The sequence below is a fragment of the Affinirhizobium straminoryzae genome, assembly GCF_007004135.1.
GTDB lineage: Bacteria > Pseudomonadota > Alphaproteobacteria > Rhizobiales > Rhizobiaceae > Neorhizobium > Neorhizobium straminoryzae.
Window position 1 is genome coordinate 57,672 of sequence record NZ_VJMG01000015.1, and the last position, 55,421, is coordinate 113,092.

At 63.5% G+C, this 55,421-nt stretch carries 49 protein-coding genes (1 of these 49 only partly in view); 8 read left to right on the top strand and 41 right to left on the bottom strand.

The window, feature by feature from the left end; all coding sequences use genetic code 11:
- Positions 1-1,333, top strand: the 3' portion of a protein-coding gene (locus tag FNA46_RS06805) for an autotransporter outer membrane beta-barrel domain-containing protein (RefSeq protein WP_185969753.1). The gene continues 443 nt to the left of window position 1, outside the view; 1,333 of the gene's 1,776 nt are visible here — the last part of the coding sequence; its start codon lies beyond the left edge, outside the window; the stop codon is at positions 1,331-1,333.
- Positions 1,334-1,473: 140 nt separating this feature from the next.
- Here FNA46_RS06805 and FNA46_RS06810 read toward each other — a convergent pair whose 3' ends face one another.
- The 3 genes from FNA46_RS06810 to FNA46_RS06820 form a co-directional block, all read right to left on the bottom strand.
- Complete coding sequence (locus tag FNA46_RS06810) at positions 1,474-3,276, bottom strand: NAD(P)/FAD-dependent oxidoreductase (RefSeq protein WP_143124365.1); 1,803 nt, start codon at positions 3,274-3,276, stop codon at positions 1,474-1,476.
- A gap of 121 nt (positions 3,277-3,397) precedes the next feature.
- Positions 3,398-4,471: a 2,3-butanediol dehydrogenase gene (locus FNA46_RS06815; protein ID WP_143124366.1), complete on the bottom strand. Its 1,074-nt coding sequence runs from the start codon at positions 4,469-4,471 to the stop codon at positions 3,398-3,400.
- Positions 4,472-4,635: 164 nt separating this feature from the next.
- Positions 4,636-6,519, bottom strand: a complete 1,884-nt coding sequence (locus tag FNA46_RS06820) for a sigma-54-dependent Fis family transcriptional regulator (protein ID WP_143124367.1) — start codon at positions 6,517-6,519, stop codon at positions 4,636-4,638.
- Positions 6,520-6,725: 206 nt separating this feature from the next.
- Here FNA46_RS06820 and FNA46_RS06825 point away from each other — a divergent pair, with 206 nt between their 5' ends.
- A complete protein-coding gene (locus FNA46_RS06825) occupies positions 6,726-7,565 on the top strand; it encodes a MipA/OmpV family protein (RefSeq protein WP_246102914.1) in 840 nt (279 codons plus the stop codon).
- On the opposite strand, the gene FNA46_RS06830 is transcribed toward FNA46_RS06825, so the two are convergent.
- From FNA46_RS06830 to FNA46_RS06915, 18 genes are all read right to left on the bottom strand, one after another.
- Entirely contained in the window at positions 7,549-7,944 is a 396-nt protein-coding gene (locus FNA46_RS06830; RefSeq protein ID WP_143124368.1) for an EamA family transporter, read from the bottom strand. The two genes, FNA46_RS06825 and FNA46_RS06830, sit on opposite strands and share 17 nt — an antisense overlap.
- Positions 7,941-9,134 (bottom strand): peptidogalycan biosysnthesis protein, encoded by a 1,194-nt coding sequence (locus tag FNA46_RS06835; protein ID WP_143124369.1) that lies wholly within the window; start codon positions 9,132-9,134, stop codon positions 7,941-7,943. The genes FNA46_RS06830 and FNA46_RS06835 overlap by 4 nt, the downstream gene beginning before the upstream one ends.
- Positions 9,100-9,930: an alpha/beta hydrolase gene (locus tag FNA46_RS06840; RefSeq protein ID WP_143124370.1), complete on the bottom strand. Its 831-nt coding sequence runs from the start codon at positions 9,928-9,930 to the stop codon at positions 9,100-9,102. The genes FNA46_RS06835 and FNA46_RS06840 overlap by 35 nt, the downstream gene beginning before the upstream one ends.
- A complete protein-coding gene (locus FNA46_RS06845) occupies positions 9,920-10,792 on the bottom strand; it encodes a fatty acid desaturase family protein (protein ID WP_143124371.1) in 873 nt (290 codons plus the stop codon). Before FNA46_RS06845 ends, FNA46_RS06840 begins: the two co-directional genes overlap by 11 nt.
- On the bottom strand, positions 10,789-11,142 hold the full coding sequence (locus tag FNA46_RS06850; RefSeq protein ID WP_143124372.1) for a DMT family transporter: 354 nt from the start codon (positions 11,140-11,142) through the stop codon (positions 10,789-10,791). Before FNA46_RS06850 ends, FNA46_RS06845 begins: the two co-directional genes overlap by 4 nt.
- Positions 11,139-12,086 carry an arginase family protein gene (locus FNA46_RS06855; RefSeq protein ID WP_143124373.1) on the bottom strand — a complete coding sequence of 316 codons (948 nt, stop codon included), beginning with the start codon at positions 12,084-12,086 and terminating at the stop codon, positions 11,139-11,141. Before FNA46_RS06855 ends, FNA46_RS06850 begins: the two co-directional genes overlap by 4 nt.
- Positions 12,087-12,090: 4 nt before the next feature.
- Complete coding sequence (locus FNA46_RS06860; RefSeq protein ID WP_143124374.1) at positions 12,091-13,500, bottom strand: aspartate aminotransferase family protein; 1,410 nt, start codon at positions 13,498-13,500, stop codon at positions 12,091-12,093.
- A 14-nt stretch (positions 13,501-13,514) separates the two neighbouring features.
- Positions 13,515-14,201 (bottom strand): MtnX-like HAD-IB family phosphatase, encoded by a 687-nt coding sequence (locus tag FNA46_RS06865; RefSeq protein WP_143124375.1) that lies wholly within the window; start codon positions 14,199-14,201, stop codon positions 13,515-13,517.
- A gap of 90 nt (positions 14,202-14,291) precedes the next feature.
- The gene (locus FNA46_RS06870; protein WP_143124376.1) at positions 14,292-15,710 is read right to left on the bottom strand and encodes a sensor histidine kinase; all 1,419 of its coding nucleotides are present in this window, start codon (positions 15,708-15,710) and stop codon (positions 14,292-14,294) included.
- Positions 15,707-16,369 carry a response regulator transcription factor gene (locus FNA46_RS06875; protein WP_143124377.1) on the bottom strand — a complete coding sequence of 221 codons (663 nt, stop codon included), beginning with the start codon at positions 16,367-16,369 and terminating at the stop codon, positions 15,707-15,709. Before FNA46_RS06875 ends, FNA46_RS06870 begins: the two co-directional genes overlap by 4 nt.
- A 185-nt stretch (positions 16,370-16,554) precedes the next feature.
- Positions 16,555-17,256, bottom strand: a complete 702-nt coding sequence (locus FNA46_RS06880) for an SDR family oxidoreductase (RefSeq protein ID WP_143124378.1) — start codon at positions 17,254-17,256, stop codon at positions 16,555-16,557.
- Between the two features lie 145 nt (positions 17,257-17,401).
- Positions 17,402-18,295: a sugar phosphate isomerase/epimerase family protein gene (locus FNA46_RS06885; protein ID WP_143124379.1), complete on the bottom strand. Its 894-nt coding sequence runs from the start codon at positions 18,293-18,295 to the stop codon at positions 17,402-17,404.
- Positions 18,296-18,390: 95 nt separating this feature from the next.
- Entirely contained in the window at positions 18,391-19,038 is a 648-nt protein-coding gene (locus FNA46_RS06890; RefSeq protein WP_143124380.1) for a nucleoside/nucleotide kinase family protein, read from the bottom strand.
- Entirely contained in the window at positions 19,022-19,924 is a 903-nt protein-coding gene (locus tag FNA46_RS06895) for a sugar phosphate isomerase/epimerase family protein (RefSeq protein ID WP_143124413.1), read from the bottom strand. The genes FNA46_RS06890 and FNA46_RS06895 overlap by 17 nt, the downstream gene beginning before the upstream one ends.
- A gap of 2 nt (positions 19,925-19,926) precedes the next feature.
- Complete coding sequence (locus FNA46_RS06900; protein ID WP_143124381.1) at positions 19,927-20,919, bottom strand: ABC transporter permease; 993 nt, start codon at positions 20,917-20,919, stop codon at positions 19,927-19,929.
- Positions 20,919-21,932, bottom strand: coding sequence for an ABC transporter permease (locus FNA46_RS06905; RefSeq protein ID WP_143124382.1), 1,014 nt, complete (start codon positions 21,930-21,932; stop codon positions 20,919-20,921). Before FNA46_RS06905 ends, FNA46_RS06900 begins: the two co-directional genes overlap by 1 nt.
- Positions 21,925-23,418 (bottom strand): sugar ABC transporter ATP-binding protein, encoded by a 1,494-nt coding sequence (locus FNA46_RS06910; RefSeq protein ID WP_143124383.1) that lies wholly within the window; start codon positions 23,416-23,418, stop codon positions 21,925-21,927. Before FNA46_RS06910 ends, FNA46_RS06905 begins: the two co-directional genes overlap by 8 nt.
- Positions 23,419-23,534: 116 nt before the next feature.
- The gene (locus FNA46_RS06915; RefSeq protein WP_143124384.1) at positions 23,535-24,512 is read right to left on the bottom strand and encodes a substrate-binding domain-containing protein; all 978 of its coding nucleotides are present in this window, start codon (positions 24,510-24,512) and stop codon (positions 23,535-23,537) included.
- A gap of 249 nt (positions 24,513-24,761) precedes the next feature.
- Between FNA46_RS06915 and FNA46_RS06920 the strand changes: the two genes are divergently transcribed.
- A complete protein-coding gene (locus FNA46_RS06920; protein ID WP_143124385.1) occupies positions 24,762-25,838 on the top strand; it encodes a LacI family DNA-binding transcriptional regulator in 1,077 nt (358 codons plus the stop codon).
- 72 nt (positions 25,839-25,910) lie between these two features.
- Here FNA46_RS06920 and FNA46_RS06925 read toward each other — a convergent pair whose 3' ends face one another.
- The 3 genes from FNA46_RS06925 to FNA46_RS06935 are packed head-to-tail and all read right to left on the bottom strand — an operon-like array spanning position 25,911 to position 29,976.
- A complete protein-coding gene (locus FNA46_RS06925) occupies positions 25,911-27,152 on the bottom strand; it encodes an amidohydrolase family protein (protein ID WP_143124386.1) in 1,242 nt (413 codons plus the stop codon).
- A 14-nt stretch (positions 27,153-27,166) separates the two neighbouring features.
- Positions 27,167-28,777, bottom strand: a complete 1,611-nt coding sequence (locus tag FNA46_RS06930) for a gamma-glutamyltransferase family protein (RefSeq protein ID WP_425468683.1) — start codon at positions 28,775-28,777, stop codon at positions 27,167-27,169.
- 2 nt (positions 28,778-28,779) lie between these two features.
- Positions 28,780-29,976, bottom strand: a complete 1,197-nt coding sequence (locus tag FNA46_RS06935; RefSeq protein ID WP_143124387.1) for an amidohydrolase family protein — start codon at positions 29,974-29,976, stop codon at positions 28,780-28,782.
- 158 nt (positions 29,977-30,134) lie between these two features.
- Between FNA46_RS06935 and FNA46_RS06940 the strand changes: the two genes are divergently transcribed.
- On the top strand, positions 30,135-30,941 hold the full coding sequence (locus FNA46_RS06940) for a GntR family transcriptional regulator (protein ID WP_246102916.1): 807 nt from the start codon (positions 30,135-30,137) through the stop codon (positions 30,939-30,941).
- Between the two features lie 158 nt (positions 30,942-31,099).
- Here FNA46_RS06940 and FNA46_RS06945 read toward each other — a convergent pair whose 3' ends face one another.
- Positions 31,100-32,425 carry an NAD(P)/FAD-dependent oxidoreductase gene (locus tag FNA46_RS06945; protein ID WP_143124388.1) on the bottom strand — a complete coding sequence of 442 codons (1,326 nt, stop codon included), beginning with the start codon at positions 32,423-32,425 and terminating at the stop codon, positions 31,100-31,102.
- A 232-nt stretch (positions 32,426-32,657) separates the two neighbouring features.
- Here FNA46_RS06945 and FNA46_RS06950 point away from each other — a divergent pair, with 232 nt between their 5' ends.
- The gene (locus tag FNA46_RS06950) at positions 32,658-33,140 is read left to right on the top strand and encodes an Lrp/AsnC family transcriptional regulator (protein WP_143124389.1); all 483 of its coding nucleotides are present in this window, start codon (positions 32,658-32,660) and stop codon (positions 33,138-33,140) included.
- Positions 33,141-33,145: 5 nt separating this feature from the next.
- Here the strand turns inward: FNA46_RS06950 and FNA46_RS06955 are convergent, their stop codons facing one another.
- The 7 genes from FNA46_RS06955 to FNA46_RS06985 all read right to left on the bottom strand — a co-directional run bounded on the left by FNA46_RS06955 (position 33,146) and on the right by FNA46_RS06985 (position 41,575).
- Positions 33,146-34,807, bottom strand: a complete 1,662-nt coding sequence (locus FNA46_RS06955) for an ABC transporter ATP-binding protein (protein WP_143124390.1) — start codon at positions 34,805-34,807, stop codon at positions 33,146-33,148.
- Positions 34,807-35,649 (bottom strand): ABC transporter permease, encoded by an 843-nt coding sequence (locus FNA46_RS06960; protein ID WP_143124391.1) that lies wholly within the window; start codon positions 35,647-35,649, stop codon positions 34,807-34,809. The genes FNA46_RS06955 and FNA46_RS06960 overlap by 1 nt, the downstream gene beginning before the upstream one ends.
- A gap of 1 nt (position 35,650) precedes the next feature.
- Positions 35,651-36,601, bottom strand: coding sequence for an ABC transporter permease (locus tag FNA46_RS06965; RefSeq protein ID WP_143124392.1), 951 nt, complete (start codon positions 36,599-36,601; stop codon positions 35,651-35,653).
- 93 nt (positions 36,602-36,694) lie between these two features.
- Positions 36,695-38,305, bottom strand: a complete 1,611-nt coding sequence (locus tag FNA46_RS06970) for an ABC transporter substrate-binding protein (RefSeq protein ID WP_143124393.1) — start codon at positions 38,303-38,305, stop codon at positions 36,695-36,697.
- A 72-nt stretch (positions 38,306-38,377) separates the two neighbouring features.
- Entirely contained in the window at positions 38,378-39,091 is a 714-nt protein-coding gene (locus FNA46_RS06975; RefSeq protein WP_143124394.1) for an HAD-IA family hydrolase, read from the bottom strand.
- A 250-nt stretch (positions 39,092-39,341) separates the two neighbouring features.
- The gene (locus FNA46_RS06980) at positions 39,342-40,715 is read right to left on the bottom strand and encodes an aspartate aminotransferase family protein (protein ID WP_143124395.1); all 1,374 of its coding nucleotides are present in this window, start codon (positions 40,713-40,715) and stop codon (positions 39,342-39,344) included.
- Positions 40,716-40,726: 11 nt separating this feature from the next.
- Entirely contained in the window at positions 40,727-41,575 is an 849-nt protein-coding gene (locus tag FNA46_RS06985) for a GNAT family N-acetyltransferase (protein ID WP_425468681.1), read from the bottom strand.
- Between the two features lie 314 nt (positions 41,576-41,889).
- Between FNA46_RS06985 and FNA46_RS06990 the strand changes: the two genes are divergently transcribed.
- Together FNA46_RS06990 and FNA46_RS06995 are read left to right on the top strand one after the other, a co-directional pair.
- On the top strand, positions 41,890-42,558 hold the full coding sequence (locus FNA46_RS06990; RefSeq protein ID WP_143124397.1) for a haloacid dehalogenase type II: 669 nt from the start codon (positions 41,890-41,892) through the stop codon (positions 42,556-42,558).
- 16 nt (positions 42,559-42,574) lie between these two features.
- Positions 42,575-43,849 carry an NAD(P)/FAD-dependent oxidoreductase gene (locus FNA46_RS06995; protein ID WP_143124398.1) on the top strand — a complete coding sequence of 425 codons (1,275 nt, stop codon included), beginning with the start codon at positions 42,575-42,577 and terminating at the stop codon, positions 43,847-43,849.
- A gap of 73 nt (positions 43,850-43,922) precedes the next feature.
- On the opposite strand, the gene FNA46_RS07000 is transcribed toward FNA46_RS06995, so the two are convergent.
- From FNA46_RS07000 to FNA46_RS07020, 5 genes are read right to left on the bottom strand one after another with little or no spacing between them, the layout of a single operon-like run.
- Positions 43,923-45,380 carry an NAD-dependent succinate-semialdehyde dehydrogenase gene (locus FNA46_RS07000; RefSeq protein WP_281288922.1) on the bottom strand — a complete coding sequence of 486 codons (1,458 nt, stop codon included), beginning with the start codon at positions 45,378-45,380 and terminating at the stop codon, positions 43,923-43,925.
- A 13-nt stretch (positions 45,381-45,393) separates the two neighbouring features.
- Positions 45,394-46,440, bottom strand: a complete 1,047-nt coding sequence (locus tag FNA46_RS07005; RefSeq protein WP_143124400.1) for a tartrate dehydrogenase — start codon at positions 46,438-46,440, stop codon at positions 45,394-45,396.
- 11 nt (positions 46,441-46,451) lie between these two features.
- Positions 46,452-47,915, bottom strand: coding sequence for an aldehyde dehydrogenase family protein (locus tag FNA46_RS07010; protein WP_143124401.1), 1,464 nt, complete (start codon positions 47,913-47,915; stop codon positions 46,452-46,454).
- Positions 47,916-47,926: 11 nt separating this feature from the next.
- Positions 47,927-48,280 carry a cupin domain-containing protein gene (locus FNA46_RS07015; protein ID WP_143124402.1) on the bottom strand — a complete coding sequence of 118 codons (354 nt, stop codon included), beginning with the start codon at positions 48,278-48,280 and terminating at the stop codon, positions 47,927-47,929.
- A 30-nt stretch (positions 48,281-48,310) separates the two neighbouring features.
- Positions 48,311-49,234, bottom strand: coding sequence for a 2-hydroxyacid dehydrogenase (locus FNA46_RS07020; protein WP_143124403.1), 924 nt, complete (start codon positions 49,232-49,234; stop codon positions 48,311-48,313).
- Positions 49,235-49,448: 214 nt separating this feature from the next.
- On the opposite strand from FNA46_RS07020, the gene FNA46_RS07025 reads away from it, so the two are divergent.
- Positions 49,449-50,339, top strand: coding sequence for a GNAT family N-acetyltransferase (locus FNA46_RS07025; RefSeq protein WP_143124404.1), 891 nt, complete (start codon positions 49,449-49,451; stop codon positions 50,337-50,339).
- Positions 50,340-50,390: 51 nt separating this feature from the next.
- On the opposite strand, the gene FNA46_RS07030 is transcribed toward FNA46_RS07025, so the two are convergent.
- From FNA46_RS07030 to FNA46_RS07045, 4 genes are read right to left on the bottom strand one after another with little or no spacing between them, the layout of a single operon-like run.
- Positions 50,391-51,686, bottom strand: a complete 1,296-nt coding sequence (locus FNA46_RS07030) for an amidohydrolase family protein (RefSeq protein ID WP_143124405.1) — start codon at positions 51,684-51,686, stop codon at positions 50,391-50,393.
- 14 nt (positions 51,687-51,700) lie between these two features.
- Positions 51,701-52,645 (bottom strand): ABC transporter permease, encoded by a 945-nt coding sequence (locus FNA46_RS07035; protein ID WP_143124406.1) that lies wholly within the window; start codon positions 52,643-52,645, stop codon positions 51,701-51,703.
- Positions 52,642-53,691, bottom strand: a complete 1,050-nt coding sequence (locus FNA46_RS07040) for an ABC transporter permease (protein WP_143124407.1) — start codon at positions 53,689-53,691, stop codon at positions 52,642-52,644. The genes FNA46_RS07035 and FNA46_RS07040 overlap by 4 nt, the downstream gene beginning before the upstream one ends.
- Positions 53,681-55,219: an ABC transporter ATP-binding protein gene (locus FNA46_RS07045; protein ID WP_143124408.1), complete on the bottom strand. Its 1,539-nt coding sequence runs from the start codon at positions 55,217-55,219 to the stop codon at positions 53,681-53,683. Before FNA46_RS07045 ends, FNA46_RS07040 begins: the two co-directional genes overlap by 11 nt.
- Between the last annotated feature and the right edge of the window lie 202 nt (positions 55,220-55,421).

Here is a 55,421-nt window from a genome sequence, read left to right on the forward strand (position 1 = left end):
TGCCAGCGAGATGGCCGTCTACCGGCTCTCCGATTTCAGCTTCGTGAAGTATATCACGCTGTCTGAAACCGTCGACCAGGCCCAGGGCGGCAAGCTTCTGGATGGCTGGATGTATTTTGCCACCGATGGCGACGCCAAGACACTCTACCGGGCCAATCTGGAGACCGGAAAGGTCGAGGTCATCGGCAACCTCAACATCAATGCCGAGCAGGAGGTCGAGGGCCTGTCCATGCGCTGGACCGATGCGGGCTGGTCGATGAACGTACTGAACCGCGAGGAGAGTTTTCCCGGCAGCGGTGCAGAAGGCGTCGGCTTCTACAAGTATCTCCGCCCCTGGGGTAACGCGCTCTCCGGCGAAATCCATGCCGACATCACTGCAGGCCTGATGGATGACACCCGCTTCCTGCGGGACGCCGCCAACAACCGCCTGCTGGCGGCACTGGCGAAGGACAATGGCACGGCACCGGCCGCAACAGGCCCGGCTGCCGCACCCGCCTCGGCAGATCCCGACGCCGCAACCTTCTGGACGGACGGCATCCGCGGCAGAAGCGATGTGACCGGCAGCGGCTACCTGGCCGATGCCGAGCGCACGTCCAGCGGCCTGATTGCGGGCGTCGACATTCCCGTCAGCTCCTGGCGTCTCGGCCTCATCGGCAGCTACAGTCGCACCAATTTCGATGTTGCAAACCGCTTCTCCACGGCCAGTTCGGACAATTACCAGTTCGGCGTGTTTGCGGGCACGCAGTGGGATGCGATTGGCCTGCGCTTCGGTGCCTCCTATGGCCGCCACGACATTTCCACCCGGCGGGACGTGATCTTCCCGGCCTTTGGCGAAAGGCTGACGGCGGACTATGACGCAGCCACCAGCCAGGCCTATGGCGAGATCGACTACCGCTTCACCGCGGACCAGTTCGAGTTCCGGCCCTTTGCCGGATTACGCTATGTGCAGGTCAAGACGGACGGGTTTTCCGAAAGCGGCGGCACCATTGCGGCACTCGGCAGCAATGGCGGCACCGACAGCAACCTGTTCTCCACGGTCGGCCTGCGCGTGAACACGAAGATCGAAGGCGCCGACAATCCGACCTTCGTCCACGGCATGATCGGCTGGCAGCATGCCATGCGCGATGTGACGCCGGAAACGACGTTCACCATGACCAGCGGCGCCTCGTTCGAAAGCCCAGGCGTGCCGGTTGCGAAGGACGCGCTGGCGCTGGATTTCGGGGTCGATGTCGCGCTCACCGAGCAGTCCGCCCTGCGGGCCAGCTATTCCGGCCAGTTCGCCGACAACAGCCGCAACCATGCGGTCAAGCTCGGCCTGGACGTCCGGTTCTGATCAAGAGGGTGCACCGGCACGCATGAAAGCCGGTGCACCATGGTTTGAGGGCGCGTCCGCCGCATCGCTAGCAGACTGCCGTCAAAAGACAACCAGCCCATTCGACGCGGGCGCCGGCGGAACCGGCGCCCGGACAGGGATCAGGACAGATGATGCGGCTTCGTCATCCCGTAGACGGGTGTCTCGAGGCCGACCTGACGGGCTTTCAGCTGCAGCGACAGATATTGCGAGTAATGGCGCGACTGGTGCAGGTTGCCACCGTGGAACCACAGCGCCTGCTGCTGCGTCGGCTTCCACATGTTGCGCTGTTCGCCTTCCCAGGGACCGGGATCCTTGGTCGTGCCGGAGCCGAGGCCCCAGCATTTGCCCACCTTGTCTGCCACCTCGCGCGAGATGAGATCGGCGGCCCAGCCGTTCATCGAGCCGTAGCCGGTGGCATAGACGATAAGATCGGCCGGCAGCTCCGTGCCGTCCTTCAGCACCACGGCGTTTTCGGTCAGATGCGACACGTCGGAGCCGGATTTCAGCCTGATCGAACCGTCGATGACAAGGTCGCAGGCGCCCACATCGATGTAGTAGCCGGAGCCGCGCCGCAGGTATTTCATGAAGAGGCCGGACCCGTCATCGCCGAAATCCAGCATGAAACCGGCCTGTTCGAGCGCCTTGTAGAAGTCCGCATCCTGCTCGCGGATCCTGTCGTAGATCGGGATCTGGAACTCGTGCATAATGCGGTAGGGCAGCGAGGCGAAAATGAGATCGGCCTTGCGCGTCGTCATGCCGCCAGCAACTGCCCGCTCGGAATAGAGATCGCCAAGACCGATCTCCATCAGCGAATCCGACTTGACGATATGAGTGGACGAGCGCTGCACCATCGTCACATCCGCTCCCGCTTCCCAGAGCGCCGCGCAGATATCATGCGCCGAATTGTTCGAGCCGATCACGACGACCTTTCTGCCGGCATAGGCATCCGGGCCCGGATGCTGCGAGGAATGCTGCTGCTCGCCCCGGAAAATGTCCTGGCCCGGGAATTTCGGCACATTGGCCTTGCCGGACATGCCGGTGGCCAGCACCAGCTGTTTCGGCTTCAGCACCACCTCCTGGCCGGCACGTTCGACGATCACGGTCCATTCGCCGGTTCCCTCGTCATACTGCGCCGATTTGGCCGTGGTGGAACCCCAATAGTTGAGTTCCATGACCTTCGTGTACATTTCCAGCCAGTCACCCACCTTGTCCTTGGGCGTGAAGACCGGCCAGTTTTCCGGGAAGGGAATATAGGGCAGATGATCGTACCAGACGGGGTCGTGAAGGCAGAGTGACTTGTAGCGCTTGCGCCAGCTGTCGCCGGGCCGTTCGTTCTTCTCGATGATGATGGCGGGCACGCCGAGCTGGCGAAGCCGGGCACCGAGCGCAATGCCGCCCTGCCCACCGCCGATGATCACCACATAGGGCTGGACGGAATAGCCGAGCTCGGCAGCCTCCGCCTCGCGCTTTTCCTTCCAGGTCCGGCGGTTGCGGTCATGCCCATGCTCGGCGCCCATCGGACGGCGAACGCCCTTCGGCTCTTCATGGCCCTTCAGTTCCGTCATGGTGGTCAGCAGGGTCCAGATCAGGCCGTCCTTCAGACGGATATGGCCATAGCCGCGGGCAACGTTCGTCTCGAACTCGAACCAGCCTTCGGTCACGCCACCGGCCTCGGATGCCGCCTCCTTCGTATCCTGCACGAAACGGGAAGGTTTCGTTGCGGCAAGCTGGTTCTGCAGCATGTCGCGCACCTGTTCATGGCCCTCCATGGTCTTCAGGTTCCAGGTGAAGGTTACCAGATCGCGCCAGTAGCATTCGGCCTGAAACAGGTTGACAGCGGCATCGATATCGCCGCCTTCCAGCGCCTTGCCAAGCTTGGCAAGAACAGTGTCGATCCGGGTTGCGGGGCTTGTGTCAAGCATAGTCATCTCCTCCATGCGTGCTTGAGAATTGAGGCGGGAGCGCCGCGCAGACAGACGCCCCCAAAAGCATCACGGCGCCCGCCTGCCGGGCTCCTCTCCCGGACAGGCGGTGGCCGAGTGGCTATTTCGAAAGATCGATCAGGATCTTCAGCTGGGTGCCGGCCGGATCGAGCAGGACGTCGAAACCCTCCTTGACGGCGGTCTCAAGCGTGATGCGCTTGGTGACGATCTTCGTAGCCGGCAAAAGACCCGAGGCGATCAGGCGAATGACGCGGGGCCAGTAATGCGTGGGATAGGCCCAGGATCCTTTCACCTCGAGATCACGGAACGTCACCTGGAACCAGTCGATCGGGTTCTCGTGCGGATGCAGGCCCGTCTGCACGACCACGCCCTGCTTGCGCACGGCATCGACACAGGCCTTCAGCGCATGCTCGTTGCCGACGCATTCAATGGCGACATCGCAGCCGACGCCACCTTCGGTCCGCGCGCGCACGACATCGCCCACCGCATCCCGTTTCGGGTTGATGGTGATCACATCGGGAATGACACTCCTGGCAAGCTCCAGCCGTGCATCGTTGAGATCGGAGACGAAGAGCTGTGCGGCACCCGCCGCCCGCGCAGCCAGCAGCGTCAGCATGCCGATCGGACCGGCGCCCGTGACCAGTACGCTGTTGCCGGCGGTCACGCCGCCACGGTCGCAGGCATAGACGGCGACCGCCGTCGGCTCGACGAGGGCCGCCTCTTCATCCGTCATTTCGTCGGGAATCTTCTGGACGTTGTATTCGTTGACGAGAGCCGCCTCGGCCATGCCCCCGCCCCTCCAGCTGAGGCCAACCAGCGCCAGTTGCGGGCTGAGGTGAAACAGGCCGCGATCGGCGAAATAGTCACCGGAGCGCGGCATCACCAGCGGCTGGATCGAGACGCGGTCGCCGACAGCAACGGAGGTCACCCCTTCGCCGATCGCCTCGACCACACCGCCGAATTCATGGCCGAGCACCTGCGGGCCATGCGCGCCGGTAAATGGGTGCGGTTCGGTCGGAATGAAGATCGGGCCGTAGCTGTATTCGTGAAGATCGGTGCCGCAGATACCGACGAAACGGTTGCGCACCACAACCTGCCCCGGGCCCGGCTTTTCCGGTTCAGCAATGGTGTCGAGCCGCAAGTCCCTGGCTGCATGAAATCTGAGCGCGCGCATATATCCTCCCTTGGCTGCTTTTGATGCCAGAGAAGGTGCAACGTCCGTGCCAACGGACGGCCTCGACAAGAACCCCTGAATTCATTGGGCTTTTTCTGTCACTGACCGGGAGAAGAGCCACAGGTGTGGCGCAACAGCTGTGGCGCCTGCCACGTTTGTCGAGCTCAATGCGGCCGGTCGATGCCGAGACGACGCATGCGGCGATGCAGGGTGGTCCGATCGATGCCAAGTCGCCGCGCCGCTTCGGACACATTGCCCTTGCAGGCGGCCAAGACGCCCCGGACCTCGGCGTCCGGCGCATCCTCGCCGGGCTTGGACGGAGAAAGAGAAATGTGGTCCGGAAGGTCGCTGACCTCGATCCAGCCGTCCTCGCACAGGGCCGCGGCAAAGGCGATGGCATTGTCGAGCTCGCGGATATTGCCCGGCCAGCGATGGTTGAGGATCAGCGCGCGTGCCGCGGCAGACAGCCGCAGCGGCCTGCCACCCCCGTGCTTTTCGAGTAGCCGGTCGAGAAGCCAGGAAAAATCGTCACGTTCGGCAAGTGGCGGAAGCGTCAGCACCGCAGCGTTCAGGCGATAGTAAAGGTCAGCGCGGAAGGTTCCCGCCGCGACCATGTCGGCAAGAGCACGATGCGAGGCGGAGACGACGCGGAAATCCACCTTGCGCGGCGCCGAACCGCCGACAGGCAGGACTTCGCCCTCGGCCAGGACCCGCAGCAGCCGGCTCTGGGTGGCAAAGGGCATGTCGCCGATTTCATCCAGAAACAGGGTGCCCCCCTCGGCTTCCTCGACAAGGCCCTTGCGCCCCCTGGCCAGCGCACCGGTAAAGGCGCCGGGCACGTGCCCGAACAGCTCGCTTTCGATGAGCTGTTCCGGGATCGCCGCGCAATTGACCGCCACGAAACGGCCGGGGAGGCCGCTCACCTCATGGACGATGCGCGCCAGATGCTCCTTGCCGGTTCCGGTCTCGCCTTGCAGGAGGATTGGCAGGCGACCGGGCGCGAGCTTTGCGATCTTGCGCCGCAGGCCATCGATGGCGGGGACGCTGCCGCCGAGGCGATCAATCGCCGGCGACGTACGAACCACCCGCGCCGGCGCTCCCCCCGCCAGACGCTGCTGCGGTTCAATGGCATGCGCATAGAGAAAGCTGCCGTCACGCACAGCGATCCGGCGGTCCTGCGGCAGGCTGGCGCGCGTCAGCGATGCGAGTTCGTCGAGACCGGCTTCGAAGAAATCGGCAACCGGCTGACCGATCAGCAATTCAGGCCGTCGCCAGTCCAGACCACGCGACGTCGCCAGAAGACGCGCGCCGCCATGCGTCATGCCGGTGATGCGTCCGACGCCATCAACCGCAATCGCCGCTTCCGGATCGACGTCGAGGAACTCCGGTGCGCCGGCAAAGCGCAGCACCAGATCATGGCGGCTGTTGGCCATCAGATTGGCAAGCTCGATCCGCCGCACGGTCGAGGAGACCAGATGGCGCGCCATGTTCTGGCTGGCCTTGAGAATCGGCGAACTGAGGAGCGAGATATCGAGAACCGCGGTCAGGGCGCCGTGCGTGTCGTAGATCGGTGCGGCCGTGCAGGAGAGCGGCGTGTGCGTGATGTCGAAATGATCGGTCTGGTGGATCGTCAGCGCCTCGCCGGTGGTGATGCAGGCGCCGACGGCACAGGTGCCGGCGCGTGGCTCCGACCATTCGGACCCGAGATAGAGCCCCGCCTTGCGCAGATTGTTGTTGAAGGAGGGATCGCCGAGGAATTCGACGGTTACCCCTTCTCGGTCGGAAAGAAGAAGGACGTAGTTCTGCTCGGCCACCTGACGGTAGAGGCGTTCAAGCCCGGAGCGCGCGATATGCACGAGGTCTTCCGCCTGCTGGCGATGCTCGCGCAGTCGTGTCTCCGAAACGATGACCGCCTCGCGCGCCTTGCTGGGATCAAGCTGGTAGGTCTCCAGGCAACGACGCCAGGATTCGACCACCACGGCATCGCGTCCCGTGTTGGAGCCCTGTCCGACGCGCTCGATTTCCCTGATGTGATCGGAAAAACCCATAAAGACATCGGCTTTCGAGGGCCGCCTCCCGTGATCCTCCGGCCCATCATAATCCCGAAAGCGCCCCAAACGCCACATCGACAAATCCCGAAAACGGTGATGCCACCGCACCTATGGCGGGCAACCGTCACCATCACGCGCCTTGCCCCATTGCGCGAGCCCTCCCAAGCTGCCATCATGATCGCCAACGGACACGAGACGGGCGCATGCGACACGTAAACAGGAGTAACCGCGCTCGCATCATCCGGCTTGGCGCTTTGGCACTTGCCTGCCTGCCGGCGCTCGCAGATATGGCCCTTGCCGACGACACCACGCCACCGGGCAAGGACACCTACATCATCACGCTCGGATCAACGGTTTCGGTGGGGCCAACCTATCCGGGCTCGCGGCGGACCTCGCTTTCGGCCGCCCCGGATTTCGACTGGCGACGCCTGGGTGAACCGGAGGAGAATTCCACCCCCGACGACAACTTCGATCTGAGCCTTGTCGACCTCGGCAATTTTTCGGCAGGTCCTGTGATCGGCATACGGGATCGTCGCGACGAGCGGGACGAAAAGGCCCTGCGCGGGCTGAAGCGCATCAAGATCGACATGGATGCGGGGCTGTTTGCGCAGTACTGGTTCATTCCCGACGCCTGGCGGGTGCGCGCGGAAGTACGGCAGGCCGTGTTCGACAACAGCGGCCTCGTGGTCGATGTCGGCTCCGACTATTTCCTGCGCGCCGGAGAGCACTGGTTGTTCTCGGCTGGCCCGCGCGCCTCCTTCTCGAACGGCGCCTATGCGCAGCGCTATTTCGGCGTCTCTGCCGCCGATGCCGCATCGAACGGACGCGTGCAGCCCTATGATGCCGATGGCGGGCTGCAATCGCTGGGGCTGACGGTGTCGGCCGCCTACCATTTCAACGAGGATTGGACGGTCACGGCCTATGGCCGCTATGACCGTCTGCTGGGCGATGCCGCCAACAGCCCGATCACCAGCCAATTCGGCAGCGCAAACCAGTTCACGGTCGGCATCGGCCTGACCCGGGCCTTCAGGATCGCGTTCTGACGGCTTCTGCCGATGTTTGAGAGGATGGCGCAGACGCGATGCAGGCGATGCCGCCGAGGATCAGCGCGCTTCCCGCAAGCTGCAGCGGCGTGACCGGCTCATCGAAAAAGGCCCAGGCAAAGAGCATTACCAGAACATAGCTCGCGGCCGACAGCGGAAAGGCGCGGCTGAGATCCAGCTCCGAGAGAACCGTCATCCAGATCAGAAAACAGACGGCCTCCGCGACGATCGCCGCGAGGAACCAGGGGGACGTCAGCACATGAAGCAGAAATTCCGGCAGGCCCGCAACCGTCACCTTTTCGGCACTCTCCTTCAGCAGCACCTGCTGCAGAAGGTTCAACGCGGGAATGACAGCCCAGGCAAGATGCAGGGGCCTCACGACATGGCTCCGTCCGCATCGTCGGCAGCAAGATAAGGCGCGATGCGTTTCAGCACCGCCTGGACGATCGGACTGGCATGCTGGAAAAACATCGCATTGCGCGTCAGGCTGCTCCCGAGCCGCACCTTGTTGCGATAATAGGCCTGGCCGCTCTGGTAGCGGGCAAAGCCATGCGCCAGGCAATGCTCGATATTGGTGAACCAGCTCAGATAATAGAGATTGTAGGGCCGCCCCTTCTCCGCATCCATGCAGAAGAACTTGTCGATCAGCACGCCACCATCATGCACCATCAGATTGGCGGCCAGCAGTTCGTCCCCGACGAAATAGAGCGTGCAGAAGGACCGGCCCGGCATGTTGCGCAGCAGGCCCTCGAAATAGGCGGGTGTCAGTTCCTCGAACTGCCACTCGCTGCGCTGGCGCGTGTCGCGATAGAGCGCCATGACGCGCGGCAGGAGATCGCCAAGCTCCGTACACTGCTCGATGCGCACTGCCTCGCGGACTTTCAGCTTGCGGCGCATATCCTTGCGGGTGCCGGCGGACAGGCGGGAGAAATACTCCTCCATCGAGCCGAAATCGATGTCCATCCAGGCCGTCGGCATGCCGCCGAGCTCGGCATAGCCATGCGCGGCGACGACGTCGGCCAGTTCCGGCCTCAGCGGCAACGGCATATCCTTGATTCCGAGCAGCGTACACTGACGCGCTCTTGCATGGGCGCGGAAGGCGGCAAGCAGCACATCCAGCACCCGCGGCTGCAAGTCGTCCGGCACATCCGGATGAAAGGCGGGCGTCCCGGTTTCCGTGCAGGGCGAGCCAAGGCAGGCCAGGGGAAAGGTCAGCATCTTCGGCCAGATCGTCCGCAACCGGCCGATGATGGTGCGAAGTGTGCCGGGGTCGAGCGTCGTCTCCAGCGCGTATTGCGACAGGAATGCCGGCATCACGCAGAGGATCCGGCCTTGCGCCTGGACTGCCACATAACACCATTCAAAGCCGTCGATGCCCGCCTGCTCGACCGACAGCAGGTAATCATAGGCCTCCGCTTCGCCGGGCGCGCAGGCGTCCCAGGCTGTACGCCCGATCTCGGTGATCGAAGAGACCACCTCGGCCTTCAGCACCTCGCCGGCAGCGAGCGGCGACGGTGCGACCGGGTGGACAGGTTCAAGCCTGACGGCGGACAGGGTGTTGGCTGGCATTGTATCTCTCGAAGAAATCCGCGGTGACATCGGCGACCTGTCGATGCTGACGATCGACATGGATCATGTGATAGCTGTCCTTCAGCCACAGAAGCTGCTTGTCGCCCGGCAGGTGATCGGCAATGTAGCGGGCATGACGGGGATGGCTGACATCGTCCTCCTCGGAATGGATGATCAGCGTCGGCGTCTTCACGGTCGGCAAGCACTGCTTCAGTGCCTCACCCAGCCGCTCCATCTCCACCAGCCCACGACCGGGAAAGCTGTCGAGCATGCCCTCGTTGCTCATGCCAGCCACCATCTTGCGGATGCGGTCGTCCTTGATGCCCATCGAGGCCGTCTCGCGGAAATTCATCCGGTCGAGAAAGGGGACCATGGCAAGCCAGCGGATCTGCCGTCCCATCAGAGCGTAAAGGCGCGGGATGTTCCAGCCATCGTAATGGAAGCAGGGTGAGTAGAGGGCGGCGGCGTTGATCAGTCCGGGGTTGCGGTGGGCCGCCATCAGGCCGAGCTTGCCGCCGGCGCAGATGCCGGCGACCGACACGTCGTCGACACGCCGGCGCAGGTCGGCCGCCGCCTCCACGACGCTCTCCAGCCAGTCTTCCCAACGGGTGCGCCGCAGGGCGGCCGCATCCTTGCCGTGGCCGGCCAGAAGCGGCGCATAGACGCTGTAGCCGCGCTTCACCAGGGGGCGGGCCACCAGCCGCATCTCGGCGGGTGCGCCGGTGAGGCCATGGATCAGCAACACGCCCTGCCCGTTCCTGCCTTCCTCGAAGAAGGCGAGCGGATCATGCTTCATGGGGCTTGCCGTCCTTGTGGTTTTCAGGTGCGAGGAAGCCCAGCGCATGGCAGGTGCTGATCACATGCGTGCCCGCTGCCGCCTGCTCTTCGGCGATGCGCTGGTGCAAAGCCGGCAGATCCGTCCAATGGGTCTTCGGCCGATAGTGATGTTCTGCATGATAGCCATTCTGGAACCACAGCCAGTTGTAGAAACGGCGATAGCTGCTGACGCCCCAGGCGATCGGCTCGTCCGGATCGCCGTTCAGGTGCTCGTAATAGCCGTTCAGCGACGACAGGCAGTTGCCGAGATAGTAGAAGGGCACAAAGAACAGCACGGCCTTCCAGTCATAGAGCAGTGCAAGGCCGACGACCGCCACGAATGTCGCCAGTTCAAAGCGGCCCCAGTTGGCATCGAACGGCCGGCGCTTGGCGATCGCCCGGTGGATATCGCCGATATCGTCGCGGAAGAAGCTGAGGAAGGTATAGGAGAACACGTTTTCCGGCTCGCCATTCTTGCCGTGCTTGTAGATCGACAGGGGATCGATGGTGTGCCCCTTGTCGTCAGGCCGGTCGCTGTTGCCGGAGTGATGGCGCATGTGTACCCAGTGGTAATAGGTCTGGGAAAAGCCGATCGCGACGGATTCCAGCAGGCTGAAGGCGTAGTTCATCCAGCGCGGCCTGAAGTAGGGCGTATGGATGAAGTTGTGCGATATGCTGTTGATGTTCCACGAAATCGAGATGGCATAGATTGCGCCAAGCGCCGCCGACAGCCAGAGCGGGCGGCTTTCGAATCCGACGATCAGGTAGATGTTGAAGGCCAGATGCGCGAGGGCGGCGAGAACGGACACGGCGTCCCATCTGGAATAGGCGAAGAGTTTCATAGGCCTGTCACTCCCACGCAGACCACGCCCGCGGTCACCAGGACGATGCCGAGCGCGTGGCGAAGGTTGATGGTTTCGTTGAAGACGATGGCCCCCGAGAGCGCGATGGTGACGTAGCTGAGCGCCATCAGGGGAAAGGCTAGGGAAAGCGGCGCGATCTGCAGCACCCGCGTCCAGGCGACGAGTTCCACCGCCCAGAAGACAATGCCGAGACCAGCCATCGGGCTGAGGATCGCGCGCATGCCGTCATGCGTCGCCGCGGCCTGCTTGAAGCAGATCTCGCGACCGGTTTCTGTCACCACACAGAACATAACGAGGCCGAGCATGGACATCAGCGGCGAGAGCGTCACGACATGGCCTCCCCGAGAACATTGAGGAGCGCATGATTTGCGGCGCTGTTGATGTTGCGGATATTGTCCTGTGGCGGCGTCGACAGGGGCTGATCGATCAGGATCTCTCCCCGCTTCAGGAGCCGTGTGAACAGGGAGCCGCCATAGCTCGGGCGCGAATAATCGCCGGTGACGTCAGCGCCGATGATGCGGTGCCGCTGGCCGATAGCGGAAACAAGATCGAGCACATAGGGCAGCTGCATCATGCCCTGATCCCAGTTGGTCAGCGCGTCGGAAGACACCAGCACATCCTTGTCGACGGTGATGTAGACCGCCTCCGTTGCGATGGTGGACAGCAGCCGATCGATGAAATTCTGCTCGCCCATCTCGGAGATGCAGCGCCAGTGCAGCGCGCCGGATTTCTGTTCGTAACTGGTGCCGGCGCCATAATGCGCACGCACCCGGCTCGGCGCATGGCGGTAGGGGTAGAGCTGCAGTCGCTCGTCCTTCAGCAGGGAAAGATTGGCGCCCTTGCGCTCCGGCGAGGTCAGGTCGTCGCTGCACACGCCGAGCGTGACGACGCGCGCGACCTGCGGATGGGCGAGCGCCCGGTTGACCCACGAGCCACAATGCATGCCGCCGGAGAAATGCACCCAGTCCGGATGGTTGTCGATGTGAATGACGGTCGCCGGCCCGGAATGGTTTTCCAGCGCCAGCGACAGGAGAAGGGCGGAGACGTGGTGAAAATCACCGGACCCCATGAAAACAAGATTTGGCTGACGGCGACGGAGGCTACGAGCGAGGCGGCGATGAAGCTCGTCCAGATCAGCCTGCCGCGCCCAGAGGCGGATATCGCGCCCGATCTCCTTCTCGCGGATCTCATGCGCTCCCGCCATCATGCAGGAGCGCACGAATTCGGATTGCAACTCCAACGCATCATCGAGATGGAGCAGAAGGAGTTGCATGGGCTCACCTCCGCTCTGCGCGCGTGAGGAGCTGATCGAGCAGGTTGAGCGCCAGGTCGATTTCGGCATGCGAGATCATCAGGTTCGGGGCGAGCGTGATGACGTTCTTGTGGTAGCCGCCGACATCCAGCACGAGGCCGTGCCGGCGTCCGTCCACCAGCATGTCGCCCTTCATGCCCTCGTCCGACATCCAGTCGAGGGTTGCCTTGTCCGGCGTGAAGCCGTCCGGCTTGCAGATTTCCATGCGCAGCGCGAGGCCGAGGCCATCCACGTCGCCGACGATCGGGTGACGCTTCTGCAGCGCCTTCAGGCCGTCGAGGAAGCGGGCGCCCTTCTCCATCACGCTCGCGCCGAAATCGCCCTCGCTCACCATCTTCATGGTTTCCAGCGCAACGGCGGTGCCCATCGGGTTGGAGGCGAAGGTCGAGTGGGTGGAGCCGGGCGGGAAGATCGTCGGGTTGATCATCTCCTCGCGCGCCCAGATGCCGGAGAGCGGGTTGAGGCCGTTGGTGATGGCCTTGCCGAAGACCAGCACATCCGGCGAGACGCCGAAATGCTCGACCGACCACAGCTTGCCCGTGCGGTAGACGCCCATCTGGATCTCGTCGACGACGAGCAGGATGCCATGATCGTCGAGAACCTTCTTCAGCCCCGTGAAGAAGTTCATCGGCGGGATCACATAGCCGCCGGTGCCCTGGATCGGCTCGATGTAGAAGGCCGCATATTCCGACTTGCCGGCCTTCGGATCCCAGACGCCGTTATACTCGCTCTCGAACAGGCGGGCGAACTTCTGGACGCAATATTCGCCGTATTCTTCCTTCGACATGCCCTTCGGGCCGCGGAAATGATAGGGGAATTCGATGAACTGGGCGCGTTCGCCGAAATGGCCGTAACGGCGGCGATAGCGATAACTGGAGGTGATGGCCGTGGCGCCCAGCGTGCGGCCGTGATAGCCGCCCTCGAAGGCGAACATCAGGCTTTTGCCGCCGCTATAGTTTCGCACCAGCTTCAGCGAGTCCTCGATGGCCTGCGAGCCGCCGACATTGAAGTGCACGCGCCCCTTGTAGCCGAACTTCGCTTCGGCATCACGGGCGATCAGCGCGGCCAGTTCGACCTTTTCCCGGTGCAGATACTGCGAGGCGACCTGCGGCAGGCGGTCCAGCTGGCGATGCGCCGCATCGTTGAGGCGCTGGTTGCGGTAGCCGAAATTGACCGCCGAATACCACATCTGCAGATCGAGGAAGGGCGTGCCGGTCGCATCGTAGACGTAGGAGCCTTCGCAGGTCTCGAAGAACTTGGGATGGTCGGTGTAATGGACGGTATCGCCGTGCGAGCAGTAGGTGTTTTCCAGCGCGCGGAGTTCATCCTCGCTGGTCTTTTCCGGGGCTTCGGCAAGTTTGACGATGGCAGACATGGGAATCCTTTTCATCAGGCAGTCGTTGACCGCGAGCGCGGCAGGAATTGCAGCGGCTCGGCCGAGGTGAGGCTGCGAAGCACATGGGTCACATCGTGGAAGCTGGTGAAGCCCACGTAGGGAATGCGGTGTTCCTCGCAGTAGGTGGCAAGCTTCGCCTTGGCGAAGACGAAGCGGGCGTCGTGCGAGACGCAGAAATCGCTGCGTCCGTCGCCGACATAGATGTGGGTGCTCCTGGCCGCAGACAGGACGCTGCATTTGCAGACACCCGATTGCGGCCGGCAGGTATCGCGCGCATGCGGAAAGGCCAGATCGAAGCGCTCCTCGCCGGCCTGATGATAGTGCATGAGGCGGTTGGCGATGATGTCGATGCCCGTGATGCCGTGATTGGCGAGAATGCGGCGGATGAAATGATCGACACCGTCGCTGACGATGGTGATGGCGATCGCGTGTTCGACACAGAAGCGCTGGAAGGCGAGAAATCCCTCGTCGATCGCCAGCGTATCGAGAAAGACATCGATCTCGGCCTGCGATGCCCGAATGAGATCGACCTGGGCGCGCATGCACTGGCGTGCGCTGATCAGGCCCCGCTCCCACCGCTCCTCGATGTCATGCCATTCCGGCAGCGCGAACCGCGCAAAGACGGCATCGCTGACATCCAGCATCGAGATGGTGCCGTCAAAATCGCAAAAGGCCTGCATCGCCTGTCCCTTCATCAATGTCCGGAAGGGATAGGCGATCAAGCTGAGCGGCAGATTAGGTGAAAATGATGCGAAACTGAATTTGCAAATTTATTCGGGCAGCATGTCCCTCTGGACCGCCGGGCCGCCGGCAATGCCGGTCGAACTGACAGGCAGGCAGAGCCGGATCTCCAGACCATGGCCCCAGGGCGGCTCGTCGAGAGTGACCGCGATACCGAGCCGCTGGGCGATGCCGGCGACGATTGCAAGCCCCAGGCCGCTGCCCTGCTTGTCGAGCGAAAGACGATGGAAGGGACGGAACACATCGGCCCTGTGCTCGCGGGCGATCCCGGGACCGCTGTCGCGGATCATCAGGTCCAGAACATCCCTGCCCTCTTCGCCCAGCACGACTTCGAGGCGCCCGCCCTCGGGTGAATACTTGATGGCATTGTTCAGCAGATTGTCCAGCATCATCCGCAGCAGCATCGGATCGGAATGCAGACAGCCATCGTCCGGGCCGGAAAGGTCCAGCTGGAGGTTCTTGTGCGTCAGTTGATGGCCGAGATCGGCAATTGCCGAGACGACCAGATCATGCAGGTTGACGTCCGCGAGGCGCAGCGGCTGGTGGCTGACGCGCGCGAGGCTCAGCATCTGCTCGATCAGATGCATCGACCGTTCGTTGCTGGCCGACAGATCGCGCAGCAGGGCCTGCCGTTCCTCCTCGCTGTCGGCCTTCTCCAGCAATTGCAGCAGAAGCTTTGTGCCGGCCTGCGGCGTGCGGAGTTCATGCGCCGCAAGATCGGAAAACCGCCGTTCGAGGGTGAGCGACACCGCAAGCTTTTCGGCAAAACGGTTGAAGGAGGCTGCCAGAGGAAGAAAGTCACGCGGGAGATCGCGGACCTCGACCGGCGACAGGTCATCCGGGTTCCGCGACCGGATCTGGCGGATGAGATCCCGGATGTGGCTGAGACCGTTGTTGATCACCAGCCAGATGAGCGCGGCAATGGCCGGCACCAGAACGGCAAGCGGCACCACGAGATTCAGGAGGATGTTGCCGACCAGATTTTGTCGCAGCGCCAGCTTTTCGGCGACCTCAATCACCACCGTGGTGTTCGGGACCGGCAGATTGTAGACCCGCCAGCGATCCGTGCCATCGCTGTAGTCCGAAAAGCCGACGGAAAAGGGTTTCACACTCGCGGGAAAGGCGTTGCTGCTGACGAAGGCCAGCGTGCCCTCCTTCCAGACCCGGAACAGATGGGCATCGGCATAATCGTCGGCATCCTCGTTGAGCGCGAGCTGGTTCTCCATGTTGAAATCGAGATCCGGCACCTGCACCGTTCCATGGCGCGGACCGCGCTCCAGCGGATGGCGCAACAGAACCCAGAGGGTATTGGCGTCGTTGATCAGCTCGGCATCGTAAATGTTGTTGATTTCCCGCGTCGCGCTGTGATGGGCGAGAACGCCGATAATGACGATCGCCGCCATCAGGGTCGGCAGGATGCGGAAAAAGAGCCTCTGGCTGAGCGTCATGCTGAAGCTTCGACCATGTAGCCGACGCCGCGGATCGACTTGATGAAATCCGTGCCGAGCTTCTTGCGCAAATTGTAGACGGTCACCTCGATCGTGTTGCTCTCGATAGTGCTCGAAATGTCGTAGAGGGCGTACTCGATATCATTCTTGGTGACATAGCGCCCGGCGCGCTCCATCAGCACCCGCAACAGATGGAATTCCTTGGCCGGAATATGAAGCTGTACGCCGTTGTGACGCACAACCATGGCCGCCGGATCGACTTCCACGCCGCCGGAGCGCAGCACGGTGCGGGTGCGCCCTTCGCGGCGCCTCAAAAGCGCGCGGACACGGGCCAGCAGTTCATCGAGATCGAAGGGTTTGACAAGGTAGTCGTCGGCGCCTTCATCAAGGCCCTCGACGCGGCTTCGCACATTGTCGAGCGCGGTCAGCATCAGGACCGGCAGCCCGTTGCCACTCGCCCGCAGGGTCCGCACCACCTCGAACCCGTTGATGCCCGGCAGGTTCACGTCGAGGATCAGCCCGCCATAATCACCGGTGCGTGCCGCAGCGAGGCCGTTTTCGCCATCGCGAAACCAGTCGATGCCATAGGCATGCTTCTCGAAGGCCCTTTTCAGGGAGGATCCGAGGATCTGATCGTCCTCAATCAGCAGCAGTCTCAAGGGGCGCCCTCCGGACAAGCCATCCGCTTTGACCATCACAGCAATTGTGGCGGATCGAAGAAGAAGGCGGCGGTGGCGTGAAAGAAATGGAACCCGGATTGCCGCAGGCTCCTGTTTGCCATGGTCCTTCCACTCTCCCGACGGGATGCGGCGATGCGCCCGCCGCCCGCCATGCCGTCCGCGCCTCAGACGGACCGCATCAGGCCACCATCGACCTTGATGTTCTGGCCAGTGATATAGGCTGCCCCCTCGGACGCCAGGAAGGCGATGGTGGCCGCGATTTCGGCGCTGGTGCCGTAGCGCTTCATCGGCACGGCGTCGCGCCGTTCCTGGGTGGCGGGAAGGCTGTCGATCCAGCCGGGCAGCACGTTGTTCATGCGGATATTGTCGCCGGCATAGGTATCGGCGAAAATCTTGGTAAAGGCCGCAAGCCCCGCCCGGAAAACGGCGGATGTCGGGAACATCGCGCTCGGCTCGAATACCCAGGCCGTCGAGATGTTGATAATCGCGCCGGCTTTCTGCGCCTGCATGATCGGGGTCACCAGCCGCGTGGGCCGCACGACGTTGAGGAAATAGACATCCATGCCGGCATGCCAGTCGGCGTCGGGAATGTCGAGGAGCGCCTTGCGCGGCCCGTGGCCGGCGCTGTTGACGAGCACGTCGATCCGGCCCCAGCGCGCCATGGCGCCCTCGACCAGGCTCTTCAGAGCCTCTTCCGACTGGTTGGAACCGGTAACGCCGAAGCCGCCGAGTTCCGTGGCAAGCGCCTCGCCCTTGCCGGAGGAGGAAAGGATCGCAACCCGGAAGCCATCCGCCGCCAGCCGGCGCGCTGCCGCCGCACCCATGCCGCTGCCACCCGCCGTTACCAGTGCCACCTTGTCGCCCATTCTGCACATCCTCTTCCGGGGTCAAACATCACCGCCAGGAAACTGTCACAACAGATGGGGAATGGCGACCCCGTTTCACGGAAGCATTCGGTTGATAATCCCGGCGGAAGACCACCGGGATCGCTTCTGGCCGTGGCGTCAACGCTCACGGCAGACGGCTGCGTTCTGCCTGGCGCATGGTTTCCTGCGCGGCCTTCAGCTGCGCCTTCGTGTACATCAAAGCATGCGAGGCAAGATCATGGCTGTCTTCCCACAGGTTGCGCCAGATGCCGAGAATGCCTTCCAGCGGCTGGCCGACGACACGCGAGGAGAAGCTTTCGAACGTGATCGGACCAGTATAGCCCGACGCCACCAGCGCCCGGAACACACCGGCCAGATCGATGCTGCCCGAGCCCATGTAGCCACGGTGGGAATCGCCGGTATGGAAATAGCCAAGATAGCTGCCGGTCTCGCGGATGGCCGATGCGATGTCGGATTCCTCGATGTTCATGTGATAGACATCGAGATGCACCTTCACATTGTCGGCACCGATCCGCTTGCAGAGTTCGACGCCCTGCGAGGCGGTGTTCAGCACATTCGATTCGTAGCGGTTGACGACCTCGAGCCCAAGCGTGATGCCGCTTTTCGCGGCGACGGCCGCCACCTGACCGAGAATATCGACCGACATCGCGACACCCGCCGCCGTCGTCGGCACGCTGTTCTTCTGGAAGGCGGAATGCAGGATGCCGCAGACATGGGTGGCGCCAAGATCGCGCGCGACGGCAAGGGCTTCCTCGAGCCGGGCCTTGCCGCGGCCTGCCTTCTCGGCATCACCGCTGGAAATATCCGTGTCGGCATCGAGACCGAGCGAGAAATTGATGCCGATACCGTATTTCTCCAGCATGCGGCGGGTGAAATCGACGTCGATGGAACTCGGATCAAGCGCCGGCGCCTCGATGAAATCGTAGCCGACCTCGGCAGTCTTGGCGATGGCGCGCTCGCATTCGCCATGGCTCCAGCCTGCCTCCCAGACGAGGGCGTGGACACCTAACTTGTTCATGGCAATCTCCCTGTGTTGCTCATTGGATCTCTCCCCGATCAACGGGGGCGGTGGGGTGGAGAGACTGCCGGGCGGCGGTGAAGCCACCCGGCGGCTCAATCGTTGAGGATGGCGAGATCGGCCTCGGCACTATCGGCCTTCACGAAGCGCCCGTTCGGCAGGTCGTTTTCGTCCACCTTGCGCGCAGTCTCCGCCTCGGGCAGGCCGAGATCGCGCCAGCGGCGGCTGAGGCGCTCCCGCAGCACAGCCTCGCTGACATCGACGAAGATGGTGAGATCAAACAACGGCTTCAGGCGATCCCACGGCGCCGTGCGCATCAGGAGATAATTGCCTTCACAGACGATGATGCCGGTCTCTTGCCCGATCAGGCGGCCGCCGGCCCGCGAAATCTCGATCGTGCGATCGAAGACGGGCACGGCCACCGTCGCATCCGTGTTCGCCCGCAGCCGTTCGATCATGTGCCGGAAGCCATCGGCATCGAAGGTATCGATCGCCCCCTTGTGGGCACGGCGTCCCATCGCCTCAAGCACGGCATCGTCATAATGGAAGCCATCCATGGGAAAAAGCGCCGCCAGACCGGGGCGGCGGGCATTGAGGCCGGCGACCGCTCCTTCCGCGAGCGTCGATTTGCCGGATCCGGGCGCGCCGGCAACGGCAATCAGGATGCGTCGTCCGCCCGCGCTTTCGAACCGCGCCTCGGCGGCACGAACAATCCTGTCGATGTTTTCAGGCACGGCGGACATGCAGGTCCTCCTCTCCGACAGGCGTTGCGGAGGCGGCGAAGGACAGGCCATATTGCGCCGCCTTGTCGCGCAGGAAGGCCAGCCCCCTGCCCAGCACAGCTTCCGGACCTTCGGACACCGGGCGCCAGAGCGAGATATCGCCCGCCATCCGGGCCGGCATCCCCGCAAAGCTTTCCACCGCCAGCCCGCCGGCAAAGCCGATCGCGGCTAGCGCGGAAAAAATGGCGTCCCAGTCCACATTGCCGTCACCGGGCGTGCCCCGATGGCTTTCAGACATGTGCATGTATTTCAGATGGTCGCGCGCATCGAGGATGCCATTGGCAAACCCTCTCTCCTCGATCGCCATGTGGAAGGTATCCAGATGGACGAAGAGCGTGTCGAGACCGATGCGTTCGATGAGGTCCACGGCCTGCCGCGCCGTGTTGAGAAGATGGTTTTCATAGCGGTTGACCGGCTCGATGCCGAGCAGCAGGCCTTTCGCCCTGGCGTGACGGCCTGCCACGTCGAGTGCCCGCGCGAGATTATCGTATTCCGCAGCGGTTGGCGGAAAGCCTGTGCGTTCGTTCGTGCCGCCGAAGGTAACCCCGCTCAGTGCTTCGCAGCCCATCGCTGCTGCCAGATCAAGGGCATGGCAGAGGTGTTCCGCCGCCGCCTCGGGGTTGACAGAAGCCCAGGCTGCCTGAGGCAGCACCAGCGAGCAGACACCGCGCAGGCCATGCATCTCCAGCAGGGTGCGGCTGTGGGCAGCGTTGATGGCGGTCATGTCGACAAGCGGGATTTCGATGAAGGCGAGGCCGTGCGCCGCTGCCGCCGTGATGGCGTGCTCGGCATTCTGCCGGTTCCAGTCCATGGTCCAGATGCTTGCGTGTATGCCGAAACCCTGCACGGTCATGTCTTCTTTCTGCTCTTGGCGAAGGAGGTGGAGATTGTCCGCGCGGCCATCACGACCACCATCAGCACGCCCCAGAGCGCGGTGGCGAGGTGCTGGTTGGCCCCCATGAGGTTCAGGCCGGACGAGAGAAGCTGAAGGACGATCAGGGCCACGAAGACCGGCAGCACGCGGCCGAAACCACCGAACGGGTTGATGCCGCCGAGAAAGGCCGCCAGTACCGTGATCAGCAGATAGGATTCGCCATGCCCGACGCGCACCGAGTTGAAGCGCGCCAGCATGATCAGCCCGGCAACAGCGCACATCAGGCCGGAAAGCGTGTAGACCAGCACGAGAATGCGGCGCGTATCGAGACCCGAATAGCGTGCCGCCTCGATATTGGAGCCGATCATCAGCAGCCCGAAGCCGAGCTTGAAGCGCGTCAGCAGCAGGTGCCAGAGGCCGACGCAGGCGAGAAAGATCAGAAGCGGAACCGGCAGGCCGAGAAGGGAACCGTGGCCGATCGTGGCGATGAAGGCCGGAAAGCCGGAAACATCGCCGCCCCGCGTCAGGAACTCGCCAAGACCACGCAGGAAGATCATCATCGACAGCGTGACAAGAATGGGATGTGCGCGGGTATAGGCAATCAGGACACCGGTCATCATGCCGGCGAGACCACCGGTCGCAAGTGCGGCGACTGCGGCCAGAGCGAAGGCCCCGCCAGAGGCATCTGCGCCGCCATGCGCCTGCAGCACCCAGGCTGCGGCGAGGCCGGCGAGATTGGCCGTGAAGGTAACCGCCAGATTGATGCCGCCGGTCAGCAGCGGCAGCAGCATGGCAAGCGTCAGCAGCCCGAGTTCGGGTAGCTGGAAGGCGACGGAGCCGAAGGTGGCAGCGGAAAAGAAATTGTCCGCACCGATGCCGAAGATCACCAGGACCGCGACGAGGGCAAACAGCGGTCCCGCCATGTCGGCGCCGAGCGTGGCGTTGAGACGCTGGATCAGGCTGTTCATCAGCGGGGACCTCCTGTGCGGGGACGCGCCCTGGCAAAGGCCGGCAGAAGCTTGTCGAGACGCGCCGACGACAGCGTGATGGCGACGAGGATGATGGCGCCGACAATCATCTTGAAGGCAAACGGCGAGACGCCCATCAGGTTGAGGCCGTTCTGGGTGATGGAGACCATCAGCACACCGAGCACGCAGCCGATGACGGAGCCCTTGCCCCCGCCGAGCCGCGCGCCGCCGAGCACGGTTGCGGCCAGCACATCGAGTTCGCGGCCATAGAGGGCATTCGGTACCACTTCCTCGGCATAATGTGCCTGCATCAGTCCCGCGATGCCCGCCATCAGGCCGAGCCAGCCGAACGAGATGTAGTGCATGGCGCCGATATTGATGCCGAAGCGACGCGCGCCTTCCGGATTGTCGCCGAAGGCATAGAGCTTGCGGCCCGTGGTCGTGCGCGAGATCAGGAACCAGGTGGCCCCGCAGCAGATCAGCATCACCACCACCGGCAGGGTCAGTTCCACCCAGGAGCCATCGGCCATCTCGCGTTCGTAGAAGACCACGCGCGTCGTCAGCCAGTCCGGCAGATTGTAGATCGACACACCCTTGGTGAAGAACATCAACAGACCGAAGAAGATGTTGAAGGTGGAGATCGTCGCGACGATGGAGATGATGCTGAGGCGGTAGACCAGGAAGGCATTCACGAAGCCGAGGCCGAGGCCGATCGCCCCGGCGATGAGGAAGCCGAGCGCCCAGTTTCCGCCGCCGACCACCCCGAGGGCCAGCACCGCAAGATACTGGACGACGGAGGCGGCGACGGCGAAGGAAATGTCGATGCCGCCCGAGATCAGCACGACGAGCAGACCGACCGCGAAGATGATGTTGACCGCCGACACATTGAGAACGTCAAACGCATTCGACAGCGTGAGGAAGCGGTCGGTCGCAAGCGACAGGCCGGCTGAGAGCACCAGCATGACGACGATCAGCGCCACCTCGGTGGTGTGGGCGAGAACGAACCTACGCATAGACGGCGGCCTCCAGGTCTGTCAGCGACATCCGTCGCGGGTCGTAGATCGCGCGGATGCGGCCCTCGACCATGTGGATGATGCGGTCTGCGTTGAAATAGACTTCCGGCGGTTCATCCGAGATCAGGATGATCGACAGGCCCTCCGCGGAGAGCTTGCGGACGATATCGAAAATACCGGCCCGCGCGCCGACATCGACACCGACGGTCGGCGCGTCGAGAATGAGGATGCGGGGATCGGTCGCAAGCCACTTGGCGATGGCGACACGTTGCTGGTTGCCGCCGGAGAGCGTGCGGATCGGATCATCGGGCGTGCCGATCTTGACGCCGAGCGCGGCGATCCATCGCCGCACGACATCAGCCTTGCGCGTCAGCGAGATCAGGCCGCCGGAGAGGATGCGGTCAAGGGAGGCCATGACGAGATTGTCTGCAATCGATTGCGGCTGGTTGAGACCGAGCGACAGGCGATCCTCGGAAAGATAGGCAACGCCTTCGCGGATCGCATCCCGGTTCGAGGCGAAGCGGACAGGCCGGCCCTCGATCTCGATGCCACCGGAATGGGCAGGCTTCATGCCGAACAGCGTCAATGCCAGTTCGGTGCGGCCGGCGCCCAGCAGGCCGGTAATGCCGAGCGTTTCCCCGCGCCTCAGATCGAAGGAAATGTTCTCGAATTCGCGATGGCGCGACAGGTTGCGGACGGAGAGAACGACCGGCTGGTCATCATGATCGCTGGCGATCACTGCGTTGTCGAAATTGCGGCCTGTCATCAGTTCGGTGACGCGGGACTGGGTCAGTCCCTCGACCGGAAAGACGCCCACCAGCTCGCCATCACGCAGCACCGTCATGCGGTCGGAAATCTCCAGCACTTCGGCCAGGCGATGGGAGACGAAGACGACAGCAACGCCGGACGCCGACAGCGTTCGGACGATCTCGATGAGATAATCGGTTTCCGACTGGGTCAAGGACGCGGTCGGCTCGTCCATGAACACCAGACGCGCCTCGCCGACCAGGGCGCGGGCGATCGCGACGATCTGGCGCTGCGCGATCGGCAGTTCCTTCAGCGGCATGTGCAGATCAAGCGTCACGCCAAGCTTCGCCAGCGCCCGTTCGGCCGCCGCTTGCACGGCGTGGCGGTTCACGAGGCCGAACCGGCCGTTCACCGCATGCTGGAAGCCGATATTCTCCGCCACTGTCATTTCGCCGAACAGGGCAAGATCCTGCCAGATCACCTGGATGCCGAGGGATTGCGCCAGCGTCGGCGTCATGGCCGCAACGGGCTTGCCGTCGAACCACAGTTCGGCGCCCGCTTCCGGCCTGTAGACACCGGTGATGACCTTGATCAGCGTGCTCTTGCCGCAACCGTTTTCGCCGGCCAGGCAATGCACCTCGCCCGGGCGCACCTCGAAGGATACGCCCTTCAAGGCCCTGACGCCACCAAAGGTGACGTTGATGTTCCTGAGTGACAGAAGTGGCGGCTCGCTCGCCATGGCATGTCTCCGTCCTGCGCGGCCCGTGCGGATGACGGACGACGCGAACTGTCGCTGCGATGTGGGAATGAGGCCGCGGGAGGGCTGCCGCCCGCGGCCGGATCACGCAAGAAGGCTCAGAGACCCATGCCGACGAGCTTGTCGATACTGTCCTTGTTGATTGCCAGCAACTGGTCGACGATGATGGTGTTGCCGTCCGGATTGACCTTGCCGAGACCCGGAATGTCGTCACCGGCCTTGATGCCCTGCCCCTTGGCCAGACGGTCGGCCAGCGTGACGAAGACTTCACCGGCCTGCTTCGGGTTCCACATGAAGCCGCCCGTCAGCGCGCCGGACTTGATGAGCTTGGCGCCCTGCCCCGGCGAGAAAGGCCCGATGACGAAGACCTTGCCGTCCTTGCGACGCTCCTCGACGGCGCGGCCGGCACCGATCGGCCCCTGCGAGCCGAAGGCGAGAAAGCCCTTGAGATCCGCATTGGCGGCCATCAGGTCGAGCGCGGTCGAGCGGCTCTTGTCAACATCCTCGGCCACGCCGTAGCGGTCGCCAACCAGCTTCATATCGGGATAGTTCGCCTTGATATAGGCAATGGCGGCATCGGCCCAGGCATTGTGCAGCGGCACGGTGAGCGAGCCGACGAAGACGGCATAGGACCCCTTGCCGCCCATCTTCTCGGCCAGAAGCTTGCCGTGCGCTTCACCAAAACCCTTGGCAGATGCCAGTTCGAAATCCCAGTCGGCGCCGACCTGCTTCGGGGATTCATGGGTGATGACCTTGATACCGGCGGCCTGCGCCTTCTTCAGCACGGGCTCAAGCACCTTGGCATCATTCGGAACAACGCCGATGTAATCCACCTTCTGCGCGATGAGATCTTCGATGGCGCGAACCTGAAGCGCCGGGTCGGCGCTGGTCGGACCGACCATGAAGCCCTCCACGCCAAGCTTGGCGCTCTGCTCCTTGATGCCGGCTTCCATGGCATTGAACCACGGGATGCCACCGATCTTGACGACGACGCCGATCTTGGGACCTGCTGCAAGGGCACTCGACGCCAGAAGCGCCAGCGACAGACCCAGTGCGGCTGCGAACATTTTCTTCATGAATCTCTCCTCCTCCTCGAGATCCGAAGGCAAGGAAGAACCGCCCGCGGAAGCGACACGACTTCCGCGCCCGACGTTTTCCGTTCCGGTTGCGGAACGTCCTCCCTTGCCGCCTCCCTGTTGCGACCCATCATGCACAATCGTTGTTGCAACATTGCACAATCGATGGTGCAATCAACTTACCAGCAAAGAGCCTTTCGTCAAGTAGGCTCTTGTCCTACACAGGGACGTGACGGAGAGTGAGAAGGCATGACGACGAGAGAGCAAAAGAAAGCAACCATTTACGATCTGTCGGTCGTCTCGGGCGCCTCGGCATCCACGGTCAGCGCCGTGCTGAACGGCACCTGGCGCAAGCGGCGTATTTCGGAGGAGACGGCGGACAAGATCCTCTCGCTCGCCAAGGAGCATGACTACAAGGCCAACCTTCAGGCACGGGCGTTGCGCAGTTCCCGCTCCGGGCTTACAGGCCTGCTGCTGCCGGTCTATGACAACCGGTTTTTCTCCTCGATGGCACAGACCTTCGAGGCACTGGCTTCGAAGCGGGGCCTGGTTCCCATGGTGGTTTCCGGACGCAGAGATCCGCAGGAAGAATGCCGCACGGTGGAATCGCTGATCGCCTATTCGATCGATTCACTGTTCATTGCCGGCGCCACCGATCCGGACGGCGTTCATGACCTCTGTGCAAGGGCCGGCCTTGCGCATGTCAACATCGATCTGCCCGGCAGCAAGGCCTCATCCGTCATTGCCGACAACCGGCAGGGCGCGGTGGCATTGACGCAGGCCATCATCCGCCACGCACAGGAAATCGGGCCCCTTGGGCCGGATGATGTCTTCCTGTTCGGCGGGCGCGACGATCATGCAAGCCGCGAGCGCATTGCCGGCTTCCACGCCGCCAAGGCGGCCATTTTCGGCGAAAACACCTTCGGTGACATCGAGATCACCGGCTATTCGCCGGGCATGACGGCCGCCGCCTTCGAGCGTTTCTTTGCCCGGCACCGACGCCTGCCCCGCTGCTTCTTCATCAATTCCTCGATCAACTTCGAGGGCCTGCTGCGCTTCATGGCGCACCATCCGGGCGAGGCGTTCGGTGACATCGTGGTGGGCTGCTTCGACTACGACCCGTTTGCGTCCTTCCTGCCCTTCCCCGTCTACATGATCCGGCCCGACATGCCGGCCATGCTCGACAAGGGCTTTGCCCTCCTGGACGCGCCGCCCGCCACGCCTCAGCTCATCATGGTGGAACCGCAACTGGTGCCGCCGCGCACCGCTCTGGAGGGACCGCTCGATGCACTGGATGATCCCTCGACACTGTCCCCCGGAAGCTGACGCACCTGTACCACACCCGCCACCGGCGCCGGCGCCTCCTGCCCGGCCCCTGCAAGCGGGAGGAAGATCGGGTCATACGTCCCGTGCTGAAGGATAAAACAGTGCGGGCCAGCCGTTCCAGAAGCTTTTGCGTCCACTCTTCCAGCCGCCGATCACACGGGCAACCTCACGGACGGCGCTGCCGGGATCGGCCGCGTCGACAAGCACGATGGTCGCCTCGCCGCCGGCCTCGAGACGGCGGGACCGGTTGATGATACGCCCCGGCAGGGAGGTCACCATGTCGAAGGCAAGCGCCAGATCCTCCCCGCGCGACACCTGCGCCACATTGGCCTGCAGATTTGCCATGCGGATCAGCGAGCCATCGCCATAGGGTGTAAACGGATTGAGCACGTTGTTGGTGGCAACCGCCGTCACCACGCCCTCGCCGGCCAGACGATGCAGGGGCGCAACGCCACGCGGGGTCAGGACCGGCATCTCACGACCGTTGAGGAACAGATCGGTGGCCGGCAGCGCGACCAGTGCGATGCCTGCCTCTGCCAGCGCACGACCGATCGCCTCGACGCGTTCGGGCAACATGGCGGCAAGATTGGTGACATGACCGATGGTGACGCGGCCACCCCAGCCCCGACGGGCGGTTTCCGCGATCACCGCCGGCAGGTTGGTGCGCTCCGGGTTCAGATCGAAATCGAGATGGAAATCGACATCGACATCATGCTTTTCCGCAAGATCGAAGATCAGTCGGATATGCTCGGCCGGATCGGGGTCGGTATAGGGACAGCCGCCGACGAGATCCGCCCCGTCGGCCAGCGCCCGGTCGAGCATGGCAAGCGTCTCCGGTTCCTGCGTCAGCCCTTCCTGGGCAAAGGCACAGAGCTGGATATCGACGGCGAAGGCGAAATCGGTGCGGATGCGGGTGAGCGCCGCAAAGGACCGGAAGCCGGCGCGCGGATCGATCTCCACGAAGCTGCGCATCGCCGTCGTGCCATGGGCAATGGCCTTTTCCACCACGCGGGCGGCGCGGCGATAGACGTCGTCCTCGGTAAAGCCCGCCTTGGCTTTCGCCGTTTCGCGCACGGCCTCGGCCAGCGTTCCCTCACAGATGCGGCAGCGATCGAGAATGCAGGCCTTGTCGAGATGCACATGGGCATCGGTGAAACCGGGAAAGGCAAGCGCACCCCGCGCATCCACCTCCTCCACTGCCTCGCAGCGAAGACCTGCCGCCAGCGCCGCTATACGTCCCTCGGCAACGGCAATGTCGAGGAGATCGGGTCCGGCCGCGAGACGGGCGTTGCGAATGAGGAGATCGAAGGTCATGGGCTCTCCGCTCGTTACAGGGCGATGGCACCGCCATCGCTGCGGGGATCGTGTGCGCCGGAGATCACGCCATCATCGTCGATACGGATGATGCCGGCCTGACCACCCAGCGGGCTCAGCGGATCAAGCGTCGAGACGATGTGCCCCCTGGAGGCGAGGCCGGTGACGACATCCTCCCCGGCATTGCGCTCCAGCTTCAGGGTGTCGCGGCTATCCGAGAAGGTTCTGCCCAGCAGAAAGCGCGGACGCGACAGTGCCTCGACCGGATCGAGGCCGTGATCGATCAGCAGGCTGAGCAGCAGCGCCAGCGTCTGCGGCTGGCCGTCGGCGCCTTGCGTGCCATAAAGCAGATGCGGCCGGCCGTTCCTCAGCGCAAGCCCGGGATTGAGCGTGTAGAATGGCCGCTTGCCGGGCTGAAGCCGGTTGGGGCTTGCCGGGTCAAGGCTGAAGCCCGCGCCACGGTTCTGCCAGAGCAGGCCGGTGTCGCCGACCATCACGCCGCTTCCCCAGTCATAATAGAGGCTCTGAAGCACGCAGGCCGATCGACCCTCGGCATCGACGGCCGCGAGAAAGGCCGTATCGCCGTGGCGGTAGACATGCGGCCATGGGCGTGCGGATTGGGGATTAATCGCCTCGGCCTTCGCGGCGAGCCGCGCGGGATCGAGCAGAGGATCGAAAGCGCCTGCCGCGACGAAATCCGGATCGGCGATTTCGCCGCGATCGAGAAAGGCCTGTTTCACCGCCTCGACCAGATGATGATAGAAATCGGCGCCCTCGCTTGCCATTTCGCCCGGCGCAAAATGGGCGAGCAGGCCCATGATGCCGAGCGTCGTCACGCCCTGCGTCGGCGGTGGCGGGGCGCAGAGCGTCAGATCGCGGTAGGCGAGACGGAGCGGCGTCTCGAACCGGGCCTCGGTGGATGCCAGATCGCGCGCAGTGAGAGGCGAGCCGACAGCCGCAAGCCCCGCGGCGATCTCCGCGGCAAGCGCCCCCTCGTAAAACTCGCGTGGCCCATGCGCGGCAATGCGCTTCAGCGTGCGCGCAAGCGCCGGCTGCCGCTGTAGCCCCTGTCCGACGAACCGGGCTTCGAAACCCGGCCAGGACGCGCGCTCGGCGGCGCGAAAATCCCACCAGAAGCGCTGCGACGGGCTGACGACAAATCCCTCATCCGCCAGAAGAATTGCCGGTTCCAGCAGTTGCGACAGCGTTTGCGCGCCGCCCCAGCGATCCCGCGACAGATCGAGCAGCCTGCCCCAGCCGTCGACGAGGCAGGCGGAGGTCAGCGTGGAGGCAGGCCCACGCGGCGGAAGCGCCGTGATGCCCGACACATTCTCGCCCGCCTGGCCGATTCCGAGCAGGCTCGTCACATCGCCACGGGCATCCGACAGCATCCAGACCGCATCGCCGCCCAGACCGCAGAAGTGAGGATAGACGACGGCAAGCGCAGAGCCTGCGGCAATCAGAGCCTCAATGGCATTGCCGCCCGCTTTCAGAACCGCGTGCCCTGCCTCGGCGGCAAGGCCGTGCGGGGCGACGATCATGCCGCGCCTGCCGCGTGCGTTTCGGCCGGCCGGCTGCCGATCCGCACCTCCCTCGACGCGCGTGCCCGTGACCGTCATCGTCATCGTCATCGACCAATCATCTTGCCGTTCTCGGCAATCAGCCGGCCGCGCCGGAAGACCCGCCGGTTCTTCGGCACGCCGACGACCGCCTGCGGCAGATGCGGCGCATCAAGTGTGACGAAATCGGCCTTCGCGCCCACCTTAAGGCCATAGCCTGTTAGGCGCAGGGCGCGCGCGCCGGCGTCCGTCACGATGTCGAAGGCGTCGCGAAGCTCCGCATCGGTGTAGAAACCGGAGCGATAACCGATGATCTCCGCACGGCGCAGCATGTCGCCATCACCGTAGGGCCACCAGGAATCGCGGATATTGTCGCTTCCGGAAAAGACGGTAACACCTTCGGCGCGCAGCAGGGCGACCGGCGGGAAATTGTGGTTTCCGGGCGCATTGGTCATGATCGCCACGCCGCTTGCGGCAATTTTTGCCGCGATCTTGCGGGCGGCATCGGCCGAAAGATCGCCGAGTCCATAGGCATGGCTGACGGCGACATGGCCCTGCATGCCGAGCGCCACCGTGCGGTCGCAGATCTCCTCGATGGTAAAGGCGCCAAGCGTGCCGGCATCGTGGAGGTGGATGTCCACATCCACGCCACGCCGTTCGGCGATATCGAACACCACGTCGAGATGCCGGTCGATGCTGCGGTCGAAACTGGCGGGATCGAGACCGCCGACCAGATCCGCGCCCATACCGATCGCTGCATCCAGCAGGTCCGCCGTGCCGGCGCTTTTCAGGATGCCGCTCTGCGGAAAGGCGACAAGCTGGATATCGATGAGATCGCGGTATTCCTCGCGAACCGCAAGGATGGTCTCGAGCGACGCCAGACCGACGGAGCCATCGACCATGACATGGCTGCGCATCTGCAGGCTGCCGTTGGCGATGCAGAGGTCGAGTTGATTGCGCGCCCTGACATCCATCGGCGCTGCCTTCGACATGTTCTCTGCCTGAAAGGTCACCCGCTCGTGCACATCAAAGCCATTGGTGCAGGGGCGATGCGGCACCCAGACGTCCCCATGGAAGCTGGTGTCGAGATGGATATGCCCTTCGACAAAGGCCGGAACCAGCAGATGCCCGGCAATATCGACGGCGACGTGTGCATCGCTTGCCTGCCCGGCCGGATCGATGGCGGAAATTTCTCCATCAACAACCGTGATGTCGCAAAGACGGCCGTCCATCATCCGGGCATTGGTGAAAAGAGTTTTCGTCACGTGACACCTCTCTCGACGCAGGAACACCACCAGCCAGCATTGTCAGGGCGCGGGCGCAAATCTGAAGGCGGGCCGAAGAATGCCATCGGAAGTCCCGGAAAAGCTCCCATGCGACGGCTTCCGCGTGGCTTTTGTCTCTGACCTACGGATAAGATAAATTGCATGCAATCTCAAGATCGATTTGCGTACAAAATCTACGATTCAAAAGGATGCAAAAGTTTCGCTATAAGGTGGGCAATCATGAGAAGCAGCCGAACTCAGAGGGCCGCATGTCCACACAGCAAAGCCGCAGCGATGCGATCTATGCCTCCCTCAGGCGGGCCATTCTCGAGCAGGCGCTGAAGCCCGGGGTGAAACTGCCCGAGGATTCGATTGGCGACACCTTCGGCGTCAGTCGCACCAGTGCGCGCAACGCTCTCCTGCGGCTCGCCGCCGACGGTCTGGTGGATATAAGGCCGAACCGCGGGGCTTCTGTTGCCATGCCTGCTCTTGAGGAAGCCGAGGAAGTTTTTGCGTTGCGCCGCTGCCTCGAACGCGAGGTGATCGAAAGGCTCTGCCGGCGCATGCCGAAGGATGGCATCGACGCGCTGATCTCTCATGTTCGCGAGGAGGAGCGCGCCCTGAAAGCTTCCTCGCCACGCTCGATCCGCCTTGCCGGCGAGTTTCACATCCTGCTTGCGGAACTGACCGGTTCAAAGCTGCTCATCGACTTCGTCAGCCAGGTCGTCTCCCGCTCATCACTGATTCTTGCCCGCTACGGCCGTCCGCATTCCGCCGAATGCGGCATAGACGAACATATCCAGTTGATCGAAGCCCTGAAAAACCTTGAGGCGAACACGGCAACGGATATCATGGAGCACCATCTGCACGCCGTCGAAGACCGTGCCAAGGCGCACGACAAGGAGGCCAGCCCGGACATTGCGGAAGTGCTCGAGCGCTATCGGTCCATGGCCGACAATCTTTAGACGCGGATGAGCGGGCAGCCGGCAGCCGGGCGAAGGGCGAGGTTGCCTCTCGCCTCTCCCGGAAAGCCGACGATCGTTTGGGGGTGATCAAGGTGCAAGGCCTGCCGCCGTGATCCAACCTGCCCGGAGGTACACGGCAGAAGCCTGTGACAGCCTGCTCAAAACTCGGCCACCTGGCCCCATGCGCTCCCGTTCAGGCGCTCCAGACGATAGGGACGCGGATCGACAATCGGTGAACTGCCCGTGACGATGTCTGCGACCAGATGTCCGGCGCCGGGCCCGATGCCAAAACCGTGGCCGCTGAAGCCTGCGGCAAGCACGAAGCCCGGCAGGCTCGGCACGTCGGCGATGACTGGCACGCCATCCGGCGTGCTGTCGATGTAGCCCGCCCAGCTTGCGGCAAGGGCCGCATCCTTCAGGTCCGGCAGCAGGGACCTGGCCCGCGCAAGCGTCAGTGCCACCTGGGCTTGATCTGGCACCGGATCGAGAATGCGGTTGCGCTCCATGGGCGTCTGCGTGTCAAGCGACCAGCGCGAGAGGGTTTCGTGCCCAGCCATCACCCCCTGCAGCCCGCCAGGCGCCAGGGAACGCCAGCGCTTGGCAAACATCGGCAGAAAATACTGGGCAAAGCGCATCTGCTGCGGCGTGATATCGACCCGTGCCTTGCCGCTGATTGCCAGGCGGAAGTGCTCGCTGCCGCGGCGGGTGATCGAGACGTCCCGGGTGTGAAGGGCGTCGGGAAGATGTGCGCCGTCAAAACGGACATCGAGAATCGAGGAACGGATAGAGGCCTGCGGAAAGCGTATGCCAAGCTGGCGGCAAAAGGACGAGGCCCAGGCCCCGCCGGAGAGGATGGCAAGCGGGGTGCGGATCGTGCCCCACTCGGTGACGACGGCACTCACCTTGCCGCCTGCAGTCTCGATCCCGCGGGCCGCACACATCTGGTGAACGGTTCCACCGAGCGCCGCAACGGCCCGCGCCACCACGGGCGCCGCCCGTACCGGATTGGCGATGCCATCGGTCGGGGAGAAGACGCCACCCTTCCAGCGGCGCCCGGTGGCGGCCCCGCGCGCACTGGCTTCATCCGCCGTCAGCATGTGGGTGGTCACGCCGACGGTGCGGGCAAAGGCGCCCCACCGCGCCCAGCCGGCAAGTTCCGCCTCGTCATTGCTCAGATAAAACAGGCCGCAGCGGCGAAAGCCGGTATCCTCGCCCGTTTCGGCGGCGAAGGCATCCCACAGTGCAAGACTGCGGGTGGAAATCGGCAGTTCCCGCTGATCGCGGTTCTGCTGGCGGCACCAACCCCAGTTCCGGCTGGACTGCTCGGCACCGATACGGCCCTTTTCGACAAGCGCCACCTTCAGCCCGCGCCGCGCGAGATAATAGGCCGAAAACACGCCGACAATGCCGCCGCCGATGACGACGGCATCCGCCTGCCTGGGCAGCGCAGCGGTGGTCTCGATATGCAGCAGCGGTGAGGGCATGGTCTTTCTCCGGATGATGACGGCATCTTATCCGCAGGAAACTGCGGGCGATGCCGCAGCACGGCAATCCACAGCATTTCATGCTGCATATCGGGCGACAGCCGGCGTATTATTGCAGCATGAAATATCATAGGCTTGCGGAAATTCAGGCATCTGCCCGGCAACTGCGCCACAGCCGTGCACGCAGATTATGCCGATTATCGGCAGTCTGTCACAACCCATGGAGAGGCCCGTGAAACTGGACCGCATCGACATCAAGATCCTCTCCGAACTGCAAAAAAACGGCAGGATCACCAATGTGGAGCTGGCGGACCTCGTCAACCTCTCGCCCAGCCCCTGCCTGATGCGCGTCAAGAAGCTGCAGAGCGAGGGCTACATCACCGGCTATTCGGCACAGATCAACGTCGCCAAGCTTGGGCAGACGCTGACGGTGTTTACAGAGGTGACGCTGAAGAACCACCGGCAGATCGATTTTGCCCGCTTCCTGGCGGCAGTGGAAAAGCTGGATTCCGTCATCGAATGCCATCTGGTGTCCGGCGGCTACGACTATCTCCTGAAATTCGTCACCGCCAGCGTCGTCGAATACCAGACGATCATGGAGCGACTGATCGACATGGAAATCGGCATCGACAAGTATTTCAGCTTCGTCGTGCTGAAGTCGCCGATCATCAAGGCGCACATGCCGCTCACGAGCCTGTTTGGGGAACCGCAATAATCGTTTCAGCGCCGTGCGAAGGCACTGACCAGTTCCGGATCCAGTTCCAGACTGTCGAGCCAACGTGGGTCGAGCTTGGGAACAGAAGAGAACAGCAGGCGCGAATACGGATGTGTCGGCGCCTGCCGAAGCCCCGTCGCCATTTCCTCCACCTTCTCGCCGTTGTACATCACGATCACTTCGTCGCAGATTGCCTGTACGGTGGACAGGTCATGGCTGATGAACATGTAGGAGAGGCCGAGCTCCCGCTGCAGTTCCTTCAGAAGATCAAGGATCGCCGCCGCCACCACGGTGTCGAGGGCCGAGGTGATCTCGTCGCAGAGAATGAGCCGCGGCTCCGCTGCAAGCGCCCGCGCCAGGTTGACACGCTGTTTCTGGCCGCCGGAAAGTTCTGCGGCGCGCCGATGGCGGACAGTACGGGGCAGGCGCACCATGTCCAGAAGGTCGCAGACGCGGGCCTCCCGCTGCCTTCGGTTCATGCCATGATAGAAGGCGAGCGGCCGTGCGAGAATGTCTTCGATCGATTTTGCCGGGTTGAGAGCCGTATCGGCGAACTGGAAGACCATCTGCAGCTTGCGCAGTTCCTCCTTCTGGCGGCCGGCGGCGGAGCGCGCCATCTGGCGACCATCGAAGATGATGTCGCCCTTTGCCTGCGGCAGGATGCCGGCGATGACGCGCGCAAGCGTGGACTTCCCGCAACCGGATTCACCGATGACGCCGAGATTGCGCCCTTCCTCCAGCCGGAAGCTGACCGATTTCAGCGCCCGCATCAACGGCAGGCCATCCGCCTGAACCGGACCATAACCGGCGGTGATCCCGAGCACGTCGAGAAGCGGCGGCTTCCGGGCCGTCATCTCTGGTCTTGCCGGGCTGGCATAGTGTTTGGGCTCGAAGGCCGACAGCAGTTCGCGGGTGTAGGGATGCCGGGGCGCATCGAGAACCTGCTGCGTTGTACCGACCTCCAGGATCTCGCCGCCCTTCAGCACCACGATACGATCGGCAATCTGCGCCACGACGGCAAGATCGTGCGAGACATAGATCCCCGCCATGCCGCCCTTCTTCATCACCGACTTGAAGGCGCGCAGAACCTCGATCTGGGTCGTCACGTCGAGTGCTGTGGTCGGCTCATCGAAGATCACCAGCTTCGGATCTGCAATCAGCGCCATGGCCGCAGACAGACGCTGCAGCTGACCGCCGGACACCTGATGTGGATAGCGACGGCCGATCGTACCAGGATTCGGCAGGTTGAGCGCCCGGAACAGTTCCAGCGCGCGCCGCTCCGCCTCCGGCCTTGGCATGAGGTCATGAATGCGGGTGATTTCGATTACCTGATCCATGATCGTCTGTGCAGGGTTGAAAGCAGCAGCCGCACTTTGTGGAACGTAAGACACGTCGGTGCCCCGGATGGCAGCCTTTTCGCGCTCGGACAGTTGTGTCATGTCGCGCCCGGCAAACATCACCCGTCCACCGCTGATCCGACAGCCTGTGCGGGCATACCCCATCAGGCTGAGCGCAATCGTCGTCTTGCCGGATCCGCTTTCGCCGATCAGGGCGACGATCTCACCCTCTGCGACGTCGAGGCTTACACCATGGATGATCTCGATGACACGACCGGCATCGCTGGTGGCTTCCACCTTCAGGTCACGGATTTCGACAAGGTTGGCCATCAATTGCTCCGGTCCCGGATTTTCTGCGGAAGATTGTCGATGAGAAGGTTCACGCCGATCGTCAGGCTGGCGATCGCGACACTCGGAAAGATCACCGCCGGCGCACCGAAGGGCAGACCGCCGATGTTCTCCCGCACCAGGGCACCCCAGTCGGCATCGGGTGGCTGAACGCCGAGTCCGAGAAAGGACAGGCCCGAGAGCAGCAGAACGGTAAAGACAAAGCGCAGTCCGAGATCGGCCAGCACCGGCCCGATGATGTTGGGCAACACTTCCGAACGGATCAGGAAGAAGGTGCCCTCCCCCCTGGCCCGCGCCACAGTGACGAAATCCATCGTATTGATGTTGACCGCCAGCGCGCGGGCAAACCGGAAGGCGCCCGGCGTGTAGATCACCCCAAGCGTCAGGATCAGCACCGGAATGGAGGAACCGACACCGGCGACGACGACAAGGCCGAACAATTTGCTGGGAATGGAGTTCAGCGCATCGAGCAGGCGGCTGAGAATCGTATCCAGCCAGCCGCCGACCACCGCCGCCGTCATGCCGAGCGTCACGCCGAGCGAGCAGGACAGCGTCACGGCGACCAGCGAAATGCCGACCGTATAGCGCGCCCCCATCAGGATGCGCGAAAGGATGTCGCGGCCGAGATAATCCGTCCCCAGCCAGAACTTGTCGCTGATCGGGCCGAAATAATCGAAATCCACGATCTCGCCAATGGGATACGGCGTGATCCACGGCGCTGTGATGGCGACCATGGCCCAGACGACGACGATGAGAAAACCGAGAAGACCAACGAGGTTGAGGCTGTAGCCTGCGGCGTGAATGTGGGTGGCGGAGCGCGTCATGTCACTTCAGCCTCGGATTGGAAACAATGGCGATGATATCGGCCGTCGTGATGAGCAGCAGATAGACCATGCAGAACAGCATCGCGCAGGTCTGGATCAGCGGCAGATCGCGCGTGGAAACGGCATCGACCATGAGCTTTGCAACGCCCGGATAGTTGAAGATCGTCTCGACGATGATGACACCGCCCAGCAGATAGGAAAGAGACAGCGCGACGGCGTTGACGATGGGACCGAGCGCATTGGGCAGCGCGTGCCGCAGCACGAGCCGAGCGCGCGAGGCACCCTTCAGGAGCGCCATCTCCACATAGGGGGTGTTGAGCGTCTCGATCACGGCTGCCCGCGTCATGCGGATCATCTGCGCCGAAATCACGAAGGAGAGCGTGATGACCGGCATGGCATAGACGCGCAACATCTGGCCGAAGGAATGAATCTCGTTGGCAAACGAGAGTGCCGGCAGCCATTTCAGGTAGACGGCAAAGACCAGCACCGCCGATGTCGCCACCATGAATTCCGGCACTGAAACGACGCCGATCGACAGAACCGTTACCGCCCGGTCGAACCAGGAGCCGCGCCACATCGCGGCGCTGATGCCCAGCGACAGAGCGATCGGCACCGAGAAGACGGTGGTGATGCCGGCAAGCTTCAGCGAGTTGAGAAGGCGCGGGCCGATCAGATCCGCGACGGGCATGTTGTTGGCATAGGATATGCCGAAATTGCCGGTGAGAATGCCGGCAAGCCACCGGAAGAAGCGCCAGATCGCCGGATCGTCCAGATGCATGGCGGCCCGCAGGCCGGCAACCGCTTCCGGCGTCGCAGCCTGGCCCAGCAGGATTTCCACCACGTCACCCGGCAGCAGAACCGTTGCGGCAAAAACCGTGAAGGACACGATGACCAGCGTGATCACCGCGATCACCAGACGCGCCAGCACGAGATGAAGGACATGTTTGTTCATCGACGATCCCGATCCATGGCGTCGTTGTCGAAGGGTATGCGCCGGACATCCGGGAGAGACCAGGCTCTCCCGGACCGGCCCGCCAAGGGTACGTCAGGCTTCCAGCCAGACATATTCGGCAAAGGCATAGCCCATCATGCCGCCAAGCGGATTGGCTTCAAGCCCCTTGAGCTTGGCGGAAACGGCGTCGACATTGGTCAGGTAGGCGGGGATCACGGTGCCGGCCTGATCGGCGATCATCACCTGCATCTCGTCATAGATCTCCTTGCGCTTGGCAAGATCCAGAAGACCGCGCGCCTCCAGCAGCATCTTGTCGAATTTTTCCGACTTGAACTGGCTTTCGTTCCACGGCGCATCGGACGCGTAGAGCAGCGAGAACAGGATGTCCGGCGTCGGACGCGGATTGATGTTACCGAAGTGCATCGGCGCCTTCAGCCAGTAGTTTGACCAGTAGCCGTCGGAGGGCACGCGCTGAACATCGAACTTCATGCCGATCGCGGCACCGGCCTGCTGCAGGATCGTCGCCATGTCGACGGAGGAATTTGCGGCATCGGAGGCCACGACTGGAATGCTCTGGCCGATGAGGCCGGCCTTCGCGAACAGCGCCTTGGCCTTTTCGGGATCGAAGGCCTTCGGCTTGAGGTTCTTGTTGTGGTAGATGCTGGCCGGAGACACCGGCTGGTCATTGGCGATTTCAGCAAGGCCCCTGAGCGCGGACTTCTGGATCACCTCACGATTGATGAGATGCTTGACCCCCTCGATGAAGCCGGCCTTGTCGCCCGGCGACATGTCGAGGCGCATGTTGAGATTGGTATAGTTGCCGGCCGTCGTCTTGAACTGAACGACACCCGGCTGGCTGTCGATGAGACGCATCGAGCGCGGGTTGATCGCCGCGGCAAGCTGGATATCGCCGGAGAGGAGTGCGTTGACGCGGGCGGAGTCGTCGGGAATGCCGAAGAACTCGAAGCTGTCGAGATGAGCGCCGCCGGCCTTGAAATAGTTCGGATTGCGCTTGCCGATCGACCGCACGCCGGGCTCGAAGTTTTCGCAGATGAAGGCGCCGGTGCCGTTGGCCTTGGAGAAATCGGTCGTTCCGTCGGCGATGATCATGAAGTGATGCATGGCCAGAATCGTCGGCAGGTCGGCATTGGGGCTTGCCAGCGTGATCTGCACCGTCAGATCATCGATCGCCTTGATCTCCGTCATCTGCTTTGCAATCGAATTGACCTTGGAGCCCGTTGCCTTGTCCAGGTGCCGGTTCATCGAATAGACGACGTCGGCGGCGCTGAGCGTCTTGCCGCTGTGGAAGGTCACGCCCTTGCGCAGCTTCACGGTCCATACCTTGGCATCCCGGGTATCGATGCTTTCAGCAAGTTCCATCTGAGGAACGCCGGTCTTGTCCAGGAAGGTCAGGCGATTGTAGAAGGCGCAGCAACGGACGTAGTCCGTCGATAGCGAGGCCTTGGCCGGATCGAGCGTATCGGCAGTGGACGACGACCAGCCCGCAGCCTTGAGCGACCCGCCCTTCACGGGCGTTGCCGCGACCGCAGAGGTCGCACGGCCAAGGATCATGCCGCCTGCGGAGGCGGCAATGCCACCGGCCAGCAGCAATTGCAGGAGTTCGCGGCGTGTCGCGCCGCGGCGAATGGCATTTTCGACCATGGCATCGTCTGCAACGGTCCAGTTCGTTACCTTGTCAGTCATATCGCATTTCCCCTTTTTTGTTTGATGTGCGATGCCTTGCCTGCGGTGCCGCCGGCTCTTCCCGTCATGGTGTCAGTGGCTGCCTTTCTCCACCGCATCGGCGAGAGCCGCGAGCGAGGTGAAATGATAATCGGGCACCGTAACGCGCTCCGGCGCGATGGTGCCGCCATAGCCGTTCTGAGCGTGCCGACGTTCGATCCAGCAATTGGTCATGCCGAGTGTCCGGGAGATCCCGATATCGTGGTACTGGCTCTGCGCCACGTGCAGGATATCTTCCTTGGCGGCACCCTCGGTCGCCACGAAGGCAAAGACCTGTTCGAAAAAGGCGGGATCCGGTTTCTCGGTGCCCGTGTCGTCGGTCGTGAAGCTGCGATAGAAGGGGTTACCGAGCTCCTCGGAAAAATGCTCGAAGGCCCATCGCCGCGCATTGGTCATGGCAACCAGACGGTAGCGTTTCGCCAACCGCGCCAATGCATCCGCGCTGTCCGGAAAACCTTTCCAGGTCCTGGCGGACTCGCGCAACCGCTCGCCGCAGGCCGTCACCACCGGCAGGCCGAGCTTTGGCGCAATCGCCAGATAGACGCGCACGAGATCGTCGGGAAACCGACCGGCGACGGCAGCGTAGCGCTCCGCACGGTAAAGCGTCAGGGCCTCCTCCCCGTCAACCGTCACGCCTGCCTCGGCGGCGATGGCCGCGAGGCAATCCTTGATACCGCCTTCAAAATCGATCAGCGTTCCCACGACATCAAAGGTCAGGTACGTGAAGGCAGACAGCGATTTGGCCACGTCACTTTCCTCGTGTGATCGTGCCGGACAGTCCCGGCAGAATAAAATTTCGCAGCCCCTCGGGATCGCTGCGTCTGGTTCCCCGGCGGTTCCCCCTGTTTTTCGGGGTTCTCGCCTTTTCTTGCCTGTCAGTCTGGCACTGCTGCGGCACGGTATGCGCTGAATGGGTCCGGTACCGCGGCAGAAAATTTCGAATCGGGGCGCTTCGCAGTATTTCGGCCAAGCGCCCGTGCCTGCGCGCTGTCAGCCCTCAGGCCATGGCCGCGCGGACATCCGGGTCCTCGAGCGTCTGATCGAGGGTTTTTGCGGTCCGCTCGATGATGGCATCGATCTCGGCATCGGTGCAGCAAAGCGGCGGGGCATAACCGAGCGCACCATTGGCAAAGGCGCGGATGACGAGGCCATTGGACCAGGCCCGGTCAAAGATGCGCCGGGATGGTTCGGCGGCAGGCGGAAGCGGCGTCTTCCTTGCCTTGTCCGTCACCAGTTCGATCGCGGCCAGCATGCCGCGGCCACGGACATCCCCGACGAGGGGATGATCCGCAAGGCTCTGCAGGCCGGCCATCAGCCGCGCGCCGGCCCGAACGCCATTCTCGAGCAGCCCGCCTTCGTAGAGCTTCAGTACCGCAAGCCCGACGGCAGCGCTGACCGGATGGGCGGAATAGGTATAGCCATGGCCGACGGCGGCGGCTCCTGCCCCGTCGGCAATCGTGTTGTAGACCGTCTCGGAAAGGAACACGGCGCCCATTGGCACATAGCCTGATGTGAGCCCCTTGGCGACCGTCATCATGTCCGGCACGATGTCATCGTGAGAGCAGGCAAAGAGCGGACCCGTGCGACCGAATCCGGTAATGACTTCGTCGGCGATGAACAGGATGTCGAGCTCGCGGCAAAGTTCGCGCATCGCCTTCATCCAGCCGGTGGGCGGCACGATGACGCCACCGGACCCTTGAATGGGCTCGGCATAGAAGGCTGCCACGCGGTCCGGCCCGATCTCCGCCACCTTCTCGCGCAGCGCCGCCTTGGAGGCTTCTATGATGGCCTTCGGATCGGTGCCGACAGGGTTGCGATAGGGGTAATGCGAGGGGATCTTGTGCTGCCAGTCGAGCGGCACCCCGAAGCCGCCATGGAAATTCGGCAGCGCGGTCAGCCCCGCCCCCACCGTCGAAGACCCGTGATAGCCCTGCATCAGCGAGATGAACTGATCTTTCTGAGGCCGTCCTTGCGCGTGGTAATAATAGCGGACGAAGCGCACGGTGCTGTCGACGGCATCGGAGCCGCCCAGCGTGAAATAGACGTGGTTGAGATCGCCGGGCGTGCGCTCGGCAAGCTCTGCCGCAAAGCGGATCGCCGCTTCGCTGCCGAGGCTGAAGTAGCCGGTTGCGTAAGGCAGTTCGCGCATCTGCTTCGCGGCCGCCTCGACAATGCTCTCGTGGCCATAGCCGGCATTGACGCACCAGAGACCGGCAAAGCCGTCAATCATCTGATGGCCCTGCGCATCGGTCACGGTCGCCCCCTTGGCGGAGGCAAGGACACGCACGCCTGACGCTTCATGTCCGCGATAGGAGGCAACCGGATGGACGAGGTGGGCACGATCGAGTTCGATCAGGGAATTGCTGAACATGCGAGGATCCTTCAGCCGAGCGCCTGGCTGGCGAGTGCGAAACGATGAATGCGGGGAGCGCAAGAGGCGGCGGCGACCGAGCCCGGACGGTGCATGGCAATGCCGCCGCCAACCGGCATCAGCCCATGGGCGACGAGCCAGGGCGCAAGGTCCGTGTGTCCGTCGAGATCGACGCGCAGGAAGGTGCCAAGCGGGCGGCCGGCCATGATGAAGGCGAGAAGTGAGCGCGCCTGCGCAGCCGTTTCCGCCACGACGGGACCGATCACCTCGCCGCGTCCGAAGTCACGGATGGCCCCATAGCCCCGGACGACACCGGCATCTTTCAGCACAGCGAACCGCCCTTGCGCGAAAAGATAGCTGATGAGGTCCCTGCGATCAGCGGCGATGGCGCCGCGATCCAGGACCTCGATTTGGGAACGATCTGCGCCAACGGCCCATCCGACATCTGCGGATGGGGCCGGCAGGGCGGCGAGCAGCCCCTGGTGCTGGAAGATCTCACCCGTCTCGACAAAGCCGAGCTTGCGGTAGAGCGGAAGGCCGTCCTCGGTGGCAACAAGCCGGCACGTCCGATCACCCGCCAGTTCGAGCGCCTTCATCATCAGCAGCCGGCCAATGCCGCGCCCGCGCAGGGATTCATCGACGATGACCATGTTGATGGTGGCCATGTCCACCCCGTAGGGCGTCATGAAGGTGGTGGCGACCACGCGCTGCCCATCCATCACCACGAGGCCCTCGCTCAGCCTCAGCAGCATCTGCCAGTCTTCGAGACGGTGCGGCCACCCGGCCTGCCTGGACAGCGTCAAGGCGCCCTCCAGATGCTCCGGCTGCATGGCCTGAAGATCGATCACCGCATTGTCCACATCAGTCTCCCTTGTCATTGCAGCAAGGGTAGAGCGGGCGTGAAAGAAGAACCTCCCAAGCTGGGGGCCAGCACGGCATCTTCAGCCGTCGGCAGAAGTCTTCGCCGCATCTTATGCCGCCACCCGGCAACACCGCTGCTGCAGCGGCAGGAAATTCTGCCGATGCCGACCATTTGCGGTAACAGCGCACGCAACTCTCTGCTTTGCCGCAGCCGGGATACGGAACAATCTGCTTCTTGTCCTGCCGAATGCGGTGCGTCCGCACGGTGGAGGTTGCCTATGATGGTTGCCAGCAGAACCTCAAGGGGAAACCAATGCCCACATTCCGTCCGAAATACGTCACCTTCGACTGCCACGGCACGCTCATTCACTACCAGATGGCGGAAGCAGCCATGGACCTTTACGGCGAGCGCCTTGGCAAGGAGGCGATGGATGCGTTCATCCGGAATTTCTCCGCCTATCGTCTGGATGAAATCATGGGGGACTGGAAGCCCTACGCGGACGTGGTTCACAATGCGCTGGAGCGCACCTGCAAGCGCAACAATGTGCCTTTCAAGCCGGAAGACGCCGAGATGGTCTATCAGCGCGTACCGACCTGGGGGCCGCATGCGGATGTGCCGGCAGGCCTTGCCAAGGTGGCAAGCGAGATACCGCTTGTCATTCTCTCCAATGCGATGAACGCGCAGATCATGTCGAATGTCGCCCAGCTCGGGGCGCCCTTCCATGCCGTCTACACGGCAGAACAGGCGCAGGCCTACAAACCGCGCTTCAAGGCCTTCGAATACATGTTCGACATGCTGGGCTGCGGGCCTGAGGACATCGTCCACTGCTCGTCCTCCTTCCGCTATGACCTGATGTCGGCACATGACCTCGGCATCCGGAACAAGGTCTGGGTCAACCGGGGCCACGAGCCGGCCAATCCCTATTACGGATATGTGGAGATCCCCAACATCTCCGCCCTGCCCGGCGTGTTCGGCCTCTGAGGGAAAGCCTGATCCGATGAAGTTCGTCTCCTACTGGCATGACACCGCGCCGGCCTTTGCCGGCGCCAGCACGGCGCCCGTCGAGGGTCATTTCGACGTGGCCGTCATCGGCGGCGGCTTCACGGGGCTCGGAGCTGCTCTGCAGCTCGCCAGGGGCGGTGCGCGGGTCGCCGTACTGGAGGCGGAACATATCGGCTTCGGCGCCTCCGGCCGCAATGGCGGCCACCTCAACAATGGTCTTGCCCATTCCTATCTCGCTGCCAAAGCCGAACTGGGCAAGGAACGGGCGATCGCGCTCTACAGGGCTCTGGATGACTGCATCGACACCCTGGAAAGCGTGATTGCCGAGGAAGGGATCGACTGCAGCTTTCGCCGCGCCGGCAAGCTGAAGCTTGCCTCCAAACCGCAGCACTTTGCCGCCATTGCCCGCAATTTCGAAGCGATCCACGCAGAGGTCGATGCCGAGACGGCCCTTCTTTCCTCCGAGGATCTGAAGGCTGAAGTCGGTTCGTCCTTCCATGGCGCCATGCTCTCGAAGAAGAGCGCCATGATGCACATGGGCCGCTACGTGACGGGCCTTGCCGCTGCCGCCGCCCGTCATGGCGCGACGATCTTCGAAAAGACCCGCGTCGTCTCGCAAACGCAATCCGGGGGCGTACACCGGATCGAAACAAGTCGCGGACGCCTGACGGCCTCCAATGTCATTGTCGCGACAGGCGCCTATACGACACGGAACTTTTCCTATTTCCGTCGCCGCATCATTGCCGTCGGCAGCTTCATCATCGCCACCCGCCCGCTGACGGACAAGGAAGTGGCAGCCACCATGCCGGGCAACCGCACCTGCGTGAACTCGATGAACATCGGCAATTACTGGCGGCTGGCGCCGGACAATCGCCTGATCTTCGGTGGACGTGCCCGCTTTTCCGCCACCTCCGACCAGCGATCGGATGCCCGCAGCGGCGAGATCCTGCGCACGAGCCTTGCCGCGATATTCCCGCAGCTGGCAAAGGTGGAGATCGAGTATTGCTGGGGCGGAATGGTCGACATGACGAAGGACCGTTATCCCCGCGCCGGCTATCACGATGGCTTGTGGTACGCCATGGGCTATTCCGGCCACGGTGCCCAGTTATCCACCCATCTCGGCATGGTGCTGGCCGATGCCATTCTGGGTCGCCCCGACCGCAATCCCCTGCAGGGCCTCGACTGGCCGGCGGTTCCCGGACATTTCGGCAAGCCCTGGTTCCTGCCACTGGTCGGGCTCTATTACAAGGCGCTGGACAGGATCCAGTGACGCGCATCGTTCCCCGTTCCTCCCCGCCTGGGGCGGTCCCGACGGCCTCGGGATCGCCCCTTCTTTTCTCAGATCAGGACAGTCCGCCAATATGGAAGGTCTTGAGCTCAAGATATTCCTCGATACCGAACTGCGAGCCTTCACGGCCGAGCCCCGACTGCTTGACACCGCCGAAGGGCGCCACTTCCATGGAAATGGCTCCGGTATTGAGACCGATCATGCCCGCTTCCAGCGCCTCGGCGACGCGCCAGGAGCGCCTGAGGTTCTCGGTGTAGAAATAGGCGGCAAGACCGAAGGGCGTGCCGTTGGCGATCGCGATCGCCTCCTCTTCTGTCTCGAAGCGGAAGAGCGGGGCGACCGGGCCGAAGGTTTCCTCGCTGGCCAGCAGCATCTCCACCGTCGCCTCGCCCAGCACGACCGGCGCCGCATACTGCCCGCCGTCCGGCATGGGCGGCCGCGCGGACACGATCCTGGCGCCCTTGGACACAGCATCCCGGATATGACGCTCGATCTTCTCGATGGCAGCCTTGTTGATCATCGGCCCGATCTGCACATCGGCATCGGTGCCGGGGCCGACCTTCATCGCCGCCACCCTGGCAGAGAGCTTTGCGGCAAAGGCATCATAGATCCCCGCCTGAACCAGGATGCGGTTGGAGCAGACGCAGGTCTGGCCGCCATTGCGGAATTTCGAGGCAATGGCGCCTTCGACAGCCAGATCCAGATCCGCATCGTCGAACACGATGAAGGGCGCATTGCCGCCAAGCTCCAGCGACAGCCGCTTGATGGTATCGGCCGAACCGCGCATCAGCAGCGCCCCGACCCGCGTGGAGCCCGTGAAGGAAATCTTGCGCACCTGCTCGGATGCCATCAGCGCATTGCCGATTGCGGTCGGCATGCCTGTGACGATGTTGATCACCCCAGCCGGAATGCCGGCGCGTTGCGCCAGCAAACCAAGTGCCAGGGCGGAAAACGGCGTGAATTCCGAGGGCTTGATGACCACCGTACAGCCGGCGGCCAGCGCCGGAGCCACCTTGCGGGTGATCATCGCATTGGGGAAATTCCAAGGCGTGATGATGCCGCAGACGCCCACCGGCTCCTTCAGCACCAGAATACGACGATCCGCGGTCGGTGCCGGAATGGTCGTGCCTCCGACGCGACGCGCCTCCTCGGCGAACCATTTGACGAAAGAAGCGCCATAGCGGATTTCGCCGCGCGACTCCGCCAGCGGCTTGCCCTGCTCCAGCGTCAGGATCAGTGCCAGATCCTCAAGGTTGTCCAGCATCAGGTCATGCCAGGCTTCCAGCAACAGGGCGCGTTCGGCATGGGTTTTTCTCTTCCAGGTGCGAAAGGCCCGCTCTGCCGCATCGATCGCAGCCTGCGTCTCGGCTGCGCCGAGATCGGGCACCCTGCCCAGCACCTCCTGCGAGGCAGGAGCGATGACGTCGACCCTGCGGCCATCCGCCGCCTCCACCCATGCTCCGTCAACCAGCGCCTGCTGGCGAAACAGCGACCTGTCCTTCAATCTGTCGATCATCATCATCTCCTCAGGCGCCGAGCGCGACAAGCACGGCCGCCGTAATGTCATCAGTCCTGTGTTTTCCGGGTATCGTGCCGATGCCGCGTGCAGTGGTTCGCTCCAGCGCGACCATGATTGCCTTTGCCCCCTCGCTCTCGCCGAGATGCTCCAGCATCATCGCCGCAGACCAGATGGCGGCCATCGGATTGGCTATGCCGAGATGGGCGATATCCGGCGCCGAGCCGTGGACAGGCTCGAACATCGACGGCGCGGAGCGGTCCGGATTGATATTGGCGGAGGCGGCAAAGCCAAGACCACCCTGGATCGCCGCGCCGAGATCGGTCAGGATGTCGCCGAACAGGTTCGAGGCAACCACGACATCGAGGCTCTCCGGCGCCATCACCATGCGCGCGGCCATGGCATCGATGTGATAGCTCGTTACCGTCACGTCGGGATATTCAGCCGCAAGCTTGGCGGTGATTTCGTCCCAGAACACCATGGAATATTTCTGCGCATTGGACTTGGTGACGGAGGCGAGCCTGCCGCAACGCGCACGGGCCTGCTCGAAGCCGAAGCGCAGGATGCGCTCGACACCGGCCCGGGTGAAGATGGAGGTTTCGACCGCCACCTCATCGGCCGTGCCCTGATGCACGCGGCCACCGGCGCCCGCATATTCGCCCTCGGTGTTTTCGCGGATGCAGAGAATGTCGAAACGCTCCGCCTTCAACGGCCCCTCGACGCCCGGCAGCAGGCGGTGCGGCCGGATATTGGCATATTGCACGAAGGCCTTGCGGATCGGCAGAAGCAGGCCATGCAGCGACACCGAATCCGGCACCTCCGCCGGCCAGCCGACGGCACCCAGAAGGATGGCATCGAAGCCGCGTAACGTCTCGATGCCATCGGGCGGCATCATGGCGCCGGTCTTCCGGTAGAAATCACAGGACCAGGGAAAGCGGGTTGCAGACAGTGCGAAGCGATGCGTTTTCGCCACCTGCTCCAGCACCTGCCAGGCGGCGTCGGTGACGGGCACGCCAATGCCGTCACCGGGAATCAATGCGATCGTGTAGCTCTTCATGGCCGTGTTCCCTAGAGATTGATCAGCACGCTCTTCGTCTTGCGATTGGCGAGATAGGCCTCGCGACCCAGATCCTTGCCGATACCGGAGCGTTTGTAACCACCGGTCGGCAGGATGTGGTCGCGCGAGCGGCTGTAGCGGTTCACCCAGACCGTTCCTGCCTGCAGCCGGCGGCTGAGCCGCACGGCCCGCGACAGATCACGGGTAAAGAGGCCTGCCGCCAGCCCATAGACCGGATGATCGGCAAGCAGCATTGCCTCTTCCTCGTCGCGGAAAGTCTGCACCGTCAGCACGGGACCGAAGATTTCCTCCCGGACGGCCATCGAATCCTGCGTTACACCGGCAAGCAGCGTCGGCGCATAGAAATAGCCGGGATGATCGATCGCCGCACCGCCCGTCAGGCACTCCGCACCGGCCTCGATGGCCTGTTGCACCACGCCATCAATGCGCCGGCGCTGGCGCTCCGAGATGATCGGCGAATAGCTGCTGTGCTCGTCCCAGGTGGGGCCTGCAGCAACCGCGCGCATGCGCCTCAGAATGACATCAAGAACCGGTGCGGCGACGCGCTCTTCCACGACGAGGCGCGAACCGGCCACACAGGCCTGGCCGGCATTGGCGAGGATGCTCGTGGCAATGGCATGGGCGGCGAGATCCAGATCCGCATCGGCAAACACCACCTGCGGGCTCTTGCCCCCGAGTTCGAGCGTCACCGGCTTTACGCCACTGCGGGCGATGTTTTCCATGATCGACGCCCCCGCGCCGCTCGAGCCCGTGAAACTCACCTTGGCGATATCCGGGTGGGCGGTGATGGCAGCGCCGGTCGTCGGTCCGTCACCCAGCACGATGTTGATAAGGCCGGCCGGCACACCGGCCCGCACGGCAAGCTCTGCCATGAAGAGCGTGGAATAGGGGGTCATCTCCGAGGGCTTCAGCACCACGGCATTGCCGGCCGCCAGCGCCGGCCCAAGCTTCCAGCCGGCCATGGACAGCGGCACGTTCCAAGGCGTGATGGCGCCGACCACCCCATAGGGCTCACTCACGATCATGCCAAGACTGTCCGCTCCGGTCGGCACCAGATCGCTGCCTTCCTTGTCGGCGAACTCCGCAAAGAAGCGGATCTGCTCCGCCGTGACGGCGATATCTCCGGCAATCAGCTGGCCCACCGGACGCGTGGAGCAGATGGCTTCCAGTTGCGCGAGCCGCACCGCCTCCTCTTCCATCAGGTCCGCCCAACGCTGCAGCACCCGGGTGCGCTGGCGGGGCGCGCAGGTGGCCCAGCCGCTTTCGGCAAGCGCTTTGCCAGCGCTTGCGACGGCCTGATCGACCAGATCCGCCGAGGCGACCGGACAGGATGCAAACTCAACCCCATCTGACGGGCGGTTCATGGGAAGCACGCCGGCTGTCGGAACATGGCGGCCGGCGATGAAGTGTCCCTGCGGCAGATCGAGGCGGTCGGGATCGAAGCTGAGCGACATCGACGGATCGCTCAGGACACGGTGACGTAGATCTTGCGAACGGTCTCGATCGTCTTCCAGACGCCGACATAACCCGGCTTCATCACGAAGCTGTCGCCGGCGCGGTAGATCACCGGCGCCTTGCCCTGCTCAGTCAGTTCGATCACCCCTTCCAGGATATGGCAGAATTCAAAGGTCTCACCCTTGATCGAATGGGTTTCGCCGGGCGTGGCCTCCCAGACACCTGTATTGACGGTGCCATTTCTCGCGCTGTCCTGCGCCCAGGTCTTGAAGGCCGGGCTGCCGGAGATCAGCCGCTCCGGCGCCGGCAGCGCATGCTTTGGCTCGAAGGCAGGGGCGGGATCGATGGTTTTCAGCAATGACATGGTCTTGTCCTTGAATACGAAGGCGGTGGATCAGTAACCGCGCCGCCGGTCGACGAGACCGACAGGCGCAAGGCCGGCACGATGGCGCCGGATATTGTCGATGACGGCACGGGCTGCCGTTTCCGGCTGCGTGACGCTGGCAACGTGGGGTGTGAGGATGATTTTCGGATGCGGCCAGAAGGGATGATCTGCGGGCAACGGCTCGGGATCCGTGACATCAATGACGGCACCGGACAGATGGCCATCATCGAGAGCCGCGAGCAGATCATCGTCGTTCAGCTGCGGCCCGCGCCCGACATGCACCAGTGATGCGCCGGCCGGAAGCCGCTTGAACAGATCGCGGTTGAGGACACCGCGCGTTTCCTCCGTCAGCGGCAGCAGACAGACCAGAATGTCGGTGGAGGCCAGCAAGGCCGCAAGTCCGGCTTCACCATGATGGCAGTGCACGCCGTCGATCTGCCGTGCCGTACGGCTCCAGCCGGCCAGCGTAAAGGCGAAGGGCTTCAGGCGCTCCAGCACCGCCTCTCCCAGCTGTCCAAGGCCGAGCACACCGACCCGCCGCTCCATGGCCTGCGGCTGTGCCAGTGGCTGCCAGCTTCCTTTCTTCTGGCTGGCAAGATAGGCGGGCATCTGGCGATGCAGCGCAAGCACCGCCAGGACCACATATTCCTGCATCATGCGCACGATGCCATCTTCGACCATACGCACCACCTGGACGTGATCCGGCACCGCATCGAGGTGAAACTGATCGACCCCGGCCCCGATGGAAAACAGGATTTCGAGATTGCGGTAGCGCCCGATATCCTCCGGCACGGTCCAGGTGATCAGATAGCGCACATCCAAGGGATCAACAGAGGATGTCTCCATCGCGAAGGGAAGATCCGGCAGGGCGGCCACAAAGGCATCGCGAAAAATCGCGCCGCGCCTGGCATCGGAATGGAAGAGAAAGGTCATCTGTATTCCCGGACATGACGGCGAGCATGGCGTGGCTTTGCCCACGCCTTCACTGTCACGCATCATAGGCCACCCAGCACCCTGCGCCTGCCAAAGCCCCCGCGCCCGGCAGCCGATTGTTTCGAAAGAGGCCGTTCAAGCAGCGGATTGTTTGGCAGAAAACACGCTATGACTGTGCTGCGGCGAGCATGATGCAGATGGGAGAACGACAGCGATGGACAACACAGCCTCGATCCGGCTGGAATCGTTCGAACTGGAGATTGCCGATATCATGGAGGCGGACCTTGCCTCCCTGCATGCGCTTTCGCTTGCCGTGGGCTGGCCGCACCGCCCGCAGGACTGGACGACGGTGCTTTCGCTCGGCCGCGGTATCGTGGCACGCGACAGCATAGGCCGGGTGCTGGGATCCGCCATGCGCTTCGACCATGACCCTCACTTCGCAACCGTCGGCATGGTCATCACCTCACCACGGCTGCAGGCACAGGGGGCCGGCCGCACGATGATGGAGCATATTCTGGAAGGCATTGGCGATCGTCGTCTCGGGCTCAATGCCACCCGCCAGGCCCGCCAACTCTACACATCGCTCGGCTTCCAGCGGGAGGCAACGGTCTATCAGTGTCAGGGAGAGGCGGTTGTTCCGCCCGGCCCCGATCGTTCCGTCGAGGGCAGTCTCGTGCACCTGCCCTCGGCACCGTGGGACGAGATTGTCGCGCTGGATGCCCGCGGCTATGGCGCCCTACGCCACCGCACGCTCGATGCCCTTCGCCCCCTCTCCGCTGGCACCGCGCTGGTCCGCGACGGACGCGTCGTCGCCTATGCGCTCTGCCGGCCGTTCGGACGCGGGCACGTGGTCGGTCCGGTGGTCGCCGCAACGGATTGCGATGCAATTGCCGTCATGCGGCCGCATGTGGAAAGCCATGCAGGCACATTTCTGCGCATCGACACGCGGCAGAAAGGCGGCGCCTTCGCACAATTCGTGCTCTCCTGCGGCATGACGATCTTCGACACGGTGACCAGCATGTCGCTCAACGGACGCTGGACCAGCCTCCATCCAGAGGCCGGAGAACCGATGGTCTACGGCCTTGCCACCCAGGCGCTGTCCTGAGTGGCGGACTGCTGTCATTCCGACACGGAGAAACGATGCTCCGACGGTCCGTCAGCCCGTCGACCTCGGCACGTAGTCCCGGCCCGGATCGATGCTTTGGGGCCGGCCTTCGAGGAAGAGTTCACCGATGCGCGGCGCGGAGCGGGAAATCACCTTGCCGCCCTTCACGACGTAAAGCCGCGTCGGCTTCAGGCGTAGCGCCTCGATCACGTCAGCGGCCTGCAGGATGACCAGATCCGCCTTGCAGCCCACCTCGAGCCCGTAGCCTTCGAGGCCCATGGTCTTTGCCGAATTGACGGTCAGCGCATCGAAAATCTTCTGCTTGTCCTCGATGCCGCCCATCTGGGCCACGTGGATCGCCATGTGGCCGACCTCCAGCATGTCGGCGGAGCCCATGGAGTACCAGGGATCCATGGTGCAGTCCTGCCCGAAGGAGACGTTGAGCCCCGCCGCCATCAGTTCGCGCACCCGCGTCAGGCCGCGGCGCTTCGGATAGGTATCGTGCCGTCCCTGCAGCATGATGTTGATCAGCGGATTGGGGATGACATTGATCTCGGCTTCCGCCATCAGCGGAATGAGCTTGGAGACATAATAATTGTCCATGGAGTGCATGGAGGTGAGGTGCGAGCCCGCCACCCTGCCCTGCAGACCGTAGCGCACCGTCTCGGCTGCCAGCGTTTCGATATGGCGGGACATGGGGTCGTCGGTCTCGTCGCAATGAATATCGACCGGCAGGCCGCGCTCGGCAGCGATGCGGCAGAGCGCTTCCAGCGAGCGGCGGCCATCCTCCATGGTGCGTTCGAAATGCGGAATGCCGCCGACGATATCGAGGCCCATGTCGAGCGCGCGCTCGAGCGATTTCTCGCCTTCGGCCGCGCGGTAGTATCCGTCCTGCGGAAAGGCCACGAGTTGCAGCGTGATATAGGGTGCCACCCGCTCGCGCACCTCGATCAGCGCTTCTGCCGTGACCAGTCGCGGATCGGAGGTGTCGACATGGCTGCGGATGAACAAGAGGCCCTGGGATACGGCAAGATCGCAGTAGCGCAATGCCCTCTCCACCAGTGCTTCCTTGGTCAGAAGCGGCCGCAATTCGCCCCAGAGCGCAATGCCTTCCAGAAGCGTTCCGGACACGTTCATGCGCGGCATGCCGAGCGAGAGCGTGGCATCCATGTGGAAATGCGGATCGCAGAAAGGCGGGCTGACCAGCCGCCCCGTGGCATCGAGTTCCTCGCGCGCTGTGGCATCGATGTGCTTCTCGATCGCCTTGATCGTGCCGCCCGTCAGGCCGATGTCGAAACCCTCCCGGCCATCCGGCAGGTTGGCGTTGCGAATGATGAGATCGAACATGGATTGTCCTCCGGTCAGCGCTCCCCGCGCCGATAGGGTTGCATGAGAGCCTGCGGAACGCGCGCGCGCCGCGCCATGACAGCGAGAGCGGCAATCGACAGGATATAGGGGATCATCAGAAACAGTTGATAGGGCACCGCACCGCCCAGCACCGTTTGCAGGCGAAGCTGGAAGCCATCGAAGAAGGCAAACAGAAGCGCACCCAAGAGCGCCCGCTCCGGCCGCCACGAGGCAAACACGACGAGCGCGATGCAGATCCAGCCACGCCCCTGCACCATGGTGGGAAAGAAGCTGTTGAAGGCCGACAGCGTCAGGAAGGCGCCGGCCATGGCCATCAACGCGCTGCCGGCCATCACTGCGCCATAGCGCACCACCATGGGGTTGATGCCCTGCGCTTCCGCCGCATGCGGGTTCTCGCCGGTCATGCGGATGGCAAGCCCGAGCGGCGTGCGGAAGACGAGGTAGGCCAGCACCAGCGCCAGAAGGATGGCCACATAAGTCGGGGGCGTCTGGGCGAAAAAGGCCGGACCGACAAAGGGCAGATCGCTGAGGCCCGGAATGGCAATCGGCTGGAACGGCTTGATGGTGGGCGGGGTGCCGGCCACCGGCACGGCCAGACGAAACACATAATAGCTGAAGCTTGATGCAAACAGCGTGACACCGAGACCGGACACATGCTGCGACAGGCCGAGCGTTACGGTGAGGACTGCATGCAGCAGGCCGAAAAGCGCACCCGCCAAAGCGGCAACCAGAAAGCCGGTCCAGAGATCCGCGCCATGATAGACGGAGAGCCAGCCGATCATGGCACCGAAGGTCATGATGCCCTCGATGCCGAGGTTCAAGACGCCGGACCTTTCGCTCAAAAGTGCACCCAGCGTGCCGAGAATGAGCGGTGTGGCGATACGCAGCACGGCAGCCCATAGACCGGCAGAGGCGATGATGTCAAGAACGGCGCTCATCGGCGGATCCTGTACTGGGTGAAGAAGACCGCGACCAGCATGGTCAGCAGCGACAGCGCCACGATGACATCGGCAATATAGCTCGGGATTCCCATGGCGCGGCTCATGCCATCGGCGCCCACGAACATGGTGGCGGTGAAGAGGCCCGTGAGCACCACGCCAAGCGGGTTGAGATTGGCAAGCATGGCCACCACAATGCCGGAATAGCCATAGCCCGGTGAAAGATCGGTGGTGACATAGCCTTTCACGCCCATGACTTCCACGGCACCGGCAAGCCCCGCAAGCCCCCCGGAGATGCAGGCAACAATGACCAGCGTGCGGCCCAGCGGCACGCCGGCAAATACTGCGCCCGTCGGGTTGAGACCCGCTGCCCTTGCCCGCATGCCAAACACCGTGCGCGACTGCACGAAGGCCAGCACCAGCGCCAGCACAATGGCGATGACCAGCCCGAGGTTAAGACGCGAGCGCGCCAGCAGCTTCGGCAGCATCGCCGCATCGGCAACCGATTGCGACTGCGGCCAGCCGAAGGCGGTCGGATCCTTCAACACGGTGTCGATGAGCATGGACACGAAGAGGACCGCGACGAAATTCAAAAGCAGCGTCGTCACCACCTCATCCACGGAGAAGCGCAGGCGCAGCCACAGAGGCACCAGCAGCAGCACCATGCCCGCCAGCGCCCCGAGAATGAGAAGAGCCGGAATCTGCAAGGCGGATGGCCAGGAGCCAATGAGGTGGGAACTTGCCCAGGCGACCATGATGGCGCCGAGATAAAGCTGCCCCTCGCCGCCGATGTTCCACAGACGCGCGCGGAAGGCGACCGCGGCGGCAAGGCCGGTCAGGATCAGCGGCGTGGCCCGTGTCAGGGTTTCCGTGGTGGAAAGGCGCGAGCCATAGGCGCCTTTCAGGATGCGCCAGTAGGCTTCGAGCGCCGGCGCGCCGGCAATGGCAATCAGGATGCCGGCAATCGCGAGCGCTGCCGCAACCGCGATCAGCGGCGTGGCGACGACCAGGGCCACCGGTCTGTGTTCGCGCCGTTCAAACCGCATGGGTCCCCTCTTCCTGCCGTGCTTCGCTGCCCGGCCATTCGCCTGATATCATCAGGCCAAGGCGGCGGGCCGACGCCTCTTCCGCCGCAATGGGCGGCGAAAGCCGGCCGCCGACAATCGCCTGAATGCGATCGGCAAGCGCCATCACCTCGTCCAGATCCTCGGAAATCAGAAGCACGGCCGTTCCCTGCCGGCGCGCTTCGAGAATGCGCTCATGCACGGCCGCCACCGCGCCTTCGTCCAGCCCGCGTGCCGGCTGTGCGGCAAGCAGGATTCGCGGCCGCTCGATCAGATTGCGGCCGAGGATGAGCTTCTGCATGTTGCCGCCGGAGAGCAGGCGCGTGCGGCTGCCGGGGGTTCCGCCGCGCACATCGAAGGCATCGATGATCTTCTGCGCAAAGGCCATGCCCCGTCTGCGATCAACCAGACCGTGACGGGAGAAGGCGCCAAGGCGCTCCAGAACCGCGTTTTCCCAGATCGCCATCTCGCCGATGGCGCCCTCCCTGTTGCGATCCTCCGGAACGCGCCCGATGCCGGCGGAGACCACATCGGCGACCGACAGGCTTTCGACCGGCTTGCCATAGAGCAGCAGGTCTCCGCTCGATCTGACAGCGGTGCCGGAGAGAAGCTGCGCGAGCACGGCCTGGCCATTGCCGGAAACGCCGATGATGCCGAGAATTTCGCCGGCCCGCAGGCGAAAATCCACCGCCTTCAGGCGATCGACGCCGCCGCTGCGCACCGTCACGGCCGCCGCTTCCAGCACAATGTCTCCGGGTGTCGAGGCATCGCGCACCGGGCGCTCGACCGTGCGCCCGACCATCAGTTCAGCGAGTTCGGCCTTGCTGGTTTCGGCAGCCTTGCGCTCGGCCACGTGGCGACCGCCGCGCAGCACGACCACGCGATCTGCGGTGGACATGACCTCATCCAGCTTGTGCGAAATGAAGATCAGCGAAAGCCCCTGGCGCGCCATGTCCTTCAGCGTGGCAAACAGATGTTCGGCCTCGATCTGTGTCAGGACGGCGGTCGGCTCATCAAGGACGAGGATACGCGCCTCGTTGTAGAGCGCCTTGAGAATTTCCACGCGCTGCTGCTCGCCGACCGAGAGGTCGCCAAGCCGCGCATCGGGATCGACCTTCAGACCGAAACGCTGCGAGATGGAGAGAAGCCTTGCGCGGGCCTCCGCGCGCTTGAGGCTGAGCGACCAGAGGCTTTCGGTGCCGGTCGTGACGTTTTCCAGAACCGTGAGATTGGGCGCGAGCGCAAAATGCTGATGCACCATGCCGATGCCGGCGCGGATGGCCGCACGCGGCTTGCCCGGCGGCAAGGCTTCGCCATCCACCAGCACGCGACCGGTATCGGGCACATAATGACCGAAGAGAATGCTCATCAGCGTCGTCTTGCCGGCGCCGTTTTCACCGAGCAGTGCCACGATCTCGCCCTTTGCCAGCGACAGCGAGATATTGTCGTTGGCAAGCGTCGTACCGAAGCGCTTGCTGACGCCCTCGATCTGAAGAACCGGTATGCTCATGCGGGCCATCCTGCAATCGGGAAACGATGCTGCCAGCGGCCATCCTGCTCCAGTTCGGCAGCCAGCCGCAACAGCAGAGCTTCTGCCCCCATAGGTGCCATCAGTTGTACCGGTAGCGGCAAACCCGCTGCATCCGCACCAAAGGGCAGCGCTTGCCAATGCCTCCGGCTTTCCGGCGCTCACGCTGCCCTTTGGTGCGGAT

Excerpts from the sequence above, each read along its gene's own strand:
- FNA46_RS06945 (WP_143124388.1), bottom strand. The coding sequence starts at position 32,425 with ATGCCCTCACCGCTGCTGCATATCGAGACCACCGCTGCGCTGCCCAGG.
- FNA46_RS06835 (WP_143124369.1), bottom strand. The coding sequence starts at position 9,134 with ATGCCAGCCAACACCCTGTCCGCCGTCAGGCTTGAACCTGTCCACCCG.
- FNA46_RS07005 (WP_143124400.1), bottom strand. The coding sequence starts at position 46,440 with ATGAAGAGCTACACGATCGCATTGATTCCCGGTGACGGCATTGGCGTG.
- FNA46_RS06820 (WP_143124367.1), bottom strand. The coding sequence starts at position 6,519 with ATGGGTTTTTCCGATCACATCAGGGAAATCGAGCGCGTCGGACAGGGC.
- FNA46_RS06920 (WP_143124385.1), top strand. The coding sequence starts at position 24,762 with ATGACGACGAGAGAGCAAAAGAAAGCAACCATTTACGATCTGTCGGTC.
- FNA46_RS07045 (WP_143124408.1), bottom strand. The coding sequence starts at position 55,219 with ATGAGCATACCGGTTCTTCAGATCGAGGGCGTCAGCAAGCGCTTCGGT.
- FNA46_RS06840 (WP_143124370.1), bottom strand. The coding sequence starts at position 9,930 with ATGAAGCATGATCCGCTCGCCTTCTTCGAGGAAGGCAGGAACGGGCAG.
- FNA46_RS06980 (WP_143124395.1), bottom strand. The coding sequence starts at position 40,715 with ATGTTCAGCAATTCCCTGATCGAACTCGATCGTGCCCACCTCGTCCAT.
- FNA46_RS06990 (WP_143124397.1), top strand. The coding sequence starts at position 41,890 with ATGCCCACATTCCGTCCGAAATACGTCACCTTCGACTGCCACGGCACG.
- FNA46_RS06910 (WP_143124383.1), bottom strand. The coding sequence starts at position 23,418 with ATGGCGAGCGAGCCGCCACTTCTGTCACTCAGGAACATCAACGTCACC.
- FNA46_RS06925 (WP_143124386.1), bottom strand. The coding sequence starts at position 27,152 with ATGACCTTCGATCTCCTCATTCGCAACGCCCGTCTCGCGGCCGGACCC.
- FNA46_RS06885 (WP_143124379.1), bottom strand. The coding sequence starts at position 18,295 with ATGAACAAGTTAGGTGTCCACGCCCTCGTCTGGGAGGCAGGCTGGAGC.
- FNA46_RS06825 (WP_246102914.1), top strand. The coding sequence starts at position 6,726 with ATGCGACACGTAAACAGGAGTAACCGCGCTCGCATCATCCGGCTTGGC.
- FNA46_RS06870 (WP_143124376.1), bottom strand. The coding sequence starts at position 15,710 with ATGACGCTCAGCCAGAGGCTCTTTTTCCGCATCCTGCCGACCCTGATG.
- FNA46_RS07025 (WP_143124404.1), top strand. The coding sequence starts at position 49,449 with ATGGACAACACAGCCTCGATCCGGCTGGAATCGTTCGAACTGGAGATT.
- FNA46_RS07040 (WP_143124407.1), bottom strand. The coding sequence starts at position 53,691 with ATGCGGTTTGAACGGCGCGAACACAGACCGGTGGCCCTGGTCGTCGCC.
- FNA46_RS06960 (WP_143124391.1), bottom strand. The coding sequence starts at position 35,649 with ATGACGCGCTCCGCCACCCACATTCACGCCGCAGGCTACAGCCTCAAC.
- FNA46_RS07020 (WP_143124403.1), bottom strand. The coding sequence starts at position 49,234 with ATGACCTTTCTCTTCCATTCCGATGCCAGGCGCGGCGCGATTTTTCGC.
- FNA46_RS06970 (WP_143124393.1), bottom strand. The coding sequence starts at position 38,305 with ATGACTGACAAGGTAACGAACTGGACCGTTGCAGACGATGCCATGGTC.
- FNA46_RS06880 (WP_143124378.1), bottom strand. The coding sequence starts at position 17,256 with ATGGGCGACAAGGTGGCACTGGTAACGGCGGGTGGCAGCGGCATGGGT.
- FNA46_RS06930 (WP_425468683.1), bottom strand. The coding sequence starts at position 28,777 with ATGACGATGACGGTCACGGGCACGCGCGTCGAGGGAGGTGCGGATCGG.
- FNA46_RS06865 (WP_143124375.1), bottom strand. The coding sequence starts at position 14,201 with ATGCAGGCCTTTTGCGATTTTGACGGCACCATCTCGATGCTGGATGTC.
- FNA46_RS07035 (WP_143124406.1), bottom strand. The coding sequence starts at position 52,645 with ATGAGCGCCGTTCTTGACATCATCGCCTCTGCCGGTCTATGGGCTGCC.
- FNA46_RS06905 (WP_143124382.1), bottom strand. The coding sequence starts at position 21,932 with ATGCGTAGGTTCGTTCTCGCCCACACCACCGAGGTGGCGCTGATCGTC.
- FNA46_RS06915 (WP_143124384.1), bottom strand. The coding sequence starts at position 24,512 with ATGAAGAAAATGTTCGCAGCCGCACTGGGTCTGTCGCTGGCGCTTCTG.
- FNA46_RS06810 (WP_143124365.1), bottom strand. The coding sequence starts at position 3,276 with ATGCTTGACACAAGCCCCGCAACCCGGATCGACACTGTTCTTGCCAAG.
- FNA46_RS07010 (WP_143124401.1), bottom strand. The coding sequence starts at position 47,915 with ATGTCGCTCAGCTTCGATCCCGACCGCCTCGATCTGCCGCAGGGACAC.
- FNA46_RS06890 (WP_143124380.1), bottom strand. The coding sequence starts at position 19,038 with ATGTCCGCCGTGCCTGAAAACATCGACAGGATTGTTCGTGCCGCCGAG.
- FNA46_RS06900 (WP_143124381.1), bottom strand. The coding sequence starts at position 20,919 with ATGAACAGCCTGATCCAGCGTCTCAACGCCACGCTCGGCGCCGACATG.
- FNA46_RS06995 (WP_143124398.1), top strand. The coding sequence starts at position 42,575 with ATGAAGTTCGTCTCCTACTGGCATGACACCGCGCCGGCCTTTGCCGGC.
- FNA46_RS06955 (WP_143124390.1), bottom strand. The coding sequence starts at position 34,807 with ATGGCCAACCTTGTCGAAATCCGTGACCTGAAGGTGGAAGCCACCAGC.
- FNA46_RS06860 (WP_143124374.1), bottom strand. The coding sequence starts at position 13,500 with ATGTCTGCCATCGTCAAACTTGCCGAAGCCCCGGAAAAGACCAGCGAG.
- FNA46_RS06855 (WP_143124373.1), bottom strand. The coding sequence starts at position 12,086 with ATGCAACTCCTTCTGCTCCATCTCGATGATGCGTTGGAGTTGCAATCC.
- FNA46_RS06845 (WP_143124371.1), bottom strand. The coding sequence starts at position 10,792 with ATGAAACTCTTCGCCTATTCCAGATGGGACGCCGTGTCCGTTCTCGCC.
- FNA46_RS06815 (WP_143124366.1), bottom strand. The coding sequence starts at position 4,471 with ATGCGCGCGCTCAGATTTCATGCAGCCAGGGACTTGCGGCTCGACACC.
- FNA46_RS06965 (WP_143124392.1), bottom strand. The coding sequence starts at position 36,601 with ATGAACAAACATGTCCTTCATCTCGTGCTGGCGCGTCTGGTGATCGCG.
- FNA46_RS07030 (WP_143124405.1), bottom strand. The coding sequence starts at position 51,686 with ATGTTCGATCTCATCATTCGCAACGCCAACCTGCCGGATGGCCGGGAG.
- FNA46_RS07015 (WP_143124402.1), bottom strand. The coding sequence starts at position 48,280 with ATGTCATTGCTGAAAACCATCGATCCCGCCCCTGCCTTCGAGCCAAAG.